General features: G+C 57.3%; 36 protein-coding genes, 1 tRNA gene and 1 pseudogene (1 of these 38 running past the window's edge). 19 read left to right on the top strand and 19 right to left on the bottom strand.

What is annotated here, in order from left to right; genetic code table 11:
- The 6 genes from NR195_RS13500 to ompC all read left to right on the top strand — a co-directional run.
- Positions 1 to 15,941 carry the 3' portion of an Ig-like domain-containing protein gene (locus NR195_RS13500; RefSeq protein WP_256844614.1) on the top strand. 2,062 nt of this gene lie to the left of the window's left edge, so only the last 15,941 of its 18,003 coding nucleotides appear in the window; the start codon falls outside the window, past its left edge; its stop codon occupies positions 15,939 to 15,941.
- 347 nt (positions 15,942 to 16,288) lie between these two features.
- A complete protein-coding gene (locus NR195_RS13495) occupies positions 16,289 to 18,232 on the top strand; it encodes an Ig-like domain-containing protein (protein ID WP_062758677.1) in 1,944 nt (647 codons plus the stop codon).
- A gap of 304 nt (positions 18,233 to 18,536) precedes the next feature.
- A complete protein-coding gene (locus NR195_RS13490; RefSeq protein WP_010248373.1) occupies positions 18,537 to 19,892 on the top strand; it encodes a TolC family outer membrane protein in 1,356 nt (451 codons plus the stop codon).
- Positions 19,893 to 19,908: 16 nt separating this feature from the next.
- Complete coding sequence (locus tag NR195_RS13485) at positions 19,909 to 22,062, top strand: type I secretion system permease/ATPase (protein ID WP_010248371.1); 2,154 nt, start codon at positions 19,909 to 19,911, stop codon at positions 22,060 to 22,062.
- Positions 22,059 to 23,228 (top strand): HlyD family efflux transporter periplasmic adaptor subunit, encoded by a 1,170-nt coding sequence (locus NR195_RS13480; protein WP_010248368.1) that lies wholly within the window; start codon positions 22,059 to 22,061, stop codon positions 23,226 to 23,228. Before NR195_RS13485 ends, NR195_RS13480 begins: the two co-directional genes overlap by 4 nt.
- Positions 23,229 to 23,826: 598 nt before the next feature.
- A complete protein-coding gene (gene ompC, locus NR195_RS13475; protein ID WP_256844613.1) occupies positions 23,827 to 24,945 on the top strand; it encodes a porin OmpC in 1,119 nt (372 codons plus the stop codon).
- A 17-nt stretch (positions 24,946 to 24,962) separates the two neighbouring features.
- Here the strand turns inward: ompC and NR195_RS13470 are convergent, their stop codons facing one another.
- Together NR195_RS13470 and NR195_RS13465 are read right to left on the bottom strand one after the other, a co-directional pair.
- Positions 24,963 to 25,157 (bottom strand): hypothetical protein, encoded by a 195-nt coding sequence (locus NR195_RS13470; protein WP_010248364.1) that lies wholly within the window; start codon positions 25,155 to 25,157, stop codon positions 24,963 to 24,965.
- Between the two features lie 149 nt (positions 25,158 to 25,306).
- Positions 25,307 to 25,417 (bottom strand): hypothetical protein, encoded by a 111-nt coding sequence (locus tag NR195_RS13465; RefSeq protein WP_010248361.1) that lies wholly within the window; start codon positions 25,415 to 25,417, stop codon positions 25,307 to 25,309.
- A 171-nt stretch (positions 25,418 to 25,588) separates the two neighbouring features.
- Between NR195_RS13465 and apbE the strand changes: the two genes are divergently transcribed.
- The 3 genes from apbE (at position 25,589) to NR195_RS13450 (ending at position 29,025) form a co-directional block, all read left to right on the top strand.
- Positions 25,589 to 26,635, top strand: coding sequence for an FAD:protein FMN transferase ApbE (apbE, locus tag NR195_RS13460; RefSeq protein WP_033767447.1), 1,047 nt, complete (start codon positions 25,589 to 25,591; stop codon positions 26,633 to 26,635).
- Complete coding sequence (alkB, locus tag NR195_RS13455) at positions 26,635 to 27,276, top strand: DNA oxidative demethylase AlkB (RefSeq protein WP_033767444.1); 642 nt, start codon at positions 26,635 to 26,637, stop codon at positions 27,274 to 27,276. The genes apbE and alkB overlap by 1 nt, the downstream gene beginning before the upstream one ends.
- A gap of 96 nt (positions 27,277 to 27,372) precedes the next feature.
- Entirely contained in the window at positions 27,373 to 29,025 is a 1,653-nt protein-coding gene (locus tag NR195_RS13450; protein WP_256844612.1) for a multidrug ABC transporter permease/ATP-binding protein, read from the top strand.
- Between the two features lie 170 nt (positions 29,026 to 29,195).
- Here the strand turns inward: NR195_RS13450 and NR195_RS13445 are convergent, their stop codons facing one another.
- Both NR195_RS13445 and NR195_RS13440 read right to left on the bottom strand, forming a co-directional pair.
- On the bottom strand, positions 29,196 to 29,912 hold the full coding sequence (locus tag NR195_RS13445) for a 4'-phosphopantetheinyl transferase (protein ID WP_256844611.1): 717 nt from the start codon (positions 29,910 to 29,912) through the stop codon (positions 29,196 to 29,198).
- A gap of 71 nt (positions 29,913 to 29,983) precedes the next feature.
- Positions 29,984 to 30,187, bottom strand: a complete 204-nt coding sequence (locus NR195_RS13440; protein WP_003854174.1) for a hypothetical protein — start codon at positions 30,185 to 30,187, stop codon at positions 29,984 to 29,986.
- Positions 30,188 to 30,949: 762 nt separating this feature from the next.
- Here NR195_RS13440 and NR195_RS13430 point away from each other — a divergent pair.
- Positions 30,950 to 31,717: a hypothetical protein gene (locus NR195_RS13430; protein WP_187508505.1), complete on the top strand. Its 768-nt coding sequence runs from the start codon at positions 30,950 to 30,952 to the stop codon at positions 31,715 to 31,717.
- Between the two features lie 112 nt (positions 31,718 to 31,829).
- The gene (locus NR195_RS22975; protein ID WP_372340761.1) at positions 31,830 to 32,147 is read left to right on the top strand and encodes a hypothetical protein; all 318 of its coding nucleotides are present in this window, start codon (positions 31,830 to 31,832) and stop codon (positions 32,145 to 32,147) included.
- 870 nt (positions 32,148 to 33,017) lie between these two features.
- Here the strand turns inward: NR195_RS22975 and NR195_RS13420 are convergent.
- The 3 genes from NR195_RS13420 to NR195_RS13410 all read right to left on the bottom strand — a co-directional run bounded on the left by NR195_RS13420 (position 33,018) and on the right by NR195_RS13410 (position 35,172).
- A tRNA-Pro gene (locus NR195_RS13420) sits at positions 33,018 to 33,094 on the bottom strand.
- A 73-nt stretch (positions 33,095 to 33,167) separates the two neighbouring features.
- Positions 33,168 to 34,922 carry an LPS biosynthesis-modulating metalloenzyme YejM gene (yejM, locus tag NR195_RS13415; RefSeq protein WP_256844610.1) on the bottom strand — a complete coding sequence of 585 codons (1,755 nt, stop codon included), beginning with the start codon at positions 34,920 to 34,922 and terminating at the stop codon, positions 33,168 to 33,170.
- Between the two features lie 22 nt (positions 34,923 to 34,944).
- On the bottom strand, positions 34,945 to 35,172 hold the full coding sequence (locus NR195_RS13410) for a YejL family protein (RefSeq protein ID WP_010248348.1): 228 nt from the start codon (positions 35,170 to 35,172) through the stop codon (positions 34,945 to 34,947).
- A 158-nt stretch (positions 35,173 to 35,330) separates the two neighbouring features.
- Between NR195_RS13410 and yejK the strand changes: the two genes are divergently transcribed.
- Positions 35,331 to 36,335 carry a nucleoid-associated protein YejK gene (gene yejK, locus NR195_RS13405; RefSeq protein ID WP_010248346.1) on the top strand — a complete coding sequence of 335 codons (1,005 nt, stop codon included), beginning with the start codon at positions 35,331 to 35,333 and terminating at the stop codon, positions 36,333 to 36,335.
- Positions 36,336 to 36,453: 118 nt separating this feature from the next.
- Here the strand turns inward: yejK and rplY are convergent, their stop codons facing one another.
- Positions 36,454 to 36,738: a 50S ribosomal protein L25 gene (rplY, locus tag NR195_RS13400; protein WP_003854168.1), complete on the bottom strand. Its 285-nt coding sequence runs from the start codon at positions 36,736 to 36,738 to the stop codon at positions 36,454 to 36,456.
- A gap of 176 nt (positions 36,739 to 36,914) precedes the next feature.
- On the bottom strand, positions 36,915 to 38,669 hold the full coding sequence (locus NR195_RS13395; protein WP_256844609.1) for a DEAD/DEAH box helicase: 1,755 nt from the start codon (positions 38,667 to 38,669) through the stop codon (positions 36,915 to 36,917).
- Positions 38,670 to 38,824: 155 nt separating this feature from the next.
- On the opposite strand from NR195_RS13395, the gene rsuA reads away from it, so the two are divergent.
- The 3 genes from rsuA (at position 38,825) to NR195_RS13380 (ending at position 41,405) form a co-directional block, all read left to right on the top strand.
- Complete coding sequence (gene rsuA / locus NR195_RS13390; protein ID WP_010248342.1) at positions 38,825 to 39,544, top strand: 16S rRNA pseudouridine(516) synthase RsuA; 720 nt, start codon at positions 38,825 to 38,827, stop codon at positions 39,542 to 39,544.
- A 49-nt stretch (positions 39,545 to 39,593) separates the two neighbouring features.
- Positions 39,594 to 40,790 carry a Bcr/CflA family multidrug efflux MFS transporter gene (locus NR195_RS13385; RefSeq protein ID WP_010248339.1) on the top strand — a complete coding sequence of 399 codons (1,197 nt, stop codon included), beginning with the start codon at positions 39,594 to 39,596 and terminating at the stop codon, positions 40,788 to 40,790.
- Between the two features lie 294 nt (positions 40,791 to 41,084).
- Complete coding sequence (locus NR195_RS13380; protein ID WP_010248336.1) at positions 41,085 to 41,405, top strand: hypothetical protein; 321 nt, start codon at positions 41,085 to 41,087, stop codon at positions 41,403 to 41,405.
- Here the strand turns inward: NR195_RS13380 and yejF are convergent.
- The 9 genes from yejF to yeiP form a co-directional block, all read right to left on the bottom strand.
- The gene (yejF, locus tag NR195_RS13375; protein ID WP_256844608.1) at positions 41,392 to 42,996 is read right to left on the bottom strand and encodes a microcin C ABC transporter ATP-binding protein YejF; all 1,605 of its coding nucleotides are present in this window, start codon (positions 42,994 to 42,996) and stop codon (positions 41,392 to 41,394) included. The two genes, NR195_RS13380 and yejF, sit on opposite strands and share 14 nt — an antisense overlap.
- The gene (locus NR195_RS13370) at positions 42,997 to 44,019 is read right to left on the bottom strand and encodes an ABC transporter permease (protein WP_167430156.1); all 1,023 of its coding nucleotides are present in this window, start codon (positions 44,017 to 44,019) and stop codon (positions 42,997 to 42,999) included. It abuts the gene before it with no gap.
- Entirely contained in the window at positions 44,016 to 45,110 is a 1,095-nt protein-coding gene (locus NR195_RS13365; RefSeq protein WP_010248326.1) for a microcin C ABC transporter permease YejB, read from the bottom strand. Before NR195_RS13365 ends, NR195_RS13370 begins: the two co-directional genes overlap by 4 nt.
- Before the next feature lie 11 nt (positions 45,111 to 45,121).
- Positions 45,122 to 46,930 carry an extracellular solute-binding protein gene (locus tag NR195_RS13360; protein WP_256844607.1) on the bottom strand — a complete coding sequence of 603 codons (1,809 nt, stop codon included), beginning with the start codon at positions 46,928 to 46,930 and terminating at the stop codon, positions 45,122 to 45,124.
- A gap of 44 nt (positions 46,931 to 46,974) precedes the next feature.
- Positions 46,975 to 48,537, bottom strand: coding sequence for a cyclic di-GMP phosphodiesterase (locus NR195_RS13355; RefSeq protein WP_022625050.1), 1,563 nt, complete (start codon positions 48,535 to 48,537; stop codon positions 46,975 to 46,977).
- A gap of 222 nt (positions 48,538 to 48,759) precedes the next feature.
- The gene (mepS, locus tag NR195_RS13350) at positions 48,760 to 49,335 is read right to left on the bottom strand and encodes a bifunctional murein DD-endopeptidase/murein LD-carboxypeptidase (protein WP_010248316.1); all 576 of its coding nucleotides are present in this window, start codon (positions 49,333 to 49,335) and stop codon (positions 48,760 to 48,762) included.
- A 512-nt stretch (positions 49,336 to 49,847) separates the two neighbouring features.
- Complete coding sequence (locus NR195_RS13345; protein WP_010671014.1) at positions 49,848 to 50,555, bottom strand: phosphatase PAP2 family protein; 708 nt, start codon at positions 50,553 to 50,555, stop codon at positions 49,848 to 49,850.
- A 45-nt stretch (positions 50,556 to 50,600) separates the two neighbouring features.
- Entirely contained in the window at positions 50,601 to 51,569 is a 969-nt protein-coding gene (locus NR195_RS13340; protein ID WP_256844606.1) for a GTP-binding protein, read from the bottom strand.
- A 76-nt stretch (positions 51,570 to 51,645) separates the two neighbouring features.
- Positions 51,646 to 52,218 (bottom strand): elongation factor P-like protein YeiP, encoded by a 573-nt coding sequence (gene yeiP, locus NR195_RS13335; RefSeq protein ID WP_003854146.1) that lies wholly within the window; start codon positions 52,216 to 52,218, stop codon positions 51,646 to 51,648.
- 343 nt (positions 52,219 to 52,561) lie between these two features.
- Here yeiP and NR195_RS13330 point away from each other — a divergent pair, with 343 nt between their 5' ends.
- Positions 52,562 to 52,816, top strand: a complete 255-nt coding sequence (locus NR195_RS13330; RefSeq protein ID WP_010248308.1) for a YkgJ family cysteine cluster protein — start codon at positions 52,562 to 52,564, stop codon at positions 52,814 to 52,816.
- A 39-nt stretch (positions 52,817 to 52,855) separates the two neighbouring features.
- Here the strand turns inward: NR195_RS13330 and NR195_RS13325 are convergent.
- Positions 52,856 to 53,092: pseudogene (locus tag NR195_RS13325) on the bottom strand (PIN domain-containing protein); the annotation flags it as partial.
- Between the two features lie 312 nt (positions 53,093 to 53,404).
- Here NR195_RS13325 and fruB point away from each other — a divergent pair.
- The 3 genes from fruB to fruA are packed head-to-tail and all read left to right on the top strand — an operon-like array spanning position 53,405 to position 57,199.
- Entirely contained in the window at positions 53,405 to 54,535 is a 1,131-nt protein-coding gene (fruB, locus tag NR195_RS13320) for a fused PTS fructose transporter subunit IIA/HPr protein (RefSeq protein WP_256844605.1), read from the top strand.
- A complete protein-coding gene (gene fruK / locus NR195_RS13315) occupies positions 54,532 to 55,470 on the top strand; it encodes a 1-phosphofructokinase (RefSeq protein WP_010248301.1) in 939 nt (312 codons plus the stop codon). The genes fruB and fruK overlap by 4 nt, the downstream gene beginning before the upstream one ends.
- A gap of 16 nt (positions 55,471 to 55,486) precedes the next feature.
- The gene (fruA, locus tag NR195_RS13310; protein WP_256844604.1) at positions 55,487 to 57,199 is read left to right on the top strand and encodes a PTS fructose transporter subunit IIBC; all 1,713 of its coding nucleotides are present in this window, start codon (positions 55,487 to 55,489) and stop codon (positions 57,197 to 57,199) included.
- Positions 57,200 to 57,671 lie beyond the last annotated feature (472 nt).

Raw genomic sequence — 57,671 nt, 5'->3', positions numbered from 1 at the left:
CCGGTGATACCGTGACCGGCACGCTGCCCATCACCGTGGAAGCCCCTGTCACATTGCCGGGCGAACCCACAGTCACCATTGGTCAGTTTGCCGGGGATGACATCCTCAGCAACGATGAAAAAGGGACGGCCCAGACGCTCTCCGGCTCCACCACCAACATCGAAGCGGGCCAGACGGTGACAGTTACCTTCGGTGGCCAGACTTACCTCGGCACCGTCGATGGCAGTGGTAACTGGAGTGTAATTGTTCCGGCAGCCGCGCTGGGTAATCTGCCTGCGGGAGCTAATGCCATCAGCGTCACCGTCAGCAATGCCGATGGCGTGAGCACTACCGAAATCCGCGATATCGCAGTTGAGACGCCAGTAACGGAACCGGGCGTGCCGTCTCTGACCCTGAATGATTTCGCCGGCGACAACCTTCTGAGCAACGACGAAAAAGCGGTCGATCAGCTTGTCAGCGGTAGCACCAGTAATATCGAAACCGGGCAGATCGTGACGGTTACCCTGGGCGGTCAGACCTACAGTGCCAGCGTGCAGGGTGATGGCAGCTGGAGCGTCGCCGTGCCGTCAGCCGCGCTTAATGCGCTGGCAGCAGGCACCACCACACTGACCGTCTCGGTCAGTAATGCAGCGGGCGACACAGTCACTTCAACGCAGCCAGTCACTGTCGAAGCCCCGGTAACGCAGCCGGGTGAAGCCACCGTAACCATCGACGCCTTTGCCGGGGATGACATCCTCAGCAACAGCGAGAAAGCCAGCGATCAGCTGCTGAGCGGCACCACCACTAATATCGGTGAAGGCCAGCAGGTCACTGTCACCCTGAACGGAGAGACTTTTACCGCCACGGTCGGCGCGGATGGCAGCTGGAGCGTGTCGATTCCTGCCAGTTCACTGGCTGCGCTGACAGCCGGTAGCGCAGCCCTGAATGTGACGGTGACAGATCAGCTTGGTACTCAGATCACTGAAACCCGCGACTTCCTGGTGGAGTCCTCGGGCACCGGGCCAGGCACCCCGACGCTAACCCTCAATGCCTTTGCTGACGACAATATCCTGAGCAACGATGAGAAGCTGGAAGCGCAGGCGGTCTCCGGGACCACCACCAACGTCGAGGCGGGCCAGATTGTCACGGTGACGCTGGGCGGCCAGAGCTACAGCGGAACGGTTGGCGCCGACGGCAGCTGGAACATTGCCATTCCGGCCGATGCACTCGGTGCGCTGGCAGCAGGTTCTGCCTCGCTGGTGGTCACGGTCAGCAACGCGGCAGGTACTACCGTCAGCGACACCTTGCCGATCACGGTTGAGCCGCCGGTTACCGAGCCGGGCCAGCCCACTATCACGCTCGATCAGTTCGCCGTGGATGACGTGCTGAGCAACGATGAGAAAACCAGCGATCAGCTGCTGAGCGGCAGCTCAACCAATGTCGAGGCGGGTCAGGTCGTGACCGTTACGCTGGGCGACCAGACTTACAGCGCCACGGTCGGCGCGGATGGCAGCTGGAGCCTGAGCGTCCCGGCCAGCGCGCTGGCGGCACTGACGGCGGGCAACGCAACTATCGCGGCTACAGTCACCAATCAGGCGGGCGTAACAGTCAGCGAAGATCGGGTGATTGCGGTGGAAGCGCCAGCGGAACCGGGTACGCCGACGGTGACGATCGCCCTGTTTGCCGGTGACGATCTGCTGGATAACAGCGAAAAAGCGCTGGACCAGACGCTGTCCGGCAGCACCAGCAACGTGGAGGCGGGCCAGACGGTCACCATTACCCTGGGCGGCCAAAATTACACTGCGCTGGTCAACGCGGATGGCAGCTGGAGCACGCAGATCCCCTCTGCGGCGCTCAGCGCACTGGCGGCGGGCAGCAGCACCATCGCGGTCAGCGTCACAACGGCGGCAGGCGCCTCAGCCACCGACACCCGCGATATTAACGTCGCCCCGGCGGCAGGCGAACCTGGCGTGGTTTCCATTAGTGAACCGGTCAGCCTTGATGGTTTCCTGAACCAGCAGGAGCTGAGCAGCGATCTGATCATCAGCGGCTCTGCAGTGGGCGTTAACCCGGGCCAGGCGGTGCAGGTTAACTTTAACGGCAGCAATTACAGCGCGGTAGTGAACAGCAATGGCTTCTGGAGCGTCACTGTTCCGGCAGGCGATCTCACCACTATCACCGACGGCGTAAAACTGATTTCGGTCACCACTACCGACACCACCGGCGCACTGCTGACCGACTCCGCTCAGCTGAATGTAGTCGCAGCCACGCTGCCGCAAATCACGCTGGAGGAGAGCGCAATCACCGATGGCCTTCTCAACCGGGTGGAAGCGGGCAGCGATCTGCTGATCGGCGGCAGCACCGGCAAAGCCGTGCCGGGCCAGCAGGTTGAACTGGAACTTAACGGTAAAACCTACAGCACCACGGTCAATGCAGACGGCAGCTGGAGCCTGGCGCTGCCGGCCGCCGATCTCGCCTTACTGCCGCAGGGCGCCAACAGCCTGATCATTACCGCGATTGATGAAGCAGGCAACCGCGTGGACGAGACGCTCAACTTCAGCGTCGACACGCTGCCACCGAATCTGATTGTGGCAGAGGTCGCAGGCGGCGATGGCATTCTCAACAGCAGCGAAGTGGCTGCCGGTCTGCCGGTCAGCGGTTCAGGTGCGTTGCCGGGCGAAGTGGTTTCTGTCTCGCTGAATAACGAGAGTTACAGCGCCACCGTAGATGGGCAGGGTAACTGGACGGTGGATGTGCCGCCAGCGGCGCTGCAGGCCCTGTCAGATGGCAGCAGCTATACGCTGGTGGTTACGCTGACAGATGCCAGCGGTAACACCACCACGCAGACGCAGCCCCTGGCGGTCAGCACACAGCCTCCGGTTGCGACCGTTACCGCTCCGGGCGGTGATGGCGTCCTGACCAACAACGAACTCACTGCGCCGCTGCAAATCAGCGGAACCGGCACCCCGGGCGACAGCGTGACGGTGGAATTAAACGGTAAGTCCTACACCGCCATTGTTGACGAAAACAGTAACTGGAGTGCATCCGTCCCGGTGGCCGATCTCGGCACGCTGACCAATGAGACCTATCCGGTGATCGTCACCGTGACCGATCCGGCCGGTAACATCAGCACTCAGAATACGGAACTGCGGGTGGCTACCGCGGTGCCCGCTCTGACGCTCAACGATCTCAGCGATGATGGCGTGATCAACGTCAGCGACGCGCAGCAGCCGCTAATCGTCAGCGGAACCGGCGACGAAGGCGACATCATCCGCGTCACGCTGAATAACGTAGCCTACAGCGCCGTGGTGGCGCAGGGTGGCAGCTGGAGTGTCACCGTTCCGGCATCCGACCTGGCAAATGTGCCCAACGGTACCCAACCGGTATCGGTAGTGGCGACAGACGCCGATGGTAATACCACGCCAGCCAGCAGTTCACTGATTTTCGCCACCACACCGCCGTTGCTGGAAGTCTCCACGCCGGGCAGTGATGGTTATATCAATATCGCTGAACACACTCAGGATCTCACACTCGACGGACGCGGGGGGGCCCAGGGCGACACCGTCACGGTGAGTTTCAATGGCGAGACCTACACCGCCACCGTGGATACCGATGGCGCGTGGAGTGTTACGGTGCCCGCCGCGATTATCAGCCAGCTGGGTGACGCAACCTATCCGGTGGATGTGGTACTCAGCGATGCATATGGTAACAGCAGCACCGTACCGGCCAGCGTCACTGTGCTGGCGGCAACGTCGCCGGCGCTGACCATTAATCCCGTGACCGGCGATAATCAGGTCGACAGCGCTGAACAGCTCACCGACATTCTGGTCACCGGTAACGTCACCGGCGTACCGGCAGGTCAGCCGGTATTGCTGACCATCAATGGCCAGTCTTACGATGGCGTAGTACAGGCGAACGGTAGCTGGAGTGTGTCGCTGCCAGCCGGATCGCTGGGCGGTGCAGGCGATAAAACCTTCACCGTGGCGATTACCGATGTGGCCGGTAATCCGGCGCTGCCTGCTGAAGGGCAGTTCAGCGTGGTTACCTCACCCGAACCGTCGCTGTCGATTGCCCCAATCAGTGACGACAATGCGCTGAATGCCCTGGAGGCGCAGAGCGATCTTATCCTCAGCGGCGGTTCAGCGAACCTGCCGGCTAACAGCCCGATCAGCGTAACGCTGGTGACTGGCGGCACCGTCTACACCACCACAACCGATGAAACCGGCGCGTGGACCCTGACCGTGCCGGCTGCCGATCTGGCGACGCTGCCGCAGGGCACGACCACCGTTACCGTCTCTTCGGGTGATGTGCAGAACAGCCTGCCGCTGCTGGTGGCGACCGCGCCGCTGGCAGACCCGCAAATCAACACGCCATTCACTGACGGCATACTCAATACCGATGAAGCCAGCGCGGCGCAGACGCTGACCGGCACAGTGCTGCCAGGCCAGGCCGTCAGCGTGACCCTGGGCGGTGCCAGCTATTTGGCCACTGTAGACGCGAATGGTGAATGGAGCGTGACGATACCCGCAGACAGACTGCAGGCACTTGCGCAGGGCAGCAATCCGATTACCGTGACGGTGAGTGATGAAGCGGGTAACAGCACCAGCATCAGCGAGCCGCTGATTGTTGATACCGGCGTACCGGCGCTGACCGTTAACCCGATTGCCACCGATGGCACGATTAATGAGGCTGAAACCGCCACCGATCTGACCCTCAGCGGCACCGTTACGCCAGGTAGTAGCGTCAGCCTTGCGCTGAATGGCCAGACCTATGACGCAGTGGTTGCCGCCGATGGCAGCTGGACCGCCACCGTGCCTGCTGCGAATCTGCAACAGTTGCCAGATGGCCGTTACGATCTCAACGTGACCGTCACCACCGTCAGCGGCAACGTCGCCACTACGCCAGTGTCGGTTACCGTGGATACCACGGCACCAGACTTCAGTATCGCTGCGCCCGCGGGTGATGGCGTGCTGAATATCGCTGAGCAGGCGGCAGGGTTCAGTTTCAGCGGCGCAGGCAGTGAAGGCGACCGCGTCAGTGTGACGCTGAATGGCGTGACCTACACCGGCACCGTTGATGGTGACGGAAACTGGGCGCTGGCTGTTCCGCCAGCGGCGCTTGCCGGTCTGACCAATGGCAGCAGCTATCCGGTGGTGGTCACCGTCACCGACGCGGCCGGTAACAGCAGCAGCCAGAACAGTGCCCTGACGGTTGCGACTACGCCGCCTCCGCTGGTCGTCGCGCCGGTCAGCGGTGATAACGCGCTGAACGTCGGGGAACTGGCAGAGCCGCTGGTGGTGAGTGGCAGTGGTCAGAATGGCGACGTGGTCACGGTCCAGCTCAATGACCAGCTCTACAGCACCACCGTTGGCGTTAACGGCCAGTGGACGCTGCAGATCGCCCCTGAAGCGCTGGCGGCGCTGCCTCCTGGCAGTAATCTGGTGACGGTGACGGAAACCAGTGCTAACGGGAATCAGAGCAGCCAGGTGGTTGATCTGAATGTGGCAACCGCGCCGGACGTGCAGCCTGTACTGACCATCGACAGCAGCACCTTCGCCGGTGACGGCATCGTTACGGCAGCGGAGCAGCTGCAGCCGATAACGGTGCGCGGCAGCAGCACGAATGTCGAACCTGGCCAGCAGGTGATCATCTCCCTGAATGGCATCGAATACAGCGGTGTGGTCGAGGCCAGCGGCAACTGGAGCATTATTCTGCCTGCGGGCGCCCTGGCTGAACTGGGAGAAGGCACTCAGACGCTGAACGTCAGCGTCATCAACGCCGTGGGTAACACCGCCAGCAGCACGCTTGACTTCAGTGTGGACAACACCCTGCCGTCGATCGCGCTGGCACCCGTCAGTGACGACAACTACCTCAATGCGCAGGAATTGGGTGGCGCCGTCGTGGTCAGCGGCAGCACCAGCGGTCTGCCTGATGGCAGCATTGTCACCGTGCTGGCCAACGGCACCACCGTCAGCACCACCGTGACGGCAGATGGAAGCTGGAGCCTGACCTTACCGGCAGGCACCTTTACCGGAACGGCAGATGGCCCGCAGACCATCACCGCCACCGCCAGCGACGCTAACGGACAGCCGCTGGCGACCAGCGACGCTACCCTGACGGTGATCGCCAGCGCATTGCCGGTGGCGACCCCGGGCGTGGCCTTTGATGATGGCATTCTGAACGGTGAGGAAGCCGCCGCCGGTGGCACGATCACCGGTAACACGGGCGTGACCGGCGACGGCCAGACCGTCGTCGTGACGCTGGGCGGCAACAACTACAGCGGCACGGTCGATGCCGCAGGCAACTGGCAGGTCGCCGTTCCGGCCGATGTCTTGTCTGCGCTGCCACAGGGCAATAGTGGCTACACCGTGGTCGTCAGTGATGTGGCGGGCAACAACAGCCAGGCGGATGGCAACCTCGTGGTGGATACGCTGCCTCCGGTGCTGAACTTCATTACGCCATCCGATGGCATCATTAACGCCGCTGAAAGTCAGCAGCCGCTGACGCTGACCGGCAGCAGTGAAGCTAACGCCCTGATTGTGGCCAGTTTTAACGGCACCACCCTGAGCACCACCGCTGACGTCAACGGCGTCTGGTCGCTGGATCTGCCCGCCACGGTTTACACCGGGCTGGGCAACGGCAGCTATCCGCTGACCGTGACCGCCAGCGATGCGGCAGGAAATGCCACCACCACCAGCCGCGACCTGGCGCTGAAAGTGGAGCCAGGCACACTGCCGACCCTGACGCTGGATGCCTTTGCCGGTAACAACGTGGTCGATGGCGCGGAGCGCCTCACCGATCAACGTCTCTCCGGCACCACCACCAACGTCGAAGCGGGTCAGCTGGTTACCGTCACCGTTGACGGCACAGTCTACAGCGCCGCCGTGCAGGCGAGCGGGGCATGGAGCATGATCGTGCCAGCCGGTGCGCTGGCCGCGATTAATGATGGCAGCGCCAGTTTTACCGTGGCGGTCAGCGATGTGGCGGGCAACACCACCACCAGCAATCTCACCTTTGACGTCAACAGCAATGCCTCTGGCCTGGCGATGGATGCCATCAGCGAAGACAACTACCTGAATGCGCAGGAGCTGGGTCAGGCCCTGATCGTCACCGGTACGTCGGTGAACGTGACAGAGGGCAGCACGGTCACGTTGCTGTTTAACAACATCAGCTACACCGCGCAGGTCTCGGCCAGCGGCCGCTGGACAGTGATCGTTCCGGCTGAGGCACTGACGGCGCTCGCCGATGGACCTTACACCCTGACGGTCACCGCAACGGACAGCGGCGGGGCGATCCTGAGCAGCGAGGCAGCGCTCAGCGTGCTGGCGACGCTGCCAGCACCGCAGATCGTCTCGGCCTTTGGCGATGGCCTGCTCAACAGCAGCGAGATCGCCACAGCACAAACCCTGAGCGGCACCACCGGCATAACCGGTGACGGCCAGACGGTGAGCGTGCTGCTGAATGGCGCAACCTACAACGGCACCGTCGACGGCAATGGCAACTGGCAGATCAGCGTGCCGGCTTCCGCGCTGGCCGGCCTGCCGGAAGATCTCCTGAACTATACCGTCACAGTCCAGGATGCAGCGGGTAACACCGGCAGCAGCCAGGGCAGCGTGACGGTGGATCTGACGCCACCGACCCTGACACTGAATACGGTTGCGGGCGATAACAGTATCAATATTGCCGAAAGCACCGCGCCGATTGTTCTCAGCGGCAACAGCAATGCCGAAGCGGGACAGCAGGTCACCATTACCCTGAACAACCAGACCTGGACCACCACGGTTGACCAGAACGGCGAGTGGAATCTGACGCTGCCTGCGGGTTCGCTGGCCGGCATTCCGGCCGGGGCGTACATTCTGACCGTGACGGTCAGCGATGCGGCGGGTAACCCGGTAACCGAAACCCGTGAAATCACCGTGGCGACGGCGTCGCTGGCCGTCAGCATAGACACCCCGTTTGGTGATGGTTATCTGAACCTGGCGGAACAGGGGGTCGGTCAGACGCTGACCGGCAGCACCGGTGTAGCGGGCAACGGTCAGAGCGTCAGCGTGACGCTGGGCGGGAATGATTATTCCGCTACGGTGGATGCGCAGGGTAACTGGACGCTGACCTTAACAGCAGATCAGGTGCAGACGCTGGGCGAGGGGGTTACTACGCTGGTGGTCAATGCCAGCGATGCCGCCGGTAACAGTGGTTCGCTGACCAGCGCCGTTACGGTCGATCTCACGCCGCCAGTGCTGACCGTCAATGCCATCGGCGGCGACAACATCATCAATTCGGTAGAGGTGCTGGAAGCGGTCGCCATCAGCGGCAGTGCGTCGGTAGCGGATGCCGGACAGACGGTCACCGTCAGCTTCCAGAACGTCGATTACACCACTCAGGTGCTCTCTGACGGCACCTGGGAGGTGACACTGCCAGCCAGCGTCGTGCAGGGGCTGGCTGACGGCAGCTACACCGTTGCTGTCTCGATGACCGATGCGGCGGGGAACCCGGCCACGGCCACCCAGACCCTGACGCGTGATGCTGACACTCTGAACCTGCCAACCCTGACCATCGGGACCATCAGTGACGATAATTTCCTTAACCAGGCGGAGTCGCTACAGGATCTGAACATCGGCGGCACCAGTAACAACCTGGTGGAAGGCCAGCTGGTGACGGTGACGCTGAATAACATTCAGTACAGCGGCACGGTGGCAGCCGATGGCAGCTGGACGGTGACCGTTCCGGCCGCCGATCTGGGTAATCTGCCGGATGGCGATCAGCTGCTGGTCGTGGTCTCAGCGGATACGTCTGGCAATCCGGCCAGCGCCAGCACCAGCCTGGTCGTGCTGGCCAGCGCGCAGGTTCAGCCGACGCTGACCATGAACGTGGTAGCCGGCGATGATGTGATTAACGCCACCGAGGCTACAGCGGATGTCGCGGTCAGCGGCAGCAGCACCCTGCTGGCAGCGGGTACGCTGGTGACGGTGTCGTTTAACGGCACTGACTACAGCACCACGCTCGACGCTGACGGCAACTGGACGGTGAATGTGCCGTCTGCTGCCTTTACCAGCGTGGCTCCGGGCAGCACGCAAATCTTTACCGTGACCGCCACTGATGTCGCAGGCAATCCGGCGACCGCCACTCAGGAGGTTAGTTTCATTACCACACCGCCTGCGCTGACGAATATCACGGTCGATGCGGGAGATACCCTTAACCTGGCGGAGTCGCTGCAGGATCTCACCATCAGCGGCAGCACCACGGGCGCATTGCCGGTGACGGTGACGCTGAATAACGTCAGCTATACCACCACGGCCGATGCCGACGGTAACTGGTCACTTACTATTCCGACCGCTGACCTGCAGCAGCTGGCGGACGGCCCCAATGCGATTACCGTTTCGGTCACCGACGCGGCGGGCAATATCACCACGGATAGCACCACGACACTGGACGTAGCGTTTAATACCCTGCCAGCGCTGACGCTGAATACGCCGTTTGGCGATGCGCTGATCAGTGCGGCAGATGCGGAAGGGGCGTTAACGCTGAGTGGTGACAGTACCAATCTGCCGGAAGGCAGCGTGGTGAACATCTCTGTAGGCGGGCAGAACTTCAGCACCACCACGGATGCCAGCGGTAACTGGACGCTGAACCTGGCACCGGGCGCGCTGACGGGCCTGGCCGATGGATTGACACAGGTGGTGGTCAGCGCCGCGGATGGTGCCGGTAATCCGGCGCAGGTTACCGCAGGCGTTGAGATCCTGCAGAGTGATCCTGTTTCAGCCGCCTTCGACACGACACTGTTCGGCGATAACATCATTAATATCAGCGAAGCCGGTTCCGTTCAGCTGGTCACCGGCACCTCCACCGTCGTGCCGGGCCAGACCCTGAGCGTCACGGTAGGCGATGACAATATCCCGCTGTCGGTGACGGTCGATGCCAATGGCAACTGGACTGCCAGCCTGCCCCCAGAGTTCATTGCCAGCCTGGGAACCGGTGAACATACCCTGACCCTCACCACCACGGATCGGGCCGGTAACAGCATTGAAACGACCAAAACGTTCGTCGCTGCGATTACGCCGATTGCTGACCCAACGCTGGATACGCCATTTATTGATGGCCGTATCAATGCTGAAGAGGCCGCCTCAGGCGGATCCCTGACTGGTGCGGTGAATATTAATAACGCCGCGTCGGTCACGGTGACCGTTAATGGCACGGTCTATTCCGCTACGCTCAGTGCGGATGGTTCGCGCTGGTCGCTGGATCTGCCACCTTCTGTATTGCAGTCATTGCCGGATGGCAACTGGCCGGTGAGCGTGACGGTTACCGATGCGAACGGCAACGTCGGCAGCACCAGCGGCACGATACTTGTAGCCGTTAACGCGCTGCCGGATGTCACCCTGAACCTGCCGTTTGGCGACGGTGCGCTGAACGCAGCAGAGGCGGCCGGTGAACAGATCCTCAGTGGCACAACCGGCATTACCGGTGCCGGACAGACGGTAACGGTGCTCATCTCCGGCTTTAACAACGGTCAGCCGCTGGCAGCCACGGTGCAGACCGATGGCAGCTGGTCTCTGGCCCTGTCGCCAGCGCAGTTAGCCACCTTCACCAGCGGCACCCACACCATTACCGTGACGGCGACCGATATCGCGGGTAACAGCGACGCGACGGCGCAGAACGTGGTGACAGAGGTGGCGCTGCCTGTGCCGACCTTCAACCCAGGCGCATTTGGCGGCGACAACCTGCTGAACATCAGTGAAGCCGCGGCAGGGGTGACCCTGACCGGCACCACCGGCAGTGTCGGGGCGAACCAGGCGGTCAGCATTACCGTGGATGTCAACGGCAGCCTCTATTCTGGCACGGTGGCAAGCAACGGTAACTGGACTGTTAACATTCCTGCCAACGCCCTGAGTTCACTGGGTGACGGTGCGCAATCACTGACGGTTAACGTCGTGGATGCGGCGGGCAACAGCGCATCGGCGCAGCTGCCGTTCACCGCAGATCTCAGCGCGCCGCAGCCTGCGGTCAATCCGGAATTCCTTGGCAGTTATGTGAATGGCGGCGATGTGGCCGCGGGAGTAACGCTGAGCGGAACCACCGGTGAGGCGGGCGCGAATCAGACTGTGCAGCTTACGCTTGGCGGCACAACCTATTCCGCGACAGTGGATGCCAATGGGAACTGGACGGTGCCACTGACAACGGCGGAGCTTTCACTTCTGCCGGATGCCACCTATCCGGTTACCGTGACGGCAACCGATGCGGCGGGCAACAGCACCACCATTAACAGCTCGCTGGTGCTCGACACCACACCGCCGGTGCTTAATGTTGCCGCCTTTACCGGTGACAATGCGCTGAACTACACCGAGAGCATTCAGCCGCAGAGTCTCAGCGGCACCGCAGCGGGAGCCGAGCCGGGATCAGTGGTTTCGATCTCACTGAATGACACGCTGCTTGGCACCGCGATAGTGACAGCCAACGGCAACTGGAGTGTAACGCTGACGCCAGAACAGATGGCCACCTTTGGTCCATCGACGACCCTGGCGCTGGCAGTGACCGATCTGGCAGGCAATACCGCCAACGGCACGGTTGCGCTGACGGTAGATCTTACCCCACCGCCAGGGCCGCTGGTCACGCTGGGCACGGTGTCGGGCGACAACATCATCAGCACTCAGGACGTGGCGGGTGGTGTGGTAGTGAGTGGCACCTCCGCTAACCTCGGTGCGGGTGGGGTAGTGACGGTGTCGATTGGTGATCAGGAGTACGCGACTACGCTGGATGCGTCGGGCAACTGGTCAACGGCGGCATTGCCGGTCAGCGCCTTTGGCAATGCGGACGGCAGTGTTGCCATCACGGTGAATGCTACCGACGGCACTAATCCTGTAACCACCAGCGGTAACGTGCTGATCGACCTTACGCCACCGGCACTGACTCTCAATCCATTTACCGGTGACAACCAGGTCAATGGCAATGAAAGTGCCACCAGCCAGGCCATCAGTGGCACCGCCGATCTCAGCGAAGTGGGTCGCACGGTGGTGGTGACCTTCAATAATCAGACCTACAACGCCGTGGTGCAGAGCAACGGCACCTGGTCCGCAACGGTTCCTGCCAGCGCGATGCAGGCTCTTCCCGATGGCAGCTCGCCGGTGATCACCGCGCAGCTGGCGGATGCGGCCGGTAACGTGACGACGACCACCCAGACGGTGACGGTGGATACCGCTGCACCGCTGGTCCAGGTCGACGCGTTCCTCGGCGACAACGTGATCAACGCCGCTGACCTGGTGCTAAGCCAGGTGCTGACCGGCAGCGCGCAGGGAGCAGAAGGCCAGACCATCGGTCTCTATCTGGGCGATGCCGCGCCGATCGCCACCGCGACGGTGGGTGCTGACGGACGCTGGAGCATCGATCTCGCGCCGGATGTCCTGTCGAGTCTCACTGACGGTGCGCTGGTGTTTGGCGTGAGGGTCAATGACGGTGCGGGCAACCAGACCGACGCCACGCTGACGGTCAACAAAGTGGTCAACAGTGCGCTGACGCTGGTGGTCGACTCGGTGTTCGGCGACGGCACGCTCAGCGCGCTGGATACCACGGTGGCGCAGACTATCTCCGGGGTTGCGACTTCGGCGGGTGTGGGCGCCACGGTATCGGTAGTGCTGGGCGGCACAACGCTCTCTGCGTCAGTGGGCCAGGATGGTAAATGGGCCATCGTGGTGCCGCCTTCGGTGCTGGGCCTGTTAAGCGATGGCAATCTTGCGCTTGACGTCACCCTGACCGATGCCGCGGGCAACACCCGTACCGTCGGTGAAACCGTCACGGCGATTGTCGATGCGGTGCCGGTGGTTGGCGCGCTCACCGGGCTGTTTGGCGGTGATAACCTGCTGAACATTGCGGAAGCCGCTGCCGGACAGCTGGTCAGTGGCGTGATAGAAAATGCGGCTGTGGGTTCCCAGGTAACGGTCACCTTTGGCAGCAAGAGTTACAGCACGACGGTGCAGGCGGGTGGAGTGTGGAGCGTTAACCTGCCGGGCAGCGATCTGACCTCTCTGCTGGATGGCAATCTGACGCTGGGTGTCAGCGTCAGAGACGTGGCGGGCAATGTCGCCTCCAGCAGCGCATCCATCGGCATCTTTACTCAGACACCATCAATCTCGCTGACCTCACTGTTTGGTGATGGGGTGCTAAACCTGGCTGATATCGCCACCGGACAGGTGATCAGCGGGGTGGTGAACAACGTCGCGCAGGGCAGTGTGGTGACGCTCTCGGTTGGAAATAGCCAGGTGACCGCCACCGTGGGTGCGGGCGGGGCGTTCAGCGCCACGGTGACGCCAGATATTCTGGGCACGCTGGCGCAGGGCAACCTGACGGTGGGCGCATCGGTAACGGATGCGGCGGGTAATACCGCCAGCACCAGCGCCGGTATCCGGGTCGATACGCTGCTGCCGACCATCACCGTGAATCCGCTGTTTGGCGACGGTCTGCTGAACGTGGCGGATTCGCTGGTCACCCAGGTGATCGGTGGGGTGATTGGCGGCGCGGAAGCGGGATCGCGCGTGGTGGTGTCGGTAGGTTCACAGCAGTTGGTGACGGCGACCGATGCCAATGGCAACTTTAACGTCTCGCTGACGCCAGCGCTGTTGCAGGGGATTGCAGATGGCAATCTGACCGTGGGCATCAGCGTCACCGACAGCGCGGGTAACACCAACAGCACCACGGCCGGGGCACTGGTCGGTATTCACAACCTGCCGAAAGTCACCCTCAGTCCGCTGTTTGGCGACGGCGTGCTGAACCTGGCGGAGTCGCTGGTGACTCAGACCATCAGCGGCACGGTCTCCGGGCTGGCTGCGGGTAGTAGCGTCAGGCTGGCAATTGGCAGCACCATCGTCAACGCGCAGGTCAACGCGGATGGCAGTTTCTCAACCGCCGTCTCGCCAGCGATTCTGTCAACGCTGCTGAACGGGAACTTCACCGTCAGCGCGGCCGTCACCGATCCGGTCGGAAACGTCAGCAGCACCAGCGCGGGCGTGTCACTGGGACTGTTCCAGCCGACCCTGTCGGTGAATACGGTGTTTGGCGATGGTGTGCTGAGCGCCGCGGATCTGGCCTCTAACCAGACCCTGAGCGGGACGTCCAGCCTCTCTGCCGGTTCAACCGTCAGCGCCACGCTGAATGGCCTGACCTACACCACCAAAGTGGTCAGCGGCGGCAACTGGAGTATTACCGTCCCGAAAGCGGATCTGGTTGCTATCACTGACGGCAGTAAAACCGTCACGGTCACCGGCACCGATGCCTACGGTAACGTGGCAAACAGCAGCGGAACGCTGAGTGTCATCAGTCAGTCGACGCCGGTGGTCGCCATTACCTCGCTGTTTGGTGACAGTGCGCTGAGCGCGGTGGATGTGAAAACGGCGCAGACCATCAGCGGCACCGCCAGCAACGCCGAGGGATCGGTCGTGCGTGTCACGCTGGGTGGCCAGACTTACAGCACGACGGTGAGCAGCAACGGCAACTGGAGTCTCTCTGTTCCGGCGGCTAACCTTGCTGCCATTACTGACGGTCTGCAGACCGTCACCGCCAGCGTGACCAACGGTGCGGGCAGCATTGGCAACACCTCGGCGTCGCTGGGTGTGGTCAGTCACACTACGCCAACGGTCAGCGTCAACAGCTTCTTTGGCGGCGATGGCTACCTCAATATTGCGGAAGCCAACAGTACTGAAACCATCAGAGGAACCAGCACCAACGCGGCGGGCGGCACGGTGACGGTGAACGTGGCGGGCAATATCCTCACCACTACTATTGGTGCGAATGGCGCCTGGAGCATCAGCGTGCCGTCAGCGACGCTGAAAGGGATCGCCGATGGCAGCCATCCTCTCACCGTCACGGTGGCGGATATTGGCGGCAACACCGCAACCAGCACCAGCAGCTTTACCGCGCTGTCGCACAATCAGCCGCTGGTCGGGGTCGATCCGGTGCTGAGCATCGTCGGTTCCTTACTGGCGGGTCTGGTGGTACAGGGTGGATCGCTGAATGCCGCGCAGGGCTCGAAAGTGAGCGTTACGCTGCTGCTCTCCAACGGCAACAACGGCCCGACGTTGAACACCACGACCGATGCGCTGGGGCGTTACGCGGTTAACTTCTCACCTTCACTGCTGTCGGTGGGTGGCCTGCTGCTGTCGCTGGGAACGCTGGCGAAAGTCACGATTACCGACGCGGCCGGTAACAGCTACTCGACCACCAATACCCTGTTACTGGGTGCCGTGCTACCGGTGACGCTGGCGGCAAACGAATCGGTTGCGCTGTTCTCGGTGGCGGATGACAGCGCTACTGTCGCCAGCGCGGAGACGCAGCATAACAGCAGCACCAGCAGCGACGAGAGCAGCGCCCATGTGGCGGTGGCTTCCACGCTGATCACCGAAGCGGATACCGTGACACCCGTCGGCAGCAGTGAAAACGCGGCGGCAAATGACGCCGCGGTGGCAGCGGCACCGGCAGAGGAGGTGGGTTACACCATCGGCGGCGTTGTGATTACGCTGGCCGATGGCAGCACCATTGAGGGGCCGACAGTGACCGGCAGCAGCGGGGCGGATATCGTGACGGTCAGTGACCTTAACTTTACCCATATTGATGGCGGCACAGGCACCGATACCCTGGTGCTGAATGGTGAGCATCTCAGTCTGGATCTCACCGCGCTGGGCCTGAAGGTCGAACACATTGAGGTGCTCGATTTGGGTAAAACCGGAACCAACTCCGTGAAGCTCGATCTCAATGAAGCACTCAATATCACGGATAAGCAGAGTGACGATTTGCTGATCAAAGGCGCAGATGGCAGCCAGGTGACACTGGCTAACAGCAACGGCGGAATCTGGGAAGTGACGGGCGAGCGTACCGTTGAGGGCAGAGTCTTTGAAATCTACCACAACTCGGCGCTGACCAGTGATAACACCCTGGGCGATGTGCTGGTGCAGCAGAACCTGCAGGTTCATGTTGTGTAGTGACTGAAAGGTCTGTTCAGAAGATGAATAGAGCGGGTGCGAAAGCACCCGCTTTTTTTGTTTTAGTCACGTGATAATTGCATTTTCCAGATTATCGCCACTATTCATTAGCAGAATGAAAGATTAGGGTAGGCGCAACAAACGGCGTCACGCCGTAAAATCAGCATTCTGACTCTATTTGGCGCTTTTATTAGCGTCCTGTTTATCAATCCTTGTTACCTGCGGGTAACCGGTTCCGACCAGCGGAAACGGGCAGCTTCAGCTGTCCCACTACCATGTCGTCAGACTAAACGATCGGTTTATCCGATGGTTTTTGTCTGCGTTTCTGTTCTGAACTGAGGTTACCTATGTCATCACGCGATACGCTTCGTACTACCCGGCTTGAATCCATTTTTCAGACGGCGGTGAGCGATTTTGCCGTCGCCGATAGCGCTGTGCCCGCCATTGCGCCAGCCGCCACGCAAAGTCTGAGCCTTCCTTTCGCCACGCCGGGCCAGAGCCTGCCGATCACTACGCTCTCCACCGAGTCACTGCATAGCAGCCCGCTCAACGACAGCACACTGGCTGTCAGCGCGGTGAAAAGTTCGCCGCCAGCTATGCTGCGACCCTATGAACCGATCGCCAGTGATGGCGTGATCGCTGGCTGGGAAGCGCAAAAGCCGGTGCATCTGCGCGGTCGTGCTGAAGGTGAAGCGGGCTCCACCGTCACGCTGACCTTCAACGATCAAAGCTGGCACAGCACCGTCAATAAGTGGGGCTACTGGAACGCCTCCATGCCGGCTGATGCGCTGAAAGGCGTAGCGGATGGCAATCACACGCTGACGCTGACCATTACCGATAAAGCAGGGCAAAGCACGGCAACTACCGTTGATTTTGGTCTCTATACCGACCGCACGATCAAACCTACCCTGACCGTGGACACGGTCAGTGGTGACAACGCGGTGAGTATTGCTGAGAGCATTTATGGCGTCGAGATTAGCGGCAGCGCAACGCACTTGCCGGTGGGGTCGGTGCTGAAACTGACGCTGGGTACGCAAACCACCACCGCCAGCATGGGAAATGACGGTAAGTGGTATGGCTCATTTCATGAAAGCGATATGCAGGCGCTGAAAGACGGGGTCTACAGCCTGAAAGTCACGGCGACCGATCCCAATGGAAAAACCGCCACCGAATATCACGATCTGACGCTGATCACCCATCTGAGTAGCCTGCCAAAAATTAGCTTCGATAAGATCACTGCGGACGATGTGATAAACCTGGCAGAAAGCCAGCAGGACCTGCTACTGAGCGGCACGCTCTCCACCGTCATGCCGGGCCATCGCCTGGTGATCACGGGTGCCAACCAGAAAGATTATGCCGCCACCATAGGCGATGATGGACACTGGCAGGTGGTGATCCCGGCAGCGGATGTGCACGCCTTTATCAACGTTGGGGAAATCCGCGCCTGGTCGATCGACGGGGCCAAAAACTACATCGACGTCACGCATGAGCTGAATATCCACACCGGTTTTATTCCGATCTACACCGAAATGGATATCGGCGGTGACATGACGCTCAACTATCAGGAGGCGCAGCACGATCTGAGCTTCTACGTTGAAGGCGCCAACACCCTGGAGATCAACGGTAAAACCTACCAGCCCGATGCCAAAGGTATGGTAACACTGACCTCCAGCGAGCTGCTGGCACTGCCGGATGGCCCGGTCGCCGCCACCTTTCACCGCTGGGATGAATATGGCAACAGCGACACCCAGACCAGCGATAAACTCTTTACCGTAGCCGTGCACCAGCGGCCAACGCTGACCCTGGACACGGCTTTTGGTGATAACAAAATTGATGCTGCCGATGTCAACAGCTGGCATCTGATTCAGGGCAGCTCCAGTCATCTGCAACCGGGCAGCCTGGTGGAATTAACGCTGGGCGATCAGCACTACAGCGCCAGTGTAAAAGCCGATGGCGGCTGGGCGCTGACTATTCTGGCCGGGCAGCTGGCACCGCTGGACGATGGTGAGTACCAGATGACAGTCAGCGGCAAAGACAGCGCCGGTAATCTGGCCAGTGCCAGCCAGACGGTGCAGGTGGCATCACATACTGAAAGTGCCAACCCGCTGGAGGGTCAGACGGTGGACCAGTTGCTGGAGACGGTCAGCCTGACCCAGCAGGCGGAGACGGCGCACGTGGCGCAGGCATCTTCTGCCGCCGCCGCACCGCAGGAAAGTCATCTGTTCTCTGATATTCCTTATACGCTCGCCGACCACCTGCTGCAGCATCCTGCGGCACACCCCCTGGTCTGACGCTGACACATTAGTAAACGCACTGCCTTCCGGACAGGTCTGTTAAGCCTGTCTGGATTGGCGCGAGCTCGCTCAGTGGTTGCTTTTCGTTCGTTCAGCAGAAATATTAACGATTTCATCTGTTTTTAGCAGGAATAAGCGCGGGATCTGATCTAATAATGTTAAAGGTCGTTTAGCGTCTCGCTTGCGAACCATAAATAAAATAACGCAGTAAATCTGTCAGACGCTGAGTAGCACCCCTTTTTGCTCGCTTTGTTCACCAGGAAAAACACCATGATGATAAGAACCCCTGTTGGTATGGATAATGAACAAAGCGCGATTAACTTTTTTGTTGTGCGCCCTGAGTGGCGTTGCAGTGCACGCGGCCTTTGCCGCACCGTTACCTAAAGCCGAATTTAACTGGCGCGCCGCGCCCACCGAAGAGCAGATTGCCAGCTTAACGCTGCGCGACGCCATTCTTCGGGCCTTCGCCCGCAATCCGAAAATCTCGGAAGCGGCGGCACAGATCCACATCGGTGAGGGGGATCTTGATGCCGCCCGCAGCGCCTGGTATCCGCAGATCTCACTGCAGGGCGCGGCGGGACGCTCTCATCAGACTGACTCCGCCGGGAGCCTGAACAATAACGGCTCCGGCGGTATCACACTCAGCCAGCTGCTCTACGACTTTGGCCGCACCGGCAGCGCCATCGATGAGCAGCACGCGCTGTCGGATGCTTATCGTTACAGCCTGTTCGACTCGATGACCACCGTGGCGGAAGATACGCTGCAGGCCTACCTCGAAGTCAAACGTTACCAGGCGCTGGCAGAAACGGCGCATACCAATATTGCCTCGCTGAAGCGCGTGCGGGATATCGCGAAACTGCGCGCCGATGCCGGCCTCAATTCCCAGTCCGACGTGCTGCAGGCAGAAACCCGCATCGCCGCGATGCAGGCCACGCTGGAGCAATATCGCGCCCAGCATCGTTCCGCCACCGCGCAACTGACCGTGCTGACCGGCGTGGTCCCCGCTACGCTGCCTGAACTGCCACAGGCGCTGCTTAAGCAGCAGATCACCCTCGACAAAATCGCCTATGAAAGCAGCGCGGCGGTGCGCAGTGCGCAGTCGAAGCAGGAAGCCGCTCGTGAACGGGTGCGCCAGGCAGAGTCCGGTCACTGGCCGACGATTAAAGTGCAGGCGGGCCGGACCCGCTATGAAAACGATCGTCAATCTTACTGGGATGATGAAGTGCAGCTGCAGGTGGAAGCGCCGCTTTATCAGGGCGGCCTGGTGAATGCGAAAACCCAGTCAGCGGAGGGCGATCGTGAAGCGGCGCAGGCCGCTATTCAGCAGGCCAAGCTCGCCATCAATCAAAACGCCTCTACCGCCTATGCCGACATGATTGGCGCGCAGCAGCGGCAGGCTGCCGGGGAAGTGCAGCTGGCCAGCGCCGACCATACCCGTAATGTCTACGCCGATGAATATCGCCTGAGTAAGCGCAGCCTGAACGATCTGCTTAGCGTGGAACAGGATGTGTTTCAGGCTGACAGCTCACGTATCACCGCGCTTTACGATGGCTGGGACGCCACCGTGCGTTATGCCGCCGCGGTAGACAATCTGCTCGATATCATGGGTATCGATCGCCAGCAAAGCAGCGGCGATCTCCTTCCTTCGCTGCAATAGCGATAAGGCATTAATAATGAGTACATCAACCCTGAATACCGATAACTGGATTGCCGCCATGCTGCGCGTAGCCGCGCGATTCGGTAAACCTGCCGATGGCAAAACCCTGCGTCAGCAGATGCGCTGGTTTGAACATCTGCCGGTGTCACAGCAGCTGGAACGACTCTCCGGCCTGCTGGGACTGCATCTGACCATGGTGCCGCAGAACAAACTGCGCTGGCGTCAGGAGATCACCCCGGTGGTGCTGGTGCTGGAGAATGCCAGCGTGGCGGTGCTGGAGAGCATCGATTCAGACAACAGCGCGCGCTACTGGCTCAGTGAGGGCGGCGATGTGGTGCGTGAAAGCGCGTTATCAGAACTGCTGGCACGCGCCCAGGGCGATGTCGGCGTGATTGGCGTAGCGGCGCGTGGCCGTGATGCGCGCATCGACGAATTCGTTCAGCCTTATGAGCCACACTGGTTCTGGAAAAATTTTCGCGGTATGGGCCGCCGTATCACGGAAATTTCGCTGGCCTCGGTGATCAGTAATGTGCTGGCACTGGCCGGTATTCTCTTTTCGATGCAGGTCTACGATCGGGTGATTCCGGCCCAGTCGCAGTCCACGCTGTGGGTACTGTTTGTCGGCGTGCTGATCGCTGCGGCCATTGAGTATCTGATCCGGCTGATGCGGACCCAGGTGTCAGACTTAATGGGCAAACGCATCGACCTGAAAGTCTCGGCCATGCTGTTTGCCCGGGCGATGAGCATACGTAATGAGGCGCGTCCGAAGTCGACCGGTTCGTTTATCTCGCAGCTGCGTGAGATCGACCAGGTGCGTGAGCTGCTCACCTCGACCACGGTAGGCGCAGCGGCCGATCTGCCGTTTGTTATCCTGTTCCTGTTTATTATGTCGTTTGTTGGCGGCTGGCTGGTGCTGATTCCGCTGGCAGCGATCCCGCTGATCGTCATTCCCGGTCTGCTGGTGCAGATCCCGATGGCGCGGCTGGCCAAAGAGGGGCTGCGCGAGGGCGCGCTGCGCAATGCGGTGCTGGTAGAGACCATTGAAGGGATTGAGGATATCAAGGCGCTGCAGGCGGAACCCTATTTTCAGCGTCAGTGGGAGCAGACGCACGAAGTCAGCGCCTCAATCAGTAACCAGCAGCGGTTGTGGGGCGCGCGTCTCACCGGCTGGGCCTCGACTGTGCAGCAGCTCACCTATGCGGGCATGCTGGTATTTGGTGTCTATCTGGTGCTCGATTCGCAAATCACTACCGGTACGCTGGTTGCCTGCAGCCTGCTCTCATCACGCACCATCGCCCCGCTGATGCAGCTGACCATGGTCTTCTCGCGCTGGCAGCACGCCAAAATGGCGATGAAAGGGCTGGACGAGTTGCTGAAAAAGCCGCTTGATCAGCCTGAAGCGACGACGCTGGCACACTGCCCGACGCTCACCGGCCAGTACGATCTGCGCAATGTGCACTACAGCTATGACGAAGAGAATGAAAAGAATGTGCTCAACGTTCAGCAGCTGCAGATTAAGCCCGGCGAGAAGATTGCCATACTGGGCAAAGTCGGAGCAGGGAAATCGACGCTGCTGAAGATCCTCGCCGGTCAGGCGCTGGCTACGCAGGGCAAAGTGATTGTCGATGGCGTCGATATTGAGCGTATCGATCCCACCGATTTACGTCGTCAGCTCGGCTGGCTGTCGCACGACTCCCGCCTCTTTTTTGGCACGCTGCGGCAGAATCTGATGCTGGGCAATCCCCATGCCAGCGAACAGGAGATGCTGCAGGCGCTGCGCATCAGTGGCGCGCTGTCGCTGGTCCAGCAGGATGCCGCCAGCCTGGACCGCATTATCAATGAAGGCGGGCGCGGACTTTCGGGCGGCCAGCGTCAGATGGTGATGCTGAGCCGGTTGATCCTGCGTCAGCCGCAGGTGGTGTTGCTGGATGAACCCACCGCGGCGATGGATGAACAGCTGGAGGAGCATGTGATCCGTCAGCTACAGGGCTGGATCAGCGGCCGGACGCTGGTGCTGGTGACGCACCGTCCGGCGCTGCTGAAGATGGTCGATCGTATAGTGGTGATGGATAACGGCCGGATTGTGGCCGACGGCCCGCGCGACGAGATCCTGCGCCGTGCGACGACACCCGCGTCGGCACCGTCGCCAGGTAAAGGAGACACCGCATGAGTCTGGTTATTGTTGATAAAGATCTTGCCCGTCATGAGCGCCGGACATCGGCGATTATCTGGCTCTGCACCGCCGCGCTGGCGATTTTTCTCATCTGGGCGCACTTTGCCATTCTGGATGAGGTCACGGTCGGCACCGGTAAAGTCACCCCTTCCAGCCGCGCGCAGGTGATCGACAGCCTGGATGGCGGCATCGTCAAACAGCTTAACGTGCATGAGGGCGACATTGTCGAAAAAGGGCAGGTGCTGGCGACCCTCGATCCGACACGCTTCCAGTCGAACTTCGGCGAGGCGCAGGCCAAAGTGCGCACCCTGCGCGCCTCGTCCGAGCGGCTGGAGGCGGAGCTGTCGGGCACGCCGCTGACATTCAGCGCCGAAACGCTGAAGGAGCCGAACCTGGTGACGCGCGAACGGCAGCTCTACGAGTCGCGACGCCGTAATCTCACCGAAACCATCAGTAATCTGCAGCAGTCGCTGCGACTGGTGCAGGATGAACTGCGCCTGACGGAACCGCTGGTTGCCAAAGGCGCAGCAGGGCAGGTCGAGGTGATTCGACTGCGTCGTCAGGTCAGCGATCTGCGCGGCAAAATCGATGAGGCGCGCAATGACTATCTGGTGCGCGCCCACGAAGAGCAGGTGAAAAACAATGCCGAACTGGATGCGCAATTGCAGGTTGCTGCAGGCAAAGAGGATCAGCTGACGCGTGCCACGCTCTATTCACCGGTGCGCGGCATTGTTAAAGATATTCAGGTCACCACGGTCGGTGGGGTACTGGAGCCTGGCGGCAAACTGATGGAAATCGTCCCGCTGGAGGATCAACTGCTGATTGAGACGCGCATCAATCCACGCGATATCGCTTATATCCGGCCCGGTCTGGCGGCTACCGTCAAAGTGACCGCCTATGACTCCTCCATCTATGGCGATCTGCACGGCGAAGTTGAAACGGTCTCGCCAGATACCCTGCAGGATGAGGTAAAACGTGATCAATATTACTATCGTGTTTATGTTCGTACCCAGAAAGCCGAGCTGACTAACCGTGCCGGACGTAAATTCCCGATCGTGCCCGGTATGGTGGCCAATGTAGAGATTAAAACCGGTCAGAAATCGGTTATGGATTATCTGATTAAGCCCCTGAATAAAGTCAAAGAATCGATGCGCGAGCGCTGAAAATCCGCACCAGCTAAAATATCCGCCTGCTTAATTACGGTGATAAATTAACATGGCGGATATTTGGGCAGTCAGGGCGCAAAGTGTGCGTATTTTAACAATATGTGCGGAAACAGGCCGTAGTTAATTTAACCCGGTTAAGAAAGTTTACGAAGATATAACGGAACGGCAAACAGCAGGCAAAAAAATGCCGGACAACTTGTCCGGCGGGAAATAATAAGTTGTACATCTCATTCGGGGAGAATGAAGGTAATAATGGAATAAATGATGATAGCGGGGTCTATTCTATTACCAGATTCCGTATAAGTTTTATCATTCAGTGCTTCGGAATACTCTGATGTAACCCGTTGATAACATAGCTCTCTGAATCGGTTTATCGATTTGTGCGCCATTTTTTATCGATCCGTGCTGGTTATTAGTTCCCCGTTATTTACATTATGAAATAACTGTTTCGACGTATGAAACACTTTTGGAAATTTAGTAGCATTTTCCTGGTGGATTATTGCCCGTTATAAAACAACAATGGCCTGCCGGCTGAATTTTTAATCATTCAGTTAGCAGTGGCAAATAATAAAGGCACATAACAGAGGGTAATAAAATGAAACGTCGCGTTCTCTCCCTGATGATCCCTGCGTTGCTGGTTGCAGCAGGATCAGCAAACGCAGCTGAAATCTATAACAAAGACGGCAACAAATTAGATCTCTTTGGTAAAGTTGACGGTCTGCACTACTTCTCTGATAACGATGGTTCTGATGGCGATCAGTCTTACGTTCGCTTCGGCTTCAAAGGCGAAACCGAAATCAGCAATGAGCTGACCGGTTACGGCCAGTGGGAATACCAGGCGGCGCTGAACAACGCCGAGTCTGAAGGTACGGCTGACAGCTTCACCCGTGTTGGCTTTGCCGGTGTGAAATTTGGTGATGCAGGTTCGTTCGACTACGGTCGTAACTACGGCGTAGCTTACGACATCGGCGCATGGACCGACGTGCTGCCAGAGTTCGGCGGCGACACCTACGGCGCAGATAACTTTATGTATCAGCGCGGTAACGGCATGGCGACCTACCGTAACAATAACTTCTTCGGTCTGGTGGATGGCTGGAACTTTGCAGTCCAGTATCAGGGCAAGAATGGCAACAGCACCGAGTCTCCGAATGGCCGTGACGTACTGGGTCAGAACGGCGACGGCTGGGGTCTGAGCACAACTTATGATCTGGGTTCAGGTTTCGGCATTGGTGCGTCTGCTTTCCAGTCTGACCGTACCAACGACCAGAACAGCGCAACATCAGGCATCCTCGGGAGTGGCGATAAAGCGGAAGTCTATACTGGCGGTCTGAAATATGACGCGAACAACGTCTATCTGGCGGCTATGTACTCACGCTCGTACAATGCGACCCGCTTCGGCGACAGCACCAATGACTCTTCAGCTTATGGCTATGCGGATAAAGCGGACAACTGGGAACTGGTTGCGCAGTATCAGTTCGACTTTGGCCTGCGTCCATCCCTGGCGTATGTCACCTCACGCGGCACCGATGTTCAGAACTGGGGTAAACAGAATCTGAAAAAATATATCGACGTTGGCGCGACCTACTACTTCAACAAAAACATGTCCACCTATGTTGATTACCAGATCAACCTGCTGGACGACAACGCTTTCACCGACGCAGCCGGTATCAATACCGACGACGTGGTGGCACTGGGTCTGGTTTACCAGTTCTGAGTTGTACGGGAGCGCAGTTACCGCTGCGCTCCTGCGTCACCTTTCGGGCTGAGCGCTTCAGCCTTTCGCCACTTGGTGGCTTCCGGCGCGGTTGTCACTGACGACACCACGCTGCCGAATCGCGCGCCTTCAAATGCCACGCCTGCCAGGGTGAAGGCTGAAAAGCTCAGCCAGTGATGCCATGCTGACTGCCACTTCTGTGAATTTTTCATTCTGCACCTCTCAGAGATAAACACTGTTTCAACAGTGCAGAATTCATGCCAGCTTTACCGCTCTCACAGCCACAGACCTCGCGCGCACTTTGGTACACTTGCCGCGCGCGTCAGGGCGATCTTGCCCCAATCAGGTGCAGTGAAGCCTGTTATTGGCGCGGGCGTGAGGGTGTCATGTGACGATGACGACGCTGATGCAAGACTTTATAGCTACTGAAGATAAACAGCCCCAGGGCAATGACGAGAATCAGATAGATCATCTGCCGCTCCTTACTTTGGTTAACGTTAGTCGCCTGATAAAAGGCGCATACAGGGTAGATGACCGGTGAATACTGATAGGTTTCAGAGAAATATTCAACTCTCTTTAAGCGTCTTTACCCGAAGTTTATGCTTTGTAGCAGAGCTGAATAAAGTGTTACAAGTGAGGAAAGATGCGTTCTCAGATTAATCTGCTGTTTATAGCGATGTTAGCGTTGATGTTAACGGCCTGTGATAAGCCAGCGACCACATCCGCGCTGGTGCTGGAAGGAAAAACCATGGGAACCGTCTGGCGGGTAAGCATGGCCGGTGTGGCGAGTGAGCGCAGAGCGGAACTGCAACAGCGGATTCAGCAGCAGCTGGATGCGGACGATGCGGAGCTCTCTACCTGGAAGCCAGACTCCGCCTTATCGCGCTTCAACCAAAGCCGTGACCTGTCACCGCAGCCGGTGAGTGAAAACATGGCAGATATTGTCACGACCTCACTGCGGATTGGCCGTAAAACCGGCGGGGCGATGGATATTACCGTCGGGCCACTGGTCAACTTATGGGGCTTTGGCCCGACGAAGCAGCCCGGCCATACGCCGGATGCGGCACAAATCGCCGCCGCCCGTGCGCAGACCGGATTGCAGCATCTGCGGGTGGTGCAGGGCGCAGATGGACAGTGGCTGCAGAAAGATCTGCCAGGTCTCTATGTCGATCTCTCGACGGTGGGCGAGGGCTTCGCCACCGATCATCTGGCGCGACTGATGGAGCAGCTCGGCATCAATAACTATCTGGTGTCTGTGGGCGGCGCCGTGCTGAGCCGTGGCCTTAATGCGCAGCAGCAGCCGTGGCGGGTGGCGATTCAGAAACCGACCGATCGTGAGAATGCGGTTCAGGCGCGCGTTAATCTGCAGGGACACGGCATCAGTACCTCCGGCAGCTATCGCAACTATTATGAACTGGACGGCAAACGCATTTCTCATGTTATCGATCCCGTTACCGGACGGCCAATTGAGCATAAACTGGTTTCCGCCACGGTGATCGCCACCACGGCGCTGGAAGCCGATGGCTGGGATACCGGACTGATGGTACTTGGCACGGAAAAAGCCCAGGCGCTGGCGATCGAACAGCATCTGGCGGTCTATCTGATCAGCAAGCAGGGCGATAAATTTGTCAGCTGGATGTCGCCGCAGTTCGCTGCTTTCCTGATCCCCGCTGAATCCGGAGAACCCTGATGTTAGATCTGTTTAGTGAAGAACAACCCTGGCAGGAGACGCTGGCTGAGGGCGCGGTGATCCTGCGGCGTCGCGCACGTGAGGATGCAGAGGCGCTTTATCAGCAAATAATGGCAATTGCGGAGCAGAATCCGTTTGCCCATCGCATTACGCCCGGTGGCCATCGCATGTCGGTGGCGATGACCAACTGTGGCGATTTCGGCTGGTCGGTGGATTCTCGCGGCTACCAGTATCAGCAGCAGGACAACCTGAACGGGCGTAAATGGCCGGCTATGCCGCCGCTGTTTCGTACTCTGGCGCAGCAGGCGGCGTCTGAGGCGGGGTTCCCTGGCTTTAATCCGGATGCCTGCCTGCTTAATCGCTATGAGCCGGGCGCGAAGCTGACGCTGCATCAGGATAAAGATGAGAAAGATCTGCGTCAGCCTATCGTTTCGGTGTCGCTGGGTTTACCGGCGGTCTTTCAGTTTGGCGGTTTCGAACGGGGTGATAGTACCCAGCGTGTGCTGCTGGAGCATGGCGACATTGTGGTGTGGGGCGGGCCGTCGCGCCTGCGTTACCACGGCATCCTGCCACTTAAGCCAGGCGTTCATCCGCTGGTGGGTGCCTGGCGTTATAACCTGACGTTTCGACGCGCTTTCTGACCCACCACGCCGGTTACGGCGTGGTACGAATAACTATTGCTATCATTTTGCATCCCATTACACTGCAGGCTGTTTTTTGACTGCTGGATTGCCTGCATGACGTTGCTAAGCGTTGTTTTTCGCCAGTTCCGCTGGCCTTTTATCGGGGTGATTGCGCTCACGTTGTTAAGCGCCGTGCTGGGTATCGGCATGATCGCCTTTATCAATCGCGAAATGATTGTCGCCATCAACACCTCATTTGCGGTACTGCCGCAGTTTCTGTTGCAGCTGGTGGTGCTGATGGCGGTGACGCTGGCCTCGCAGCTGGCGCTGACCATGCTTGGCCATCAGTTTGTCTGGCGACTGCGCGGCGAATTTATCAAGCGTATCCTCGATACCCGCATTGAACGCATCGAGCAACTCGGCAGTGCGCAGCTGCTGGCGGGACTGACCAGCGACGTGCGGGCCATTACTCTGGCCTTTGTGCGTCTGCCGGAGCTCTTTCAGGGTGTTATTATTACGCTTGGCTCGGCGATCTATCTCGCGTGGCTGTCGCCTAAAATGCTGCTGGTAACCAGTGTCTGGCTGGGTGTCACGCTGGTTGGCGGCTGGCTGCTGGTCTCGCGGGTTTACCAGCACATGGCAAAGCTGCGGGAAATCGAAGATAACCTCTATCGCGATTATCAGACGGTGATTGAAGGGCGCAAAGAGCTACAGCTTAACCGCTCACGCGCTCAGCAGGTTTACGACACGGTTTATCAGGAAGATGCCCGCGCCTGGCGACACCACATTGTCCGCGCCGATACTTATCATCTCAGTGCGGTCAACTGGTCAAATATCATGACGTTAGGCGCTATCGGCATGGTCTTTTTTATGGCCAACAGCCTGGGCTGGGCCAATACCGCCGTCGCCGCTACCTTTTCCCTGACGCTGCTGTTTTTACGCACGCCGCTGCTCTCCGCGGTGGGCGCGTTACCGACGTTGCTCAGTGCCCAGGTCGCATTCCGTAAGCTCAATGCCTTTGACCTTGCTCCTTATCAGTCAGGATTCCACTCCGCCTCCACGTCCTCAGACTGGCAAACGCTGGAGTTGCGCGACGTCTCTTTTCACTATGGTGATAACGGCTTCCAGGTCGGGCCGGTTAACCTGACGCTGCGCCGGGGCGAACTGGTCTTTCTGATTGGCGGCAACGGCAGCGGGAAATCGACGCTGGCGATGCTGCTGACTGGTCTTTATCAGCCTCAGTCCGGCACGCTGCTGCTGGATGGCAAGCCGATAACGGCGGATGAGCTTGATGTGTGGCGCAGTCAGTTCTCGGCGGTCTTTACCGACTTACACCTGTTTGACCGGTTAATGGGGCGGGAGGGGATTGCGGCCAATCCGGCGCTGGTTCAGCTCTGGCTGGAGAGACTGAAGATGCAGGATAAGCTGAAGATTGAAGGCAACAAAGTGCTGAATCTGCAGCTTTCTAAAGGACAGAGTAAGCGACTGGCACTGCTGCTGGCGGTGGCAGAAGAGCGCGATGTGCTGCTACTGGATGAGTGGGCGGCGGATCAGGACCCTCACTTCCGACGTATCTTCTATCGCGAGCTGCTGCCGTGGCTACAGCAGGCGGGTAAAACGGTGTTAGCTATCAGCCATGACGATCACTACTTCATTCATGCCGATCGGCTGCTGGAGATGCGTGAAGGCAAGTTGACGGAGCTGACCGGTAATGAGCGCGATCTTGCCACGCTCGACTCGGTGAAACGCACCGACACCGGGCTTTAACGGCAGCTGGCAAAGCTTAGCAAAAAAGCGTAGTGGCGTGTTTCGCCTGAACCAGGCTACGTTAGCGATCAGCAGAAACCCCGGTTTCTGCCATTCTGAACCTTTTCTTTCGTCTGTGTTACCCCCGGCTAAACCGCAAAGTTTTAACGCGTATTGTTTAGCCGGTTTTTTTAAAGCCGATGTGTGATTAGCGTGATTACCTGAGTATCCCGCCACACAAAGCTCGCCTCCAGTAACGTCCCCATCGCAAAACATCCGCTGAAGTCCTTAGTCAGTCGCAACGTCGCGCGCTGCTGCGCGAAATCTACCGACACCAGTTCCGCATCCGGAAAGTCCATCGGCTGAAGCAGTTGCGGCCACATGGCTTTATAAACGCTCTCTTTGAGGGAGAAGAGCAGGGTAGCGGCAGCGCGGAAAGAGACGGGCAGCGTCCGTAACAGGTGCTGTTCCTGCTCGTTCATCAGCAACTCAGCCGTTTCATGCGCCGTCGTCTCCGACATGAACTGCTCGACATCCACCCCAACAGCGCAGGGCTGACGGGTTGCCGCTACCACAGCGATGCCTGCACTGTGCGACAGTGACGCCTGAATGCCAGCGGGCCAGCAGGGGGATCGATCGGCTGCATTGGACAGAATGAAATCAGCAATACCCAGTTCTGCCATCACTGACCGGACCAGCAGACGGCTGGCGAGGTATTCAGCACGCCGTTTACTGACAGCCTGCTGCAGTCGGGCAGGCAGCGGAATATCCCATTCGACAGCCAGCCCGTCATGATACTTTTGCGGATCGAAGTGACTCACCGCCAGCAAAGGATCGCTGCGGTTAAGGTGCCGGGAAAGGATAAAGCCGCCTGCAACAGGCGGCAGCGGCAGGTCGGGATAGCGCATGCGGGACCATCATCAAAACCAAAAAGGCATTAAATCAGGCGCGATGGATCAGGGCAAGCAGCCCGCCGGAATCAGTCGTTGGGAGGAATGGCAAAACTCTTCAGAGAAACAACGAAATGGTGGTGACCCCTGCTGATGCGTGCACCTCGGTCGCACCAGTGGCTTGCCAGACGAAAGAAATCGTCGCTGCCAATGTCATACGCCAGTTCCACTTTGCTAATGCCTGAATGCAGCAACGCTTCTGCATCCTTCAGGCTTTTCGCTTTGATCGCCATAAAAATTATCCGTCAATTTCTGGGGATTTCAGGGTAGGCATTTTCTGTGACATTTTTGTTTCAGTTTGATGAATAAGCGCAGCCGGTAGCCGATTTTGTGAAGCAGATCAGATTATAATGCAACTGTTAACCTGCTGATTGTAAGAGGAATGTTAACTGCCACACGGGAATATTCTGAATGTTAAACGGAGAGGTAAGCTGAGATAGAAAGGCCGCGTCAGACGCGGCCCCGTGGGTTACTTCTGGTCTGGCGGGGAAGGTTGCTTATCGCCTGACTCGGGTGCTTCTGTTGGATCGTCTTTTTCAATATATGTCATGAACTCTCCTCTTGTTACCCACACGCAGTTAAGTATAGAACGGATTGTGGAAGGTGCGAGGAACGTTAAGGTTTGATGACAGGGAGCAGGTCAGTCGTGATGTGTGAATGCCTGGTGGAGCAAGTCGAATCCTGGCCATAAATATTTATTGCACCCTCTGAATATCACAGAGAGTGAGTACTGAAAGGGCGCTGTATGGCTTAAGGTCTGGCTCCATGAGTGGAAAGCCGGTAAGGCTAAAAATCAAGCTCCAGGCCAGCGATAGTAGTGACATGCATTGTCAAATGAGAGCCGTGGTCACTATAAAGAAGCTTTTTTGTTTCTGGTGTTTTATTAATTTTAATCAAAAATTGTCTCTCAGATTAAGTTTAAAGTTCGCCCGTTAATTTTTATCACAAAAGAACTTTAACTTTCTTTACAGAGATTAAAAATAATGAAATTCCGGATGATAGCTTTATTCGTGAGCGCTGTTTCTTCAGTGTCTGCTTTTGCGGGAGAGTTTGATACTGCTGTTAAAAATCGTGATAACTTCCGCGCGGCTGAAGCTAAATCCGTAGCGGCCTTTAATGATGTGGCCAGCCGTGACGGTTCAGGGCGGTTCAATGCAGATGGTTCTACATTCAGTGCTTCAACAATCAGCAATAACCAAAGGGCCATCGCTAACCGTATTGCCGCTGAGAATGCAGTGAATGGTACTCACTACCGTAATCAGGTAACAGCACAACAGACTAACCAGATTAACAAACAGTTTGGACAATCCTACATAGATGCAAAAAATAATCAGTCTGCAACAGCGCCTGTAGTTAATGCCACTTCATACCGCTTAGGCATCACCCAGCAACAACAGAAAACTATGGGTGTGGCTTCAATCAACAAAGTAAGCCTGGATAATGCTCATAGCATTAATGTAGCGGCCGCCAGCCTTCCAGCTAACACGCCAGTAACAGCAACTATCCACGGGGTTTCTCAAACTACAACCGCTGGCGCTATTGCAGCCTTGAATCCTGCTGAACAAATTGCTGTCCCACACGTTGCCGCTTTCCAGCGTACAGCTGTTAAAGGTGGTGCGAGTGGTAAATCAGGCCATTCAACTACAACTGGTCATGATGGACACGGGCAAGAAAACGCGCATAGCCACGCTTTTGGCGGTCATGGCTATGGCGCTGATAACAGTCGGTCAGAAGGTTTTGGCGGGCACTCTCATTTTCACTAAGGGGTAATATTAAAAAGAGTTTATTTTTTACTATCAGCTCATTAGCCAACCAAGCGACAACGATAGCGACTATTGCTACTCCTTACCTTGTCAGAGAGTGGATGAATAAAAAATGAAGAAATTTATACTTGTGGTAGCGCTTTCCCTGAATATTCTTAACTTTGCCTCTGCATCTCCTTCACATAATCACACTTTATCGACTGGTAAGGTATCGCAGTGGAAAGGGTACGGTGTCACTGTTAAAAGAGACAGCTCAGGGATTGTCACTGTTGACGGGAAACCAGCAGCCCCGCATGAAGTCACAGAGAAAGCGACAACCTATCAGCAAGGGTTGTTTAATGTGATCATCTATAAGAGCGGTAAAGTGGCGCTGATGAAGCAAGGGCAGTTTGTCGGTTATCTGAAAAGAGATCAATTAAGAGGGGGCTGATAAGCCTAATGCTGATCAGTTAAAATTAGATTTGTAAAGGCTGTCACGGTCAAACGTGGCAGCTTTTTTTCTGGGCGAACGAGTCGCAGTGCGGGCCTGAGTACCTCTGCTGCTGCCGGGCCGTCCTCGCGCCGCTCACGCGGTACCTTCGGCTTTGACGTCGTGCCGACGAACCGTTCGGGGATCGGCCCTCCCTGGCCGGCCCCGACCTGTCCACGCTTCCCGGCGTGGACTTCTGGCCCACCGTCACGCCTCAGCGCTGCGGATAGCCCTTTCAGCAGCAGAGGCGCTCAGGCCTCCACTCTCGTGCCCTTTTTGACAATACACACTGAGGTTTCAGAGCACGCCGGCACCAGACTGCGTTATCACCTGTCGCTTAAATGGCTGGCATTAGGCTGATAAGCTTCCTTTTTTATGGGGTATGTGTGTGGGATATGTACGCTGTAGAAAGGGTCAGAGAATTAATGGCAAGGGAAGAATATAAAAAACATCAGCTATTACAGCTTGTTATTGATTCAGAATGACACATTAGATTTAAGGCCGCGTTCAGTCCTGAGGTAGAGGTTAAATCACCTTGAGTGGCGTTGATCAAAGAATGACAAGATGAAAATGAATTGGTCTGGATGAAAGGGCTGAAATAGTAAAACCTTTTGCCGTGTTTGATCGCGCTTAGGCCGCCATCCCATCCTATGGAAGGCACTTGCACCTGAAGTCAGTCTCTAAGCTATGGATGTTCTTTGGGTCTAATGTCACCTCGTGGGGATCTCAGGGCATGAATAGCCCTGTCAGGACCTGTTTGAAGCAAGCAAAGTATATATGCAAAATAAAGAAACGAAAAAAGCAGCCTTTAGGGCTGCTTTTCAGGGAATTTGGTCGGCACGAGAGGATTTGAACCTCCGACCCCGGACACCCCATGACCGTGCGCTACCAGGCTGCGCTACGTGCCGAACACTGGAGGATTAGTCTACTGGTTATCACCATTAATGCAAGATACCTGCAGACTATTTGCCTGATTATTAATCAGTTAGCGATAAACCGCTTCTCTTCAGTTAATACCTGCAACAGCAGCGCCAGTTCTGGCTTGTGATCTTTCAGGGCGTTGCCCTGCGCATCATAGGCGCGATAGCTGCCGTTATTGTTGAGTACCAGCGTCACCTGCGGCGTGGTAATCACCAGCTTATTCTCTTCGCTGCTGACGACCCAGTCATGGCGGCGGCGCGCAGCAAACAGATCTTCACCCTGAGAGTAGTTCACCGGATTGGTCCGCACATGCAGCAGTCGCTGCATGAGCGTCGACATCACATCCTGATGATCAGAAAGGCGATCAACGGTCTGTGCGGGCGTATCTGGCCAGTGAATCACTAATGGCACCTGCAGCGTCTGGCGGTTTCCAGCGCTGTCAGGATTGCCATCCAGTGCCAGTCCACGCTGCGCCGTAATCACCACCACCGTGTTCTTCAGTAAATCACGCGCCTGCAGGCTGCTGAGCACCGCGTGGATCTGCTCATCAACGGCAGGAGCCTGGCGCAGATAGCTGCGCTGACGCGCTTTTGCACTGTCGCCGGTGACGTCCGGGCCGTTCAGGGCAATCCATGAAAACCACGGCGCCTGTGAACCGTTCTGTTTCTCCAGCCAGTTCTGCCATTGCGCCACAGTACTGGCGTTGGGCTGGCTGGTCGTTGCAGGCAGTGAATAATCAGTCAGCAACGCCTGTCGGTAGAGCGGTGGATTAAAGCCTTCCGAGGAGAAGAGGCCAAACTGGTAACCCTGGGTGCTAAGCGCGCCCAGCAGCGCCGACGGCGTTCGGGATGCCAGAATACCGTTCATGTAGCTGGATGAGATCCCATAGAACAGGCCAAACAACCCTTTCTCCGGCGTATCACCCGCGCTGTAGTGCTCGATAAAACGCACGTTCTCGCTGGCGAACTGATTAAGCTCCGGCAGCGCTTTGGCCAGCGTGGCGTTGTTCAGACCATCGACCGTCAGAACCAGCAGGTTGTTGCGTGTGCCGGCATCACGGAAAGTAATCTCGCTCAGCGGATATTCCACCGCCACTGCTTCCGGGTCGCCCTGCTGAATCAGCCGACGCTGATACTCCTGGGCATCCAGCAGACCATGACGCTCAAGGAAGCGGCGGGCAGTCATCGGGTAGGAGAGCGGCAGGTTGGCACGCTGCATGGTAATCGGGCGATAGAAATTCGCATCGGCCCAGATATACATCAGGTGGCTGGCAAAGAAGGCGCTGATAAACAGGGCGGCGACAGGCTTGCCAAATGAACGGCGATTCAGGCTGCGAAGCTTCTGCCAGCTCCAGGTCGCAAACAGCATCTCAACCAGGAAAATCAGCGGCACGCTGATAAACATCAGCTGCCAGTCGCGCGCCATCTCGCTCTGATCAGGGTTAATGACCAGCTCCCACACCACCGGATTCAGGTGCAGGTGGAAGCGGCTGAACACTGCACTGTCGACCATCACCAGCGTCAGCCCGGCGGTAGCGACCACCGCGGACAACACCCGCATCAGCCGTTGCGACATCACCACAAAGGTCAGCGGGAAGATAATCAGCAGATAGGCGGCAAAAACAACAAAACTGAAGTGGCCAACCCAGCTGGTATAGGCGTAGATGCGCCCCGCCAGCGAAGAAGGCCAGTCGGCGACCAACAGGTAGCGACTGCCTAAAATCAGCGCGAATAAGATGTTAAACAGAGCAAACCAGTGACCCCAACTGATCATCTGGGAAACTTTTTCGCGGTAGCGCTGCCGGTTGGTTACCATATTATGAAGTCAAATCAGCCAATTAATGGGCGTTATCGTCACGCACAGACGCCTGAAGGGCATCGGCGAAAGATCGTGCCAGTGAACGACGTTGCGCCGGAGCGACATCGCTGTTAATTAAGTTGGTCACCATATTTCCCAGAACCATCAGGGAGAGATCGGTGGGGGCTTTGTCCTTGTGCAGGATTTGGGCCATTTCCGCGAGGAGTTGTTCCACGCGTTCGTCACTGTAACGGGATGATTGTGCCATATCGTCGTCTAAGCTCATTTCAAAAGGCGATATATTACCGGAACAGCGCACTTTTTACCGCAATTTTATCGAAAGCCGCGCGTTCGCTATACGCATGGAGTTGAAAGCCGATGCTGGCGGTGTTTGAATACGCGCCTGTGCTAAAAGGAGAGTCTACCATGAGTCTGGATATCGACCAGATTGCCCTGCATCAGTTAATTAAACGCGATGAAAACCAGCTTGAACTGGCGCTGCGCGATTCGCTGCTGCCTGCCACCAACACGGTCAACGCGATGGTGGAGGAGTTACACCGGGTCTATAGCGCAAAAAGCAAAGCCTATGGCCTGTTCAATGCAGAGAGTGAACTGGCAGAAGCGCTGCGTAATTGTCGTAAGGGCAACGATGATTTTCTCGCTTTTAGCCGTGCCGCGACCGGTCGTCTGCGCGATGAGCTTGCAAAATACCCCTTCGCTGAAGGCGGCGTGGTGCTGTTTATTCACTACCGCTATCTGGCGGTGGAATACCTGCTGATTGCGGTGCTGAACAGCCAGTCCAGCATGCGCGTCAACGAGCAGATGGATATCAGCAGCACCCACTATCTTGACATCAATCATGCCGACATCGTGGCACGCATCGATTTAACCGAGTGGGAAACTAACCCGGAATCGACCCGTTACCTGACTTTCCTGCGTGGACGCGTCGGACGTAAAGTGGCTGACTTCTTTATGGATTTCCTGGGTGCCGAAGTGGGATTAGACACCAAGGCGCAGAACCGCGGTCTGTTGCAGGCGGTAGATGACTACTGCAACGAATCGGAACTGGATAAGCAGGAGCGGCAGAACTATCGCCAGCAGGTCTACAGCTACTGCAACGAGCAGTTGCAGGCGGGCGAGGAGATTGCGCTGGAAGAGTTGTCGAGCGAACTGCCACCGCTGGGTGAAAAAACGTTCCAGGCCTTTACCCAGGAGCAGGGGTATGAGCTGGAAGAGAGCTTCCCGGCGGATCGCAGTACTCTGCGCCAGCTGACGAAATTTGCCGGAAGCGGCGGGGGCCTGACCCTGAACTTCGATGCGATGTTGCTGGGCGAACGCATTTTCTGGGATCCTGCAACGGACACCCTGACGATTAAGGGCACACCACCCAATCTGCGCGATCAGCTGCAGCGCCGTACCAGCAGCAAATAAAAAAGCCGGGCTTAGCCCGGCTTTCATTCCCTGCACGCGGCGATCATTTCACCGGGCAGCGCCAAAAGAAAAGGGCCGGTTTCGCAACCGGCCCTTCTGCTTTCAACGAAGTTCGCGATTAAGCGCGAACGAAGTCGATGTGGAACAGTTTTGGCTTGAACGGGTGACGCTGAACAGCCTGAACTTTCACTTTAGTTTCTTTACCGTCAACTGACAGGGTCAGCACTTCGTCGTAGAAACCTGGCTTAGATTGCAGGTTCATTACGGAGTCGTGATCCAGGTCGATGGCAACAGCCGCTTCAGAACCACCGTAGATGATGGCCGGGAAACGGTTTGCTGTACGCAGGCGGCGGCTCGCACCCTTACCCTGCTCTTTACGTTCTACTGCATTGATAGTGAGCATTAATATATCTCTTTATTTAATTCCTGCTACAGGCGACCCAGTAACAGGCTGGTTATTCAATACCGCTGATGCACATGCAAAAGCGGGCGGCAGTATAGCCGTTATGCCGGGTGGTAGCAAACGATATACCCGCCAGCCGGGTTCGGCATCCGGTTAGCCGGACCCATTAGCGCTCATTAGCGCAGCTCATTGGCACGGCGATAGCGACCCTGATAATCGAACATTTTTTCGCGGATCTGCCAGAACTGACCTTTGGCCCGCGCCACCACAAAGTCGGGATGACGCAGCAGCGGCTGCAGCGCCAGCACGTCAGCGGCGCTCTGCCAGCCCAGCGGCACGCCGGGCGCGCGCTGATGCGGGCGCATAAAGAGTTGTTCAAACGCTTTGCGCTGGGCCGGTGTCTGCAGACGAAACCGTTCGCTGACGCTGATGCCTTCCTCGTCATAATAGGTCGCCTTGAGCCATTCACCTTTGGCGTCACGGCCCTGTTCCAGCGTCATGCCGCCACAGCGCAGCACCAGCGCATCTTTAAGCTTCAGCGCCGCTTTGAGCATATCGTCAGGATCGACCAGAATTTTGTCGCACTGGTGACAGCGCCGTGCGGCAATATCATTTTCTGCGCCACAGTCGGGGCAGCTTTTAAAGCGGAAGCGGAAGTCACACTGTTCGCGCTCGCCCTCATCATCTTCCAGCACGCCCTGACAGCGTCGGCCAAAATGTTCGATAACCATGCCATCTTCGGTCGCCTTGCCCCAGAAGGTGTTGGCGAAACCGCAGGCGGGACAAAAAACCTGTACCGGCTGATTGTCGCTGGCCCCTTTGGGCGCGCCGACCTCGGGCGTAAAAAGATCGTGCAGATTACCGGCATAATCGAGAATCAGACAGTCGGTTTTACCGGGCGAGAGCCGCAGGCCGCGTCCGACGATTTGCTGATAGAGGCTGACCGACTCGGTCGGGCGCAGAATCGCAATCAGATCAACGTGGGGGGCATCAAACCCGGTGGTCAGCACCGCCACGTTAACCAGGAATTTCAGCTGCTGCGCCTTAAAGGCCAGAATCAGGGCATCGCGCTCTCTGGCAGGCGTTTCCGCTGACACCAGCGCGCTGTTAGCGGGCAGCAGCCGCAAAATTTCATGCGCATGCTCAACCGTTGAGGCAAAAATCATCACCCCCAGCCGATCTTCAGCGAACTCCACGATCTGACGGATAATATGGGGCGTCACGCGCTGCTGCTGTTTCAGTTCACGATTAAGATCGGCTTCGCTGAACAAGCCGCTGCTTTGTGCCGTCAGGCGGCTGAAGTCATACTGCACCACCGGCATATCCAGTCGCTCCGGCGGCACCAGAAACTGATGTTTGATCATGTAGCGCAGCGGCAGTTCATAGATACAGTCGCGAAACAGCGATTTTTCGTCGCCACGCACCATGCCGTGATAGTGGAACTGATAAATCCAGCCCTTACCCAGCCGGAAAGGCGTGGCGGTCAGGCCCAGTAAACGCAGTTGCGGATTATGCTGACGCAGATGATTGAAGATCTGCTGATACTGACTCTCTTTATCATCACCGATACGGTGGCACTCATCGACAATCACCAGTGAAAAGGCGCTGTCGAACTGGTCGAGGTTACGCGCCACTGACTGCACGCTGCCAAACACCACTTTGCGCTGACTCTCTTTACGCTGAAGTCCGGCGGCAAAGATATCCGCCTCCAGCCCGTAAGCCTGATATTTACTGTGGTTCTGCGCTACCAGCTCTTTGACGTGCGCCAGCACCAGCACCCGGCCACGCGCCAGCCGTGCCAGCTCGGCAATGACCAGGCTCTTTCCGGCACCGGTCGGCAGCACAATGACTGCAGGCTGTTGATGACGACGGAAATGCGCCACGGTGGCATTCACCGCATCCTGTTGATAGGGGCGTAAGGTAAAAGACATGATGCTCACTTTTGCAAAACTGGGGGTAATTATGCCATGAAAGTGCGGTAAACGCGCTGTCAGGCTGGCGCGGATCACGTTATACTTCCCGCACATTTTCAACGGTTAACCAGGCCGTTTCAGATTCCCTCCGCAGTAACAGGCAAAACGAATTCATGCGACTCGACAAATTCATCTCTCAGCAACTGGAAATCAGCCGCGCCATCGCCCATCGCGAGATCCGTGGCCAGCGTGTCACCGTTAACGGGGAAATCGTACGCGATACCGCGTTTAAACTGCTGCCCGACCACGAAGTCGTCTATGACGGCAACGTACTGCAGATGCAGACTGGTCCACGCTACTTTATGCTGAACAAACCGCAGGGTTACGTCTGCTCAACCGACGATCCCGATCATCCCACCATCATCTATTTCATTGAAGAACCGATGTCATTCAAACTGCACGCGGCGGGGCGTCTTGATATCGACACCACCGGACTGGTGCTGCTGACAGATGATGGCCAGTGGTCACACCGTATTACCTCGCCACGTCATCACTGCGAGAAAACCTACCGTGTGACCCTGGAATCACCGGTCAGTGACGATACCGCCGCGCAGTTTACGGCGGGCGTGCAGCTGCACAATGAGAAGAGCCTGACTAAACCGGCTCAGCTGGAGGTGATCACCCCGACAGACGTCCGGCTGACACTGAGCGAAGGCCGTTATCATCAGGTAAAACGGATGTTTGCGGCAGTAGGCAATCGGGTCCTTGAGCTGCATCGCGAGCGCATCGGTGACATCGTACTGGACGCCGATCTGGAACCGGGCGAATATCGTGCGCTGACAGAAGAAGAGATCGCCAGCATCGGTCTGCCGAAAGAGCTGCAGACAAAATAACCGGACGGGCCCGGCGGCCCGCATTACGACCATAAGGGCAGGAGAGGGTGTGCGTAAGGAAAAGAATTCGCCAACAGGACTGGTGGTCATCCTCGGTCTGTTAGCCATGCTGATGCCGTTGTCGATCGACATGTATCTGCCCGCCATGCCGCAGATTGCACGTGAGTTCGGCGTTTCAGCCGGTAGCGTGCAGATGTCGCTCAACCTCTACATTCTTGGCTTCGCGATTGGGCAGCTGATCTATGGGCCGCTGGCAGACAGCTATGGGCGTAAGCCGGTGATTGCGCTCGGCACCCTGATCTTTGCCTGCGCCGCCGCGGCCTGTGCGCTGTCGCAAACCATCGATCAGCTGATTACGATGCGCTTTCTGCATGGGCTGTCGGCTGCCGCAGCCAGTGTGGTGATCAATGCGTTAATGCGTGACAGTTACTCGAAAGAGGACTTCTCCCGCATGATGTCCTTTGTGATGCTGATTACCACCATTGCGCCGCTGCTGGCGCCGATCATCGGCGGCTGGCTGCTGGTGCTCTGGAGCTGGCACGCCATCTTCTGGGCGCTGGCGGGCGCGGCGTTAGTGACGACCGTGCTGGTGACCACGCAGATCCGTGAAACCCTGAAGCCGGAGCAGCGACAGCGGTTTCATCTGCGTACTACGCTGGGCAATTTCGTAACGCTGTTTCGCCACAAGCGCGCGTTCAGTTACATGCTGTCGAGCGGTTTCTCCTTTGCCGGGCTGTTTACCTTTCTCAATGCCGGTCCCTTTGTTTACATCGAACTGAACCACGTTTCACCGCAAAACTTTGGCTACTACTTTGGCCTCAATGTGGTGTTTCTGTTTGTCCTGACGCTGATTAACAGCCGCGCCGTGCGCCGCTTTGGCCCGGTGGCGATGTTCCGGATGGGACTGCTGATACAGTTCTGTATGGGGATCTGGCTGCTGCTGGTCAGCGCCTTCAGCCTCGGCTTTTTGCCGCTGGTGATGGGGATCGCGATGTTTATCGGTTGCGTATCGATGGTTTCATCGAATGCGATGGCGGTGATTCTGGATGAGTTTCCACATATGGCGGGTACGGCATCGTCGCTGGCGGGCACCCTGCGTTTTGGCGTCGGGGCATTTGTTGGCGCGCTGCTGTCGCTGGTGAGTTTCAACAGCGCCTGGCCAATGGTCGGCACGATTGCACTGTGCGCGACAATCTCTCTGCTGCTCTTTTTCTACGCTTCACGTCCCCGCACTGCGTCCCGGTAATCGGGCGCAGTGATTTCCCTCTGCAATGACCTGCCGACTTGCACGCCTCCTGACTTTGTTTCGATATTGTGAAAATATTTTGTTAAAAAAGTAATCACAATGCAGCTAAAATGATTGTTAACGGCGTGTGAACGCGGTACATATAGGCTGAAGTGCGATGTGAGTCGCAAAAAATGCGCTTCTGCAATCCACACGGACGGGCCATTAAACCCTGTCCGGACTCAGCGGTTATCAGGCCGCTTCCAGCTGGGCTGCTTTGTGTTGCGACATAAACTCATCCGGGGAGAGTAAACTATGCTGCAACTTTCGATTGTGCATCGTCTGCCACAGCATTTTCGCTGGGCCAGCGATCACCACAGTGCTATCGAATCCGATGACACCACGCTGGACGAGCAGGATTTCGTTGCGCTGCGATTGATCAGCCATGACGGCATTCCGGCGTGGGAGATCCTTCAGCAGCTAAAAGAGGTTCTGGCGGATATTCAGGTCGATTGTAAAGTGGCCGAGTGCGAAGGACAGCCCTGCCTGTTCATTCAGCGTCGTGACGAAAGCGCCACCAACTGCTGCCTGAAAAATCAGGGCGTAGCGATTGCCGAAACCTTTATCGCAGGTTGAGTTGCGCCGACTGCAGCAGCTCGCGGGTATACCCGGCCGCGGGTGAAGCAAACAACCTTTCACACTCTCCCTGTTCCACCACTTCTCCCTGACGCAGCACAATAAGCTGGTGACACAGGGCGCGTACCACATCCAGATCGTGACTGATAAACAGATAGCTGAGCTGCCGCTGCTGCTGTAAGCGGCGTAACAGCGTCAGAATCTGCTTCTGCACCGTGCGATCCAGCGATGAGGTCGGTTCATCCAGCACCAGCAACTCCGGCTCCAGAATCAGTGCACGCGCAATGGCAATACGCTGTCGCTGACCGCCCGAAAATTCGGCCGGATAACGATGGCGACTTTCCGCTTCAAGCCCCACCTCCGCCATTACCTCGATGACCCGCTGCTCCTGTTGCGCACGGCTAAGTTCGGGCTGATGTACCGCAAGCCCTTCCGCAATGATCTGCTGCACTGTCATACGCGGATTCAGTGAAGAGTTAGGATCCTGAAACACCACCTGAATGCGCTGACGCAGCGGCAATAACTGACGACGTGACAGCTGATGCAGCGGCTGGCCGTCAAACCAGACTTCGCCGCGCGAGGCAATCAGCCGCAGCAGTGCCAGCCCGGTAGTGCTTTTACCTGATCCGGACTCGCCCACCAGCCCCAGACTTTCGCCGCGCCGCAGGCTGAAGCTCAGCCCGGAGAGCACCTGTTTCTCACCACTCTGCCGGCGGAACAGCCCGCGCCGCAGCGGAAAGCTGACCTGAAGATTATCGACCCGAAGAATGACCGGCGCGTCTGCGGGCAGCGGCAGCGCTTTTCCTTCCGGTTCGGCAGCCAGCAACTGCTGGCTGTAAGGGTGTTGCGGCTGATTCAGCAGGACCTGGCAGCGGTTCTGTTCGACGATGTGACCATTGCGCATCACGCTAACGTTATCCGCCAGCTGACGCACGATATTCAGGTTATGGGTGATAAACAGCATGCCCATATTCAGCTCATGCTGCAGTTCACGAAGCAGCGTCAGGATTTGCGCCTGCACCGTCACATCCAGCGCGGTGGTTGGCTCATCGGCAATCAGCAGCTGAGGCTCGGTCAGCAATGCCATAGCGATCATCACCCGCTGACGTTCCCCACCCGAGAGCTGGTGGGGGAAATCATTGAGCCGGGTGGCGGGCTGCCGTATCCCGACCCGATCAAGCACGCTGAGAATTTCACCGCGTGCCGCCGGACGACGCAGCCCGCGATGCAGCGACAGTACTTCATACAGCTGCTTCTCCACTGTGTGCAGCGGATTAAGCGATACCATCGGCTCCTGAAAAATCATCGCGATCTGGTTGCCGCGAATTCCGCGCAGGCGCTGCTCACGTGCGCGCAGCAGATCTTCACCGTTAAACAGAATCTCCCCGCTGGGATAAACCACCGCAGCCTCATGCAGCAGTCGCATCACCGACAGTGCCGTGACGCTCTTACCGGAACCCGACTCGCCCACCAGCGCCAGCGTTTCGCCCGCGTCGATGCGCAGTGAAACGTCATTCACCACCTGGCGAAGCGTCTCGCCCTGACGAAAGGCGACCGAGAGATGATTGATGGCAAGCAATGGCGTGTTCATTCAGGCTCCTTTGCCCGGATCAAAAGCGTCGCGTACCGCTTCGCCAATAAAAATCAGCAGCGAAAGCAGGATCGCCAGGGTGAAAAAGCCCGCCAGGCCTAACCAGGGTGCCTGCAGGTTATTTTTGCCCTGCAGCAGTAACTCGCCCAGCGAGGGCGAACCCAGCGGCAGGCCAAAGCCGAGAAAATCGAGTGAGGTCAGCGTGGTAATCGATCCGCACAGAATAAACGGCAGAAAGGTCAGGGTGGCGACCATGGCATTTGGCAGCATGTGGCGCAGCATAATCCGGCCGTCGCTAACCCCCAGTGCCTGCGCCGCACGGATGTAATCAAAGTTTCGGGTACGCAGAAACTCGGCCCGGACCACGCTGACCAGGCTCATCCAGCCGAAAGCCACGGTGACCAGCAGCAGCCACCAGAAACCCGGCTGGATCACGCTGGAGAGGAGAATCAGAAGAAACAGCGCAGGCATGCCGGACCAGACTTCAATCAGCCGCTGCCCAATCAGGTCAATCCTGCCGCCGAAATAGCCCTGCAGCGCGCCGACCACAATCCCGATGACGCTGGAGAAGAGCGTCAGCATCAGTCCGAACAGCAGAGAAATGCGCGTGCCATAGAGCAGGCGTGCCATCACGTCGCCGCCGTTGGCATCCGTGCCGAGCCAGTTCTGCGCAGAGGGCGGAGAGGGGAAGGGCACTTCGGTGGCAAAGTTGATAGTGCTGTCGCTGAAACGAATCGGTGCCCATATGGCCCAGCCATTCTGCTCAATGCGCTGCCGCAACCAGGGATCCTGATAATCCGCCGCTGTCGCCAGTACGCCGCCATAGTCGGTCTCGCTGTAGTCAAACAGCAGCGGCACTGTCCAGCGCTGCTGGTAATGCACCAGCAGTGGCTTGTCATTGGCAATCAGTTCGGCACCCATCGACAGCAGAAAGATGATCAGAAAGATCCACAGCGACCAGTAGCCGCGCCGGTTATGACGAAAGCGCTGCCAGCGCTGTTGATTTAGCGGAGAGAGCGTCATGAGCGGCTCCCGAAATCGATGCGCGGATCGACCAGCGTATAGGTGAGATCACTGAGAATATTCATCAGCAAACCTATCAGCGTAAAAATATAGAGCGTGCCAAACATCACCGGATAGTCACGTTGCAGAGTCGCATCATAGCCGAGTAGTCCAAGCCCGTTGAGCGAGAACATGACCTCGATCAGCACTGAACTGGTAAAGAACATGCTGATGAAGGTGGCGGGGAAGCTGGCGATCACCAGCAGCATCGCATTGCGAAACACATGGTGATAGAGAATACGGCGCTCCGGCACCCCTTTGGCGCGCGCAGTCACCACATAGAGCTTGCGGATCTCATCCAGAAACGCGTTTTTCGTCAGCATGGTCAGCGTGGCGAAGCCGCCGATCACTGTCGCCAGCACCGGCAGGGCGATATGCCAGAAGTAGTCCAGCACTTTGCCATACCAGGGCAGTGTGTCGTGCTGCGCAGAGGTGAGCCCGCGCAGCGGAAACCAGTCCAGATAGCTGCCACCGGCAAACAGCACGATTAACATGATGCCGAACAGAAAAGCCGGGATGGAGTAGCCAATGATAATAAAAGCGCTGCTCCAGACATCAAAAGCGCTGCCATTGCGCACCGCTTTGCGGATGCCCAGCGGGATCGACACCAGGTAGATGATCAGTGTGCTCCATAATCCCAGACTGATCGAAACCGGCAGGCTCTCTTTGATCAGCCCGATCACCGAGGCACTGCGAAACAGGCTGTCGCCAAAATCCAGACGCAGATAATTCCACAGCATCTCGCCGTAACGCTGCCAGAGAGGTTTATCGAAACCATAACGCTGTTTAATCTCAGCAATCACTTCGGGATCCAGCCCGCGTGCGCCACGATACTGATTATCGGCAGGATTGAGATGACTGACGCTGGCGCGTGAACCGGCGCTGTCTGCGCCACTGCCGGGCAGACCGGTTGTCTGACCAAACTGAATGTTAGCCAGCGCCTGATCGACCGGTCCGCCGGGCGCGATTTGCACGATAAAAAAATTAAGCGTGATGATCGCCCATAACGTTGGGATGATCAGCAGCAATCTGCGCAGAAAGTAAGCGGCCAACGGTGATCTCCTTAGCGTTTGCTGGCCGGCAGGCGTCCGGCTTTGTTTGTGTCGTACCACCAGTTTTCCAGTCCGACGCTGTAGGCTGGCTTGCGGGCAGGGTGAGAAAACTTATCCCAGTACGCCAGCCGCTGCTCTGCGTTGTACCACATCGGAATCATATACGCATTCCACAGCAGCACCCGGTCCAGCGCCTGGGCCAGCGGCCGCAGCGCGTTGGGATCGCCCTGATGCGCCACAATCTGTTTCACGAAGTGATCGACTACAGGCTCTTTGACCCGCGCGGTATTCCACGACGAGGCGATAAAGTCAGACTGCCAGAGGATCTGCAGACTGGACGTCGGGATCGGCATCGCCCCATAGACCGTGGCAATCATGTCATAGTCGCCTTCACGCCAGCGCCGCAGATACTGCGAGTTGTCGATCTGCCGCAGGTTCAGCGTAATGCCAAGCCGGGAAAGATTGTGCTGGAACGGTAACGCCCAATCGGTATTGGTGCCACCGCGCAGCAGGAGTTCTATGGTAAACGGCTGACCGGTTTTATCATTGACCAGACGGCGATTTTTTATCTGCCAGCCCGCCTGTTTCAGCAGGTCAGACGCTTTTAACAGGCTGGCGCGGTCATAGCCGCTGCCGTCGGTTTTGTGTGGCTGATAAGGCTGGCTGAACAGCTCAGGTGGCAGTTGCGCGCGCCAAGGTTCAAGCAGGGCCTGCTGCTGTGCATCCGGCACGCCGCTGGCCGCATACGCCGTGTTCTGGAAATAGCTGCTGGCGCGCTGCCAGGCACCGTAAAAGAGCGCTTTGTTCATCCACTCGAAATCGAACATCAGTGACAGCGCCTGACGCACGCGGCGATCCCGGAACAGCGGTTTTTCATTGTTGAATGCCAGCCAGCGGGTATCGATAGCGGCATCGTTAGGCGTGGTCTCTTTAACGATGCTGCCATCGTCAAAATTGCGGCCGCGATACTGGGTAGCCCATTTCTTTGCCGATGTCTCTTCACGCAGATCGTAAGCACCCGCCTTGAAGGCTTCAAATGCCACATTGTCATCCAGATAGTAGTCATAACGCATTCGATCAAAATTAAAGCGTCCGCGATTGACCGGCAGATCAGCGGCCCAGTAATCTTTTACCCGGCTGAACTCAATAAACTGTCCCAGCTTCCAGCGGGTGATGCGATAGGGTCCGCTCGACAAGGGTGGCTCGCTTAACGGCTCATTAAACTTCTTATCGCGCCAGAACGACTCTGCGATAACCGGCAGCGTCAGTAAGCCAAGCAGCAGATCTTTATCCGGCTTCTGTGCCTCGATGCGCACAGTGAGATCGTTCAGCGCTTTAACGGTCACGCCACGGTAGGCGACGCGAAATTGAGGCACGCCCTCGCTCATGAATTTCTGATAGGTGAACGCCACGTCGCGGGCGGTGATGGGTGTGCCATTCTGAAAACGGGCGCGAGTGTTAAGGCGGATCTCAATCCACGTAAAATCGCTGGCGTAGCGCGCTGACTCGGCAATCAGCGGATAATAACTGCCAGGTTCATCGTCTGAGCTGGTGTAAAGCCCATCATAAAGCGTGCCGGTGTTAATGCCCGGATTACCGCGAGAAGCGTAGCGGTTGAAGTTGTCGTAAGTGCCCACTACCGCCATGGTGATGCTGCCGCCTTTGGGTGCGCGGGGATCGGCGTAGTCGTAATGGCTGAAGCCGGGCGGATATTTCGCTTCACCGGCCTGGGTGAACGCGTAGCTTTGCTGGACAGAGGCCGCCAGCAGCGGGGCGCTGAGCAGGCCGCTCAGCAGCAGAAGTCCGGAACGAAACAGCATGCACTCTCCTGTCAGATGTCTGGCGCGATTCGGGCCAGGTAGTGTCAGGCGTTATGACGCCGGAAATAGTCTATCAGCGTTTCCGGCCGCAGCGGACGGCTAAAGATGTAACCCTGCAGATGGGTCACACCGCGGTTAATCAGCCAGGCAGCCTGCTCGCCGGTTTCTACCCCTTCGGCCACACTTTTCAGGTTCAGCTTCTTCGCCAGCTGCAGCACGGTATCGAGTACCGGCGAGGTCAGGCTATCCGTACCGATGCTCTGAACAAAGCCGCGATCAATTTTCAGATAATCAAAGTCATAACGTTCCAGATAGATCAGCGCGCTGTGACCGGTACCGAAATCATCAATGGCGATATGGATCTGCTGCTGATGCAGCCAGTCAAACAGTTCTCCAACGTTTTCGTCGCGCACCATGGCTCGCTCGGTGATCTCAAACACGTAAGTAAAGTGGTCCGCAGGCATAGTATCAAGCCAGCGCAGCACATCCTGACGGAAACCGCTGTCAGCCAGATGCAGGGGCGAAATGTTGAGGCTGAGGCAGGCATGACGGGGAATGGTATGACACAGCAGGTGGGCATCACGGGAAACCAGCTGAAACAGATGTCGGGTCAGGGGAATAATCAGGTTCTGCGCCTCGGCATAGTGAATAAACACATCGGGCGGAATCGGGCCTTTCGTCGGGTGGGTCCAGCGCAGTAACGCTTCCATCCCATACGGCTGACCATCATGGGAGGTGACCAGCGGCTGATATTCGACGTGAAATTCACCGCGCTTCATGCCCCGAATCAGCTCTTTACCAGGGCGCTGATAAACCGACAACAGCAGCCAGCAAGCGCCTGAAACCAGCAGCGACAGTAGCAGGCCGCTCAGCAGGATATTCTGATAATCGCTGAACGCCAGAGTGGAACCGTACAACACAAACTGCAGCGGATAGCCTGTCAGCGCCTGCCGGTGCAGCGGCGTCGGCAGGTTTTTATTCTGCATGACGACGGATTGCCAGCTGGTTAAGGCACTGCGTTGTGCCACCAGTGCCATACCGGTGATTTCCGGATGCCCGGACGCCAGCAGCTGATAGGGTGCCAGGGTAATATTCAGCGTCGCGAAAACGCCTGACTGCAGGCTGCCGGGATTTTTGATCCACAACGCCAGCGCCGGTTTATTGGGCTGCAACGGCGTGCCCGGCATCAGCTGCAGATCGATATCACGCGAAATATCACTCAGGGGCGCAATTACATTGAGCGGCAGATTAAAACTGCCGGTGGCCGAGGAGCAAAAAGCATTACCTTCTTTAACCAGCAGGATGGCACGAAGATTTCCGGCAAAGGCGGCGCGTGAGGTGAGTTCACGATTGATGGTATTGCAGGCAGTGTGGGTAAACGGAAGCAGGGGACTGAGAGTACTGTTAATCAGGCTGGAGAGCGTTTGCTGTAATGCCGTGCGGCTGTTCTCCAGCAGTTGCTGATGCTGTCGTTCGCGCTTCTGCCAGGTCTGGTGAAGCGAGAGTGCAGCAAATAACAGAAAGAATAAGCCGCCAGCCATCGCACTACTCCATGCGATACGGCGAGGATAGGTGGCATGGCGCCGTAGCGCCTCCGACAGTGGCATGAGGAGCTTCCCCTAATCAAATTATTATTATGTTATTGCGCACGACGGCTTCGGTTTAAGCGACCGAGAATATAACGAGACGGCGGGAAATGTCTTGCTATTAATCTGAGTCAGAATGCTTTTATCTTATATAACTGCTGGTAAAAATGATTAAAGGCGAAAAAAAACGCTGCATAAGCAGCGTTTCATGTTCTCTGGCTGAGAGAAGATCGAAAGTGGTTATCAGGTCGGGTTACGACTTAATACACGGCGTCCTTCACGGTAGCGCTTTTTCCAGTAATCATCATTCAGACTGGAGATCATCACGCCACTGCTGGTCGAGGCATGAACGAAGTTATCGTTGCCAAGATAGATGCCAACGTGACGGCCCGTAGAGCCTGCACGGAACATCACCAGATCGCCGGGACGCAGTTTACTGCGGGTAATCTCTTTACCGGTGTCCTGCTGCTGCGAGGTAGAACGCGGTAATTCTAAGCCAAACTGATCGCGGAAGGTGCGTTGTACAAAGGCGGAACAATCGATCCCGCGTTTGGTATCGCCACCGAGGCGATAGCGCACACCTTTCCAGACGGCGTATTGTTCCATGATGCGCGACTTAACGTCGACATTACGCACCATTTCTTCAAACTCATCCTGAGACGCCTGAAGTAAAAAACCATTGTGGTTGTTAACTTCATGATTCTCGTTATTCGCGTTTTGACTGCTATGGGTACTGCTACAAGCTGAGAGGAGTGTTGCCAGCGCCACTGCGGGCACGATCCGCAAGATATATCTCAGTATTGGTTGAGACTTGACCATTATTCGGGTTTTCCTTCGATTTCCTTACGACAAGATTGTCGCCAGCCAGATGACAAAACAGGGAGATTAATAAGCGAAACAGACTAAGACAAATCCTTAATTACTAAAATGTGTTAATGGACACATTTTAACGGTAAAAAATCCGAATTTTCTGCCGCTTTTGCCTCACTGCGACTGAGGTTAACTGATTACAGACGCCGTGGCGAGTGCTTTTAATCAATTTCATATAGGTTTTTTTGATGTGAAATCAAACCGTAACACACTGACTACTTTAGCTACAATTGTGGTCAAATGATGGTGAGAACAGGGAGTTAAAGGGGGGCTAATTCGGGGCATAGCCGCTATTTTTAGAGTTTTCTTTATTGACAGAGGATATTGGCGACTATTTAACCTGCCAGCAGGGTCATAACCTTTTCTTTTCGTGCATTTAATTAGCAGGCTAATAGTGATGGGGTGTTTTTTATAAGCACGGGCGGTTCAAACCAGGGGTTTAAATCACCCGCGCTTAACATTTACGTCACGGGCTTATATTTACCCGGCAATTTGCGATAAAACCAGTTAACCAATACGTCACTGGCTGGCGTTAATAGCCACCAGCTCAGACCCACTAATACCACCGACATTGAACCGACGGCAACATCGGTAAACCAGTGCGCACCGGCCATGATGCGTGGCAGTGAAAATATCACCACAATAGCCGTGGCAATTAAAAAGCGGCTGAAACCAAAATAACGCCAGATAAAGCAGGCGAAAATGATCAGCATCATACCGTGGTCGCCAGGGAAGCTATCTTTTGAAGCATCTTTTGCGGGAATACCGGTCAGTTCACTGACGCGATGCACGTTTTCGAAGAACAGTGTCGGACTGGAGTGTTTAACCGGCAATAAATGGCCCAGCTGATTGAGAACGACGGCGGTCAGCAGCATGGTGATGCCGATTGCCAGCATCCGGCGCTGCGCCTGTGGCGTTTCGCGCCGCCAGATCGACAGGTAAAGCAGACCCATCGCCAGCAATGATACCGCATCAAAACCACGATAATTCGTGATAGCGACGATCAGCGCGAACAGCGGATGGGTCACCATCTGGCTATTGAAGCCAAAGAAAATAGATTTATCGACGCCGAACCAGAAGCCATGTTCCGGGGGCAGATACCATGACAGAAATAGCACCACGCCCAGTGCATTAAGCAGCAGGATAGTAATAAGGCGAGTTACGCGCATAGTTAAACTCATTATTATTAAAAATAACCGCCGACAATACCTCTGTCAGCGTAAACGGCACTTCAACAATGCCGATTGTAGTCGATTCCAGTCAGCCTGTTGAGAATGAATGATCTCAATGCGGCTATCGGATGGCGGTGAGGGGAGTGTTTCACTCTGCAGCTCATTTGCCTGGCGATTGATGCGCAGAGCGCCTTCTTTCGTGCGCATCACTCCTTTAACGCGATCTACCGGCGCCTGCCGAACCCATTCCAGCAGCATGCCGCTGTCGAACAGCGTATCACCATCAAACAGCCAGCCGCAGGCGCTATAGCCCTGGCCGTGGTTCAGCGCCCGACGCCAGCGCGCCTCGCCATTCAGTCGCAACGCCGCCAGACCGCTGGTGGGACCCGACGAATGATGGTGCTGCGGCACGGGAAGCTCGCGCGGTTGCCGGGGTGTATCCAGCAGGGAAAGGGGGATCTGACCAAATTCTGTCTCTATCAGAGGGCGCGCAGGCTGCATCTGCTGCTGCCAGTCAGCCAGGCGCTGATGATCCGCCTGATCCCAGCAGTCGCGCTTATTAGCGATAATAAGGTCGGCGGCAGCCAGCTGATCGCGGAAGTTTTCATTGGCAACGATACGAGGATTGGCCAGCTGACGCGCATCCAGCAGCGTTAGTGTGGCATTCAGTTGCAGCCACGACTGATAGACGGGCGCACTCAACATCTCCAGCACCTGACGAGGATGGCCCAGGCCGGTTGGCTCGATCAGCAGCCGATCGGGTTTACTCTTCAGCAGCATATTCAGCCCGACCTGCATCGGCAGGCCATTCACACAGCACAGGCAGCCGCCGGGGATCTCTTTCAGCGTGGCACCGCTATCGGCCAGCAGGGCGCCGTCGATCCCGATCTCGCCAAATTCATTAACCAGCACCGCCCAGTTTTCCCCGGACGGCCTGGCAGCCAGCAGATGGCAGAGCAGCGTGGTTTTGCCGCTGCCCAAAAAACCGGTAATCAGATTAACGCGTGTCATGGGGGTGACTCCTGCCGGGGAATAACGTGATAATGTAATAATATAACACTATCACGATCGGCAGCAGGCTTCTGATTTAGTCTGCGCGGCCCATATAGCGGCGTTCAGCAATGTGGATGCGGATGCGGTCACCGTTGCTGAGGTATTCCGGTACCTGAATCGAGAGGCCTGTACTCATACCGGCGGGTTTGGTGCGAGCGCTGGCAGAAGCACCTTTAATGCCTGGTGAAGTATCCACGATCTCCATATCCACGGTTTGTGGCAGTTCCAGCGCCAGCACCTGACCTTCCATCGTCAGCACGTGAATGCCAGGGATACCGCCTTCAGGGATAAACAGCAGCTCTTCTTCAATCTGCTCCTGTTTAAAGGAGTAGGGGGTATAATCCTCATCATCCATAAAAATATATTCGTCACCATCTATATAAGAGAAGGTCACGCTGCGACGGCTGAGCGAAATTGCATCAATAATCTCGTCGCCTTTAAAGCGCTCTTCCACTTTTAAGCCGGTGCGGACATCGGTAAAGCGCATTTTATACAGGGTGGCGGCACCGCGTGCGCTGGGGCTCTGGACATCAATATCTTTAACCAGCAGCAGTTTACCGTTGTGCGTGACGGCCATCCCTTTTTTGATTTCATTGGCTTTTGGCATTGCTGTTCTCGCTATCTTGAGAGTGAAGTGCGCGCAACGTTACTCGCGCCGATGAAAACTGGCAATATCACCGGCGTGAAATTTTGTCTCAGGCCGCGGCTTTCATAGCAATTGCCGCCCCGGACTGCTATTGTCGCCGCGACTTTCTCTGCCTGAGCACAGCATGCAATGCCGTAGCCAGGGCGGTGCCTGTTGCATAGCGCGCTCTATTTCTTCACCGATTTCTGGCATGGGTGACAGTGAACGATTTAAGCAGGAAGTTAAGAGCTGAAGGGTGTGGTGTCGCTCCCTCTGAGGTTCTGTTACTGTCTGTTGTATCCTGAAGGTCGCGTAAGAGGTGTTAATGCAGTGTCGTATTGATTGTGGTGCCTGCTGCATCGCGCCGTCAATCTCCAGCCCCATCCCCGGAATGCCGCAGGGTAAACCCGCGAATGTCCGATGCATTCAGTTATCGGATGAAAATTTGTGCATGATTTTCGGTTCAGCTTTAAGGCCGAAAGTATGCGGAAGTCTGCAACCTTCAGTTGATATGTGTCTTACAGACCGTACCTCAGCCATGACCTACCTGATTGAGCTTGAAGCCAGCACACGTGCCTGAGAACCCTCCCACCGCTTAGATTTAATCCCGCGTCAGCGGTTAGCTGACCCACTCTTCCAGCTGCAATCCGGGTACCCGTTCAAACTCGCGTGTGTTATTGGTCACCAGAGTAGCTCTGGCCGCAATGGCATGCCCGGCAATCGCGGTGTCGTTGGGACCAATGGGCATTCCGGCAGCAGCCAGCGCCGCTTTGATTTCAGTGGTTGCATCTACCGCTGCGCGATCCCATGAAAGCACAGCATCAGGACGTGCGCAGAATGCATCTACCAATTGCAAACGTATCTGCTGTAAACCGAAGCGGATACCGCGCCATCAGGCGCTGACGCTGCTGAAGTTTTTCGGTCCACTCATTCTCACTTTACAGCAGCAGCGTCAGCCTGTTCGTCCGTTAATCCGCTAAACCTGCCCGAAATGTGCGTAACGTCAAAAATCTGCTACGCCGTTTGCGCATTTTCTTGCCTGGTGAAAGCGGCTGTACCACAATCCCTGAAACGTTTCAGCGGTGACTGCGCCATCTGTTTTCCTCAGCATGGCGTAAAATCTTTCCCACTAGCTGAAACGATTCAATCTCAGCAAGCGAGGAGAATTATGTTCCAGCTCGAATTGCAGGCCATCCATACCGGAGCCAGCGCCCAGAATAAAGAAGAGGCCATTCGTCAGGTTGCTGCCGCGTTAACCGCGGCGGGCAATGTGACCGAAGGGTACGTCAACGGCATGCTGGCGCGCGAACAGCAGACCTCAACCTTTCTTGGCAACGGCATCGCAATCCCTCATGGCACGACCGATACCCGCGATCTGGTGCTGAAAACCGGCGTTCAGGTTTTCCAGTTTCCGCAGGGCATTGCCTGGGGTGACGATCAGACAGCCTATGTTGCCATCGGGATTGCCGCTAAGTCGGATGAACATCTGGCGCTGCTGCGTCAGCTGACCCATGTGCTGAGCGATGACACCATTGCAGAACAGTTAAAAACCGCCTCTGCTGAAGATCTTCGTGCGTTGCTGATGGGCGAGAAACAAGCCGCTGAATTCAGCTTCGACACCTCATTAATCCCGCTCAACGTGGCTGCCAGTGATCTGATCACCTTACAGGCGATGAACGCCGGTCGGCTGCAGTCCGCTGGTGTGGTGGATGCCAGCTACGTCGCAGACGTGGTTTCAACGCCTCCGCTGAATCTGGGTCAGGGCATCTGGCTCAGCGACAGCAGCCTCGGCAACCTGCGCAGCGGCGTGGCTATCAGCCGCGCTGAACATGCCTTCGACCATCAGGGCGAATCGGCTGCGATGTTAATCAGCGTTTCGGCGACCGATGAACGTCCGCTGGAAGTGCTGGGTTACCTCAGCGCATTGCTGCAGCAGGGCAAAGCGGATCGTCTGTTGAAAGCGGATGCTGCAGGCGTTTACGCACTGCTCACCAGCGAAGTCGATGAGCAGGCTGACGTGCTGACGGCTGAATTTACCATTCGCAACGAACACGGCCTGCACGCCCGTCCAGGCACGGCGCTGGTCAGCGTGATCAAGCAGTTCAACAGCGACATCACCGTGACCAATCTCGACGGCAGCGGCAAACCCGCTAATGGCCGCAGCCTGATGAAAGTGGTTGCGCTGGGCGTGAAGAAAGGTCATCGCCTGCGCTTCACCGCCAGCGGTGAAGATGCACAGCAGGCACTGAACGCGATTGAAGAAGCGATCACCAGTGGTCTGGGTGAGGGGGCATCATGAGCAGACGCGTCGCCACCATTACGCTGAATCCGGCGTATGACCTGGTGGGATATACCCCTGAAATTGAACGTGGCGAAGTTAACCTGGTGAAAACCACCGGGCTGCATGCTGCGGGCAAGGGCATCAACGTAGCCAAAGTACTTAAAGATCTGGGTATCGATGTCACCGTCGGTGGCTTCATGGGGAAAGAGAATCAGGACGGTTTCCAGCAGTTGTTCAGTGAGCTGGGCATAGCCAACCGTTTCCATGTCGTGCCTGGCCGTACCCGTATCAACGTTAAACTCACTGAACAGACCGGTGACGTCACCGATCTGAATTTCTCCGGTTTTCAGGTGACGGCGCAGGACTGGGATCGTTTTACTACCGATTCTCTGACCTGGCTGGGCCAGTTCGATATGGTCTGCGTCAGTGGTAGCCTGCCAGAGGGCGTCGACCACGATGCCTTTACCCGCTGGATGACCGAACTTCGCACCCACTGCCCATGCATCATCTTTGACAGCAGCCGCGAGGCGCTGGTGGCAGGACTGAAGGCGGCACCGTGGCTGGTTAAACCTAACCGACGTGAGCTGGAAATCTGGGCCGGTCGCAAACTGCCAACCCTGCAGGATGTGATTGGCGCTGCGCACGAACTGCGCGAGCAGGGCATCGCCCATGTGGTGATTTCGCTGGGCGCAGAAGGCGCTCTGTGGGTCAACGCTTCTGGTGAATGGATCGCTAAACCGCCGGTGTGCGAAGTGGTCAGCACCGTGGGTGCAGGCGACTCAATGGTTGGCGGCCTGATTTATGGCCTGCTGATGCGTGAATCCAGCGAACACACGCTGCGTCTTGCGACTGCCGTGGCGGCGATGGCCGTCAGCCAGAGCAATGTTGGCGTTTCCGATCGTACTCAGTTGGCCGCAATGATGGCGCGCGTCGACTTACAACCCGTTAACTGACAGCAGGAGAGCGATAATGAAAACGCTGCTGATTAAAGACCCTACACTGGGACTGGCTTCCGCATATATGGCACAACAGCGTCTGGCGGCTGCCGCCGCTGCGGCAGGCCTGACCCTGACTGATAATCCTGCCGACGCTGAGCTGGCGATTGTGCTGGGCAAAAACGTGCCGGACGATGCGGCGCTGAACGGCAAAGCGGTCTGGCTGGGCGATATCCAGCTGGCAGTACGTGAGCCAGAAACCTTCCTGAACCGCGCGAAAGCAGAAGCGAAAACCTGGCAGGCAACGGCTGCGGTAGCAACGCCTGCAGCAGGCGCACCTGCTGCACCGGCTCAGGCTGGCGCGCAGAAACGCGTCGTCGCGGTGACCGCCTGTCCGACCGGCGTGGCGCACACCTTTATGGCTGCCGAGGCTATTCAGGCTGAAGCGACCCGTCGCGGCTGGTGGGTGAAAGTTGAAACCCGTGGTTCAGTGGGTGCCGGTAACGCGATCACGCCGGAAGAAGTCGCTGCCGCCGATCTGGTGATCGTCGCAGCTGATATCGAAGTCGACCTGGCGAAATTTGCCGGTAAGCCGATGTACCGTACCTCAACCGGTCTGGCGCTGAAGAAAACCGCGCAGGAGCTGGATAAAGCGGTAGCAGAAGCGAAGCCGTATAAAGCGGCGGCTGACGGACAGAGCAATTCCAGTGAAGAAGAGAAGAAAGGCGGAGCAGGAGCTTATCGTCATCTGCTGACCGGTGTTTCTTATATGCTGCCGATGGTGGTTGCGGGTGGTCTGAGCATCGCGCTGTCGTTTGCCTTTGGTATCACGGCGTTTAAAGAGCAGGGCACGCTGGCTGCGGCGCTGATGCAAATTGGTGGTGGCAGCGCCTTTGCCCTGATGGTGCCGGTGCTGGCGGGCTTTATCGCCTTCTCCATCGCTGATCGTCCGGGTCTGACGCCGGGTCTGATTGGCGGTATGATCGCCACCAGTATTAACGCAGGTTTCTTAGGCGGAATTATCGCGGGCTTTATTGCCGGTTATGCGGCGAAGCTGATCAGCGGCAAAGTTAAACTGCCGCAGAGTATGGAAGCGCTGAAACCGATACTGATTATTCCCCTGTTCGCCAGTCTGATCACCGGTCTGCTGATGATCTACGTAGTGGGTAAACCGGTTGCTGGCATCATGAACGGCCTGACGCACTGGCTGGCCAACATGGGAACGGCGAATGCGGTCCTGCTGGGTGCCATTCTGGGCGGCATGATGTGTACCGATATGGGCGGTCCGGTAAACAAAGTGGCTTACGCGTTTGGCGTCGGCTTACTGAGTTCGCAGACCTATGCGCCAATGGCTGCCATTATGGCAGCCGGTATGGTGCCACCGCTGGCGATGGGGCTGGCGACGCTGGTTGCCCGTCGTAAATTCAATAAAGGTCAGCAGGAAGGCGGTAAAGCGGCACTGGTTCTGGGTCTCTGCTTTATCTCTGAAGGTGCGATTCCGTTTGCCGCCCGTGACCCGATGCGCGTTCTGCCTTGCTGTATCGTTGGCGGTGCAACCACCGGCGCGATCTCCATGGCGATTGGCGCAAAACTGATGGCTCCGCACGGTGGACTGTTCGTGCTGCTGATCCCTGGCGCGATTACCCCGGTTATCGGCTATCTGATGGCGATTATCATCGGCACCGCGATTGCGGGTCTGAGCTATGCGGTACTGAAACGTCCGGAAGAGCAGCTGGCGAAAGCCTGATTTGCAGAAGTGCATAATCTGCTGAAGTGAAAATAACAGGGAGCCGGATGGCTCCCTGTTTGCTTTTACAGACGGTTCCCGAAGTCAAAGCGACGGGAGCATACGACTGGAGTAAAGCATCGCGGGCCATGGACAAAAAGCCGGGAGCGTTTTTGAACAACGCAAAGCGTTGGCCCGGCTGCGGGCGCACCTCAGGGATGAGGTGCGTAATCGCCCGCGCTGCGCCTGCCAGGGATGGCGTTTTTTTGCGTCTTTACGGAAGGCGTATGCTCCCTGAGCCAGCGTTCTCTCTAAACGAAAAGGGAGCATGCCAGCCAGTTAAGCGACAGGTGATAACGCAGTCTGGTGCCGATCAGGGGCTGGCGGTCCTCGCGCCGCTGCGCGGTTCCTTCACGTCATTCCTCTGCCTGACGGACCGCCGGGGATGGCACATCCTGTGCCGCCCCGCCTTTCGCCCGCGTCCTGCGGGCTC

Origin of the sequence: Pantoea sp. Ft-CA_14 (assembly GCF_024520875.1) — a bacterium.
Taxonomy (GTDB): Bacteria; Pseudomonadota; Gammaproteobacteria; order Enterobacterales; family Enterobacteriaceae; genus Pantoea; species Pantoea agglomerans.
The sequence above is the reverse complement of the archived record's forward strand: the minus strand, read 5'-3'. Positions and strand labels throughout refer to the sequence as shown.

Excerpts from the sequence above, each read along its gene's own strand:
- NR195_RS13495 (WP_062758677.1), top strand. The coding sequence starts at position 16,289 with ATGTCATCACGCGATACGCTTCGTACTACCCGGCTTGAATCCATTTTT.
- NR195_RS13490 (WP_010248373.1), top strand. The coding sequence starts at position 18,537 with ATGAACAAAGCGCGATTAACTTTTTTGTTGTGCGCCCTGAGTGGCGTT.
- NR195_RS13485 (WP_010248371.1), top strand. The coding sequence starts at position 19,909 with ATGAGTACATCAACCCTGAATACCGATAACTGGATTGCCGCCATGCTG.
- NR195_RS13480 (WP_010248368.1), top strand. The coding sequence starts at position 22,059 with ATGAGTCTGGTTATTGTTGATAAAGATCTTGCCCGTCATGAGCGCCGG.
- ompC (WP_256844613.1), top strand. The coding sequence starts at position 23,827 with ATGAAACGTCGCGTTCTCTCCCTGATGATCCCTGCGTTGCTGGTTGCA.
- NR195_RS13470 (WP_010248364.1), bottom strand. The coding sequence starts at position 25,157 with ATGAAAAATTCACAGAAGTGGCAGTCAGCATGGCATCACTGGCTGAGC.
- NR195_RS13465 (WP_010248361.1), bottom strand. The coding sequence starts at position 25,417 with ATGATCTATCTGATTCTCGTCATTGCCCTGGGGCTGTTTATCTTCAGT.
- apbE (WP_033767447.1), top strand. The coding sequence starts at position 25,589 with ATGCGTTCTCAGATTAATCTGCTGTTTATAGCGATGTTAGCGTTGATG.
- alkB (WP_033767444.1), top strand. The coding sequence starts at position 26,635 with ATGTTAGATCTGTTTAGTGAAGAACAACCCTGGCAGGAGACGCTGGCT.
- NR195_RS13450 (WP_256844612.1), top strand. The coding sequence starts at position 27,373 with ATGACGTTGCTAAGCGTTGTTTTTCGCCAGTTCCGCTGGCCTTTTATC.
- NR195_RS13445 (WP_256844611.1), bottom strand. The coding sequence starts at position 29,912 with ATGCGCTATCCCGACCTGCCGCTGCCGCCTGTTGCAGGCGGCTTTATC.
- NR195_RS13440 (WP_003854174.1), bottom strand. The coding sequence starts at position 30,187 with ATGGCGATCAAAGCGAAAAGCCTGAAGGATGCAGAAGCGTTGCTGCAT.
- NR195_RS13430 (WP_187508505.1), top strand. The coding sequence starts at position 30,950 with ATGATAGCTTTATTCGTGAGCGCTGTTTCTTCAGTGTCTGCTTTTGCG.
- NR195_RS22975 (WP_372340761.1), top strand. The coding sequence starts at position 31,830 with ATGAAGAAATTTATACTTGTGGTAGCGCTTTCCCTGAATATTCTTAAC.
- yejM (WP_256844610.1), bottom strand. The coding sequence starts at position 34,922 with ATGGTAACCAACCGGCAGCGCTACCGCGAAAAAGTTTCCCAGATGATC.
- NR195_RS13410 (WP_010248348.1), bottom strand. The coding sequence starts at position 35,172 with ATGGCACAATCATCCCGTTACAGTGACGAACGCGTGGAACAACTCCTC.
- yejK (WP_010248346.1), top strand. The coding sequence starts at position 35,331 with ATGAGTCTGGATATCGACCAGATTGCCCTGCATCAGTTAATTAAACGC.
- rplY (WP_003854168.1), bottom strand. The coding sequence starts at position 36,738 with ATGCTCACTATCAATGCAGTAGAACGTAAAGAGCAGGGTAAGGGTGCG.
- NR195_RS13395 (WP_256844609.1), bottom strand. The coding sequence starts at position 38,669 with ATGTCTTTTACCTTACGCCCCTATCAACAGGATGCGGTGAATGCCACC.
- rsuA (WP_010248342.1), top strand. The coding sequence starts at position 38,825 with ATGCGACTCGACAAATTCATCTCTCAGCAACTGGAAATCAGCCGCGCC.
- NR195_RS13380 (WP_010248336.1), top strand. The coding sequence starts at position 41,085 with ATGCTGCAACTTTCGATTGTGCATCGTCTGCCACAGCATTTTCGCTGG.
- yejF (WP_256844608.1), bottom strand. The coding sequence starts at position 42,996 with ATGAACACGCCATTGCTTGCCATCAATCATCTCTCGGTCGCCTTTCGT.
- NR195_RS13370 (WP_167430156.1), bottom strand. The coding sequence starts at position 44,019 with ATGACGCTCTCTCCGCTAAATCAACAGCGCTGGCAGCGCTTTCGTCAT.
- NR195_RS13360 (WP_256844607.1), bottom strand. The coding sequence starts at position 46,930 with ATGCTGTTTCGTTCCGGACTTCTGCTGCTGAGCGGCCTGCTCAGCGCC.
- NR195_RS13355 (WP_022625050.1), bottom strand. The coding sequence starts at position 48,537 with ATGCCACTGTCGGAGGCGCTACGGCGCCATGCCACCTATCCTCGCCGT.
- mepS (WP_010248316.1), bottom strand. The coding sequence starts at position 49,335 with ATGGTCAAGTCTCAACCAATACTGAGATATATCTTGCGGATCGTGCCC.
- NR195_RS13345 (WP_010671014.1), bottom strand. The coding sequence starts at position 50,555 with ATGCGCGTAACTCGCCTTATTACTATCCTGCTGCTTAATGCACTGGGC.
- NR195_RS13340 (WP_256844606.1), bottom strand. The coding sequence starts at position 51,569 with ATGACACGCGTTAATCTGATTACCGGTTTTTTGGGCAGCGGCAAAACC.
- yeiP (WP_003854146.1), bottom strand. The coding sequence starts at position 52,218 with ATGCCAAAAGCCAATGAAATCAAAAAAGGGATGGCCGTCACGCACAAC.
- NR195_RS13330 (WP_010248308.1), top strand. The coding sequence starts at position 52,562 with ATGCAGTGTCGTATTGATTGTGGTGCCTGCTGCATCGCGCCGTCAATC.
- fruB (WP_256844605.1), top strand. The coding sequence starts at position 53,405 with ATGTTCCAGCTCGAATTGCAGGCCATCCATACCGGAGCCAGCGCCCAG.
- fruK (WP_010248301.1), top strand. The coding sequence starts at position 54,532 with ATGAGCAGACGCGTCGCCACCATTACGCTGAATCCGGCGTATGACCTG.
- fruA (WP_256844604.1), top strand. The coding sequence starts at position 55,487 with ATGAAAACGCTGCTGATTAAAGACCCTACACTGGGACTGGCTTCCGCA.